41 protein-coding genes and 4 pseudogenes are annotated in these 55,853 nt (G+C 59.0%); 34 read left to right on the top strand and 11 right to left on the bottom strand.

Annotated features, from left to right (window positions below):
* Positions 1–244 (bottom strand): TCP-1/cpn60 chaperonin family protein (locus tag AAE027_RS35300; RefSeq protein WP_370990515.1); only part of this gene is annotated, 244 nt, incomplete at its 3' end.
* Positions 245–332: 88 nt separating this feature from the next.
* Positions 333–647 (bottom strand): co-chaperone GroES, encoded by a 315-nt coding sequence (gene groES / locus AAE027_RS35295; RefSeq protein WP_091881514.1) that lies wholly within the window; start codon positions 645–647, stop codon positions 333–335.
* Between the two features lie 688 nt (positions 648–1,335).
* Between groES and AAE027_RS35290 the strand changes: the two are divergent.
* Positions 1,336–1,557: pseudogene (locus AAE027_RS35290) on the top strand (ATPase, T2SS/T4P/T4SS family); the annotation flags it as partial.
* Positions 1,514–1,759: a recombinase family protein gene (locus AAE027_RS35285; RefSeq protein ID WP_370990514.1), complete on the top strand. Its 246-nt coding sequence runs from the start codon at positions 1,514–1,516 to the stop codon at positions 1,757–1,759. The pseudogene AAE027_RS35290 and the gene AAE027_RS35285, both read left to right, overlap by 44 nt.
* Positions 1,760–2,578: 819 nt before the next feature.
* On the opposite strand, the gene AAE027_RS35280 is transcribed toward AAE027_RS35285, so the two are convergent.
* Positions 2,579–3,217: a GntR family transcriptional regulator gene (locus AAE027_RS35280; RefSeq protein WP_085964263.1), complete on the bottom strand. Its 639-nt coding sequence runs from the start codon at positions 3,215–3,217 to the stop codon at positions 2,579–2,581.
* A 125-nt stretch (positions 3,218–3,342) separates the two neighbouring features.
* On the opposite strand from AAE027_RS35280, the gene bioB reads away from it, so the two are divergent.
* The 9 genes from bioB to AAE027_RS35235 all read left to right on the top strand — a co-directional run bounded on the left by bioB (position 3,343) and on the right by AAE027_RS35235 (position 16,080).
* Positions 3,343–4,392, top strand: a complete 1,050-nt coding sequence (bioB, locus tag AAE027_RS35275) for a biotin synthase BioB (protein ID WP_370990516.1) — start codon at positions 3,343–3,345, stop codon at positions 4,390–4,392.
* 125 nt (positions 4,393–4,517) lie between these two features.
* Positions 4,518–5,687: an 8-amino-7-oxononanoate synthase gene (locus tag AAE027_RS35270; protein WP_018322489.1), complete on the top strand. Its 1,170-nt coding sequence runs from the start codon at positions 4,518–4,520 to the stop codon at positions 5,685–5,687.
* The gene (gene bioD, locus AAE027_RS35265) at positions 5,669–6,301 is read left to right on the top strand and encodes a dethiobiotin synthase (RefSeq protein WP_091881524.1); all 633 of its coding nucleotides are present in this window, start codon (positions 5,669–5,671) and stop codon (positions 6,299–6,301) included. Before AAE027_RS35270 ends, bioD begins: the two co-directional genes overlap by 19 nt.
* Positions 6,301–7,563, top strand: a complete 1,263-nt coding sequence (locus tag AAE027_RS35260) for an adenosylmethionine--8-amino-7-oxononanoate transaminase (RefSeq protein WP_130219849.1) — start codon at positions 6,301–6,303, stop codon at positions 7,561–7,563. Before bioD ends, AAE027_RS35260 begins: the two co-directional genes overlap by 1 nt.
* Before the next feature lie 356 nt (positions 7,564–7,919).
* Positions 7,920–8,792, top strand: coding sequence for a 3-methyl-2-oxobutanoate hydroxymethyltransferase (gene panB / locus AAE027_RS35255; protein WP_130219850.1), 873 nt, complete (start codon positions 7,920–7,922; stop codon positions 8,790–8,792).
* A gap of 13 nt (positions 8,793–8,805) precedes the next feature.
* A complete protein-coding gene (gene panC / locus AAE027_RS35250) occupies positions 8,806–9,657 on the top strand; it encodes a pantoate--beta-alanine ligase (RefSeq protein WP_370990513.1) in 852 nt (283 codons plus the stop codon).
* Positions 9,658–10,369: 712 nt separating this feature from the next.
* Positions 10,370–13,474, top strand: coding sequence for an efflux RND transporter permease subunit (locus AAE027_RS35245; RefSeq protein ID WP_370990512.1), 3,105 nt, complete (start codon positions 10,370–10,372; stop codon positions 13,472–13,474).
* Positions 13,475–13,527: 53 nt separating this feature from the next.
* On the top strand, positions 13,528–13,956 hold the full coding sequence (locus AAE027_RS35240; RefSeq protein WP_370990511.1) for a hypothetical protein: 429 nt from the start codon (positions 13,528–13,530) through the stop codon (positions 13,954–13,956).
* 1,113 nt (positions 13,957–15,069) lie between these two features.
* Entirely contained in the window at positions 15,070–16,080 is a 1,011-nt protein-coding gene (locus tag AAE027_RS35235; RefSeq protein WP_370990510.1) for an MFS transporter, read from the top strand.
* 285 nt (positions 16,081–16,365) lie between these two features.
* Here the strand turns inward: AAE027_RS35235 and AAE027_RS35230 are convergent, their stop codons facing one another.
* Together AAE027_RS35230 and gmd are read right to left on the bottom strand one after the other, a co-directional pair.
* Complete coding sequence (locus AAE027_RS35230; RefSeq protein WP_370990509.1) at positions 16,366–17,373, bottom strand: GDP-L-fucose synthase family protein; 1,008 nt, start codon at positions 17,371–17,373, stop codon at positions 16,366–16,368.
* Positions 17,354–18,439, bottom strand: a complete 1,086-nt coding sequence (gmd, locus tag AAE027_RS35225; RefSeq protein WP_370990508.1) for a GDP-mannose 4,6-dehydratase — start codon at positions 18,437–18,439, stop codon at positions 17,354–17,356. Before gmd ends, AAE027_RS35230 begins: the two co-directional genes overlap by 20 nt.
* Before the next feature lie 1,521 nt (positions 18,440–19,960).
* Between gmd and glmS the strand changes: the two genes are divergently transcribed.
* A complete protein-coding gene (glmS, locus tag AAE027_RS35220) occupies positions 19,961–21,787 on the top strand; it encodes a glutamine--fructose-6-phosphate transaminase (isomerizing) (RefSeq protein WP_370990507.1) in 1,827 nt (608 codons plus the stop codon).
* Between the two features lie 517 nt (positions 21,788–22,304).
* Here the strand turns inward: glmS and AAE027_RS35215 are convergent.
* Positions 22,305–22,584 (bottom strand): annotated as a pseudogene (locus tag AAE027_RS35215) (transposase); the annotation flags it as partial.
* 503 nt (positions 22,585–23,087) lie between these two features.
* Between AAE027_RS35215 and AAE027_RS35210 the strand changes: the two are divergent.
* Positions 23,088–23,771 (top strand): host specificity protein, encoded by a 684-nt coding sequence (locus AAE027_RS35210; protein WP_091881557.1) that lies wholly within the window; start codon positions 23,088–23,090, stop codon positions 23,769–23,771.
* A gap of 210 nt (positions 23,772–23,981) precedes the next feature.
* Here the strand turns inward: AAE027_RS35210 and AAE027_RS35205 are convergent.
* Positions 23,982–24,451: pseudogene (locus AAE027_RS35205) on the bottom strand (transposase); the annotation flags it as partial.
* A gap of 1,056 nt (positions 24,452–25,507) precedes the next feature.
* Between AAE027_RS35205 and AAE027_RS35200 the strand changes: the two are divergent.
* A complete protein-coding gene (locus AAE027_RS35200) occupies positions 25,508–27,472 on the top strand; it encodes a glycoside hydrolase family 127 protein (RefSeq protein ID WP_370990506.1) in 1,965 nt (654 codons plus the stop codon).
* A 428-nt stretch (positions 27,473–27,900) separates the two neighbouring features.
* Complete coding sequence (locus tag AAE027_RS35195; protein WP_370990505.1) at positions 27,901–28,728, top strand: Effector protein NopP; 828 nt, start codon at positions 27,901–27,903, stop codon at positions 28,726–28,728.
* A gap of 919 nt (positions 28,729–29,647) precedes the next feature.
* Here the strand turns inward: AAE027_RS35195 and AAE027_RS35190 are convergent.
* From AAE027_RS35190 to dctA, 4 genes are all read right to left on the bottom strand, one after another.
* Complete coding sequence (locus AAE027_RS35190; RefSeq protein ID WP_130212161.1) at positions 29,648–30,073, bottom strand: response regulator transcription factor; 426 nt, start codon at positions 30,071–30,073, stop codon at positions 29,648–29,650.
* A gap of 46 nt (positions 30,074–30,119) precedes the next feature.
* Positions 30,120–30,803, bottom strand: coding sequence for a response regulator transcription factor (locus AAE027_RS35185; RefSeq protein ID WP_091881579.1), 684 nt, complete (start codon positions 30,801–30,803; stop codon positions 30,120–30,122).
* Positions 30,800–33,472 carry a PAS domain S-box protein gene (locus AAE027_RS35180; protein WP_370990504.1) on the bottom strand — a complete coding sequence of 891 codons (2,673 nt, stop codon included), beginning with the start codon at positions 33,470–33,472 and terminating at the stop codon, positions 30,800–30,802. The genes AAE027_RS35185 and AAE027_RS35180 overlap by 4 nt, the downstream gene beginning before the upstream one ends.
* Before the next feature lie 1,095 nt (positions 33,473–34,567).
* On the bottom strand, positions 34,568–35,881 hold the full coding sequence (gene dctA / locus AAE027_RS35175) for a C4-dicarboxylate transporter DctA (RefSeq protein WP_130212163.1): 1,314 nt from the start codon (positions 35,879–35,881) through the stop codon (positions 34,568–34,570).
* 1,166 nt (positions 35,882–37,047) lie between these two features.
* Here dctA and AAE027_RS35170 point away from each other — a divergent pair.
* From AAE027_RS35170 to AAE027_RS35080, 19 genes and pseudogenes are all read left to right on the top strand, one after another.
* Complete coding sequence (locus AAE027_RS35170; RefSeq protein WP_165405203.1) at positions 37,048–37,728, top strand: molybdate ABC transporter permease subunit; 681 nt, start codon at positions 37,048–37,050, stop codon at positions 37,726–37,728.
* A 111-nt stretch (positions 37,729–37,839) separates the two neighbouring features.
* Positions 37,840–39,102 (top strand): serine hydrolase domain-containing protein, encoded by a 1,263-nt coding sequence (locus AAE027_RS35165; RefSeq protein WP_370990503.1) that lies wholly within the window; start codon positions 37,840–37,842, stop codon positions 39,100–39,102.
* A gap of 654 nt (positions 39,103–39,756) precedes the next feature.
* Positions 39,757–40,857 (top strand): hydrogenase small subunit, encoded by a 1,101-nt coding sequence (locus AAE027_RS35160; RefSeq protein WP_091882077.1) that lies wholly within the window; start codon positions 39,757–39,759, stop codon positions 40,855–40,857.
* Between the two features lie 13 nt (positions 40,858–40,870).
* Positions 40,871–42,661 (top strand): nickel-dependent hydrogenase large subunit, encoded by a 1,791-nt coding sequence (locus AAE027_RS35155; protein WP_370990502.1) that lies wholly within the window; start codon positions 40,871–40,873, stop codon positions 42,659–42,661.
* Between the two features lie 4 nt (positions 42,662–42,665).
* A complete protein-coding gene (gene cybH, locus AAE027_RS35150) occupies positions 42,666–43,376 on the top strand; it encodes a Ni/Fe-hydrogenase, b-type cytochrome subunit (RefSeq protein ID WP_370990501.1) in 711 nt (236 codons plus the stop codon).
* An 11-nt stretch (positions 43,377–43,387) separates the two neighbouring features.
* On the top strand, positions 43,388–43,972 hold the full coding sequence (locus AAE027_RS35145; RefSeq protein ID WP_370990500.1) for a HyaD/HybD family hydrogenase maturation endopeptidase: 585 nt from the start codon (positions 43,388–43,390) through the stop codon (positions 43,970–43,972).
* A 16-nt stretch (positions 43,973–43,988) separates the two neighbouring features.
* Complete coding sequence (locus AAE027_RS35140) at positions 43,989–44,279, top strand: HypC/HybG/HupF family hydrogenase formation chaperone (RefSeq protein WP_370990499.1); 291 nt, start codon at positions 43,989–43,991, stop codon at positions 44,277–44,279.
* Between the two features lie 190 nt (positions 44,280–44,469).
* Positions 44,470–44,910 (top strand): hypothetical protein, encoded by a 441-nt coding sequence (locus tag AAE027_RS35135; RefSeq protein WP_370990498.1) that lies wholly within the window; start codon positions 44,470–44,472, stop codon positions 44,908–44,910.
* A complete protein-coding gene (locus AAE027_RS35130) occupies positions 44,907–45,770 on the top strand; it encodes a hydrogenase expression/formation protein (RefSeq protein ID WP_370990497.1) in 864 nt (287 codons plus the stop codon). The genes AAE027_RS35135 and AAE027_RS35130 overlap by 4 nt, the downstream gene beginning before the upstream one ends.
* Before the next feature lie 100 nt (positions 45,771–45,870).
* Positions 45,871–46,965, top strand: a complete 1,095-nt coding sequence (locus AAE027_RS35125; RefSeq protein ID WP_370990496.1) for a hypothetical protein — start codon at positions 45,871–45,873, stop codon at positions 46,963–46,965.
* Positions 46,958–47,299 carry a hydrogenase maturation nickel metallochaperone HypA gene (gene hypA, locus AAE027_RS35120; protein ID WP_370990495.1) on the top strand — a complete coding sequence of 114 codons (342 nt, stop codon included), beginning with the start codon at positions 46,958–46,960 and terminating at the stop codon, positions 47,297–47,299. Before AAE027_RS35125 ends, hypA begins: the two co-directional genes overlap by 8 nt.
* Positions 47,299–48,258 carry a hydrogenase nickel incorporation protein HypB gene (hypB, locus tag AAE027_RS35115; RefSeq protein ID WP_370990494.1) on the top strand — a complete coding sequence of 320 codons (960 nt, stop codon included), beginning with the start codon at positions 47,299–47,301 and terminating at the stop codon, positions 48,256–48,258. The genes hypA and hypB overlap by 1 nt, the downstream gene beginning before the upstream one ends.
* Positions 48,255–50,510, top strand: coding sequence for a carbamoyltransferase HypF (gene hypF / locus AAE027_RS35110; protein WP_370990493.1), 2,256 nt, complete (start codon positions 48,255–48,257; stop codon positions 50,508–50,510). Before hypB ends, hypF begins: the two co-directional genes overlap by 4 nt.
* 55 nt (positions 50,511–50,565) lie before the next feature.
* Positions 50,566–50,745: a HypC/HybG/HupF family hydrogenase formation chaperone gene (locus AAE027_RS35105; protein ID WP_349524403.1), complete on the top strand. Its 180-nt coding sequence runs from the start codon at positions 50,566–50,568 to the stop codon at positions 50,743–50,745.
* On the top strand, positions 50,742–51,884 hold the full coding sequence (hypD, locus tag AAE027_RS35100; protein WP_370990492.1) for a hydrogenase formation protein HypD: 1,143 nt from the start codon (positions 50,742–50,744) through the stop codon (positions 51,882–51,884). Before AAE027_RS35105 ends, hypD begins: the two co-directional genes overlap by 4 nt.
* Positions 51,881–52,927 carry a hydrogenase expression/formation protein HypE gene (gene hypE, locus AAE027_RS35095; protein ID WP_130212172.1) on the top strand — a complete coding sequence of 349 codons (1,047 nt, stop codon included), beginning with the start codon at positions 51,881–51,883 and terminating at the stop codon, positions 52,925–52,927. Before hypD ends, hypE begins: the two co-directional genes overlap by 4 nt.
* A 388-nt stretch (positions 52,928–53,315) precedes the next feature.
* Entirely contained in the window at positions 53,316–54,428 is a 1,113-nt protein-coding gene (ald, locus tag AAE027_RS35090) for an alanine dehydrogenase (protein WP_130212173.1), read from the top strand.
* A 759-nt stretch (positions 54,429–55,187) separates the two neighbouring features.
* A complete protein-coding gene (locus AAE027_RS35085; RefSeq protein WP_091881649.1) occupies positions 55,188–55,382 on the top strand; it encodes a 4Fe-4S dicluster domain-containing protein in 195 nt (64 codons plus the stop codon).
* A 194-nt stretch (positions 55,383–55,576) separates the two neighbouring features.
* Positions 55,577–55,853, top strand: a pseudogene (locus AAE027_RS35080) (Fe-S cluster assembly protein SufB); the annotation flags it as partial.

Below are 55,853 nucleotides of genomic sequence, written 5' to 3'. Positions count from 1 at the left end.
CGGACTTGGAGGCGACTTCGCGCACCATCTGGGCGCCCATGTTCTCGAACTTGTCCTCGAGCTCGATCTCCTTGGCGACGGTGACGCCGTCCTTGGTGATGCGCGGAGCGCCAAACGACTTGTCGAGCACGACGTTGCGGCCCTTCGGACCGAGAGTGACCTTCACCGCATTGGCGAGGATGTCGACACCGCGCAGCATGCGGTCCCGCGCGTCTACGCCGAATTTGACTTCTTTGGCTGACATGACGATTTTCCCTGAGGTTCAATTCTTTCCACCCTTGGCGGGGCGCCCGGCAGGCGCTCTTCAGGGGTGAGTGGTGCGAGCGGTGGATTTAGGCGGCCTTCTTGCTGGAAGACACATCGGTGAGAACGCCCATTATGTCGCTCTCCTTCATGATCAACAGCTCCTGGCCGTCGATCTTGACCTCGGTGCCCGACCATTTGCCGAACAGGACGCGATCGCCGACCTTCACGTCGATCGGGATCAACTTGCCAGCCTCATCGCGGCCGCCGGGGCCGATGGCGATGACTTCCCCCTGAGACGGCTTTTCCTTGGCAGTGTCGGGAATGATGATACCGCCAGCGGTCTTCTCTTCGGCGTCGATGCGCTTGACCACGACGCGGTCGTGAAGCGGACGGAATTTCATGCAATCCTCCTAAGTATTTGCACGAGTTGAGGATTTTACGCTTGTTAGCAATCGCTACCCGCGAGTGCTAGCGCGGGCGGAGCTGAAATAGGAAAGTGTTTTTCGGGAGCAAGGGTCTGTAAGGGGTCCTGCTCCAACAAATACAGTACGGAACGGACAAATAATCTCAGTTCTTACACGACTGCGCCCTCTCGGGGGCGACGATCTACGTCAGTAATAAGCGCCGCATGTGTCCGCGCGGCTTCCTGGCCTCTTCTAGGACGGCTGCCGTTGGTCAGTGTCACTGGCGGAGCCGTGGGCGGACAGCACGCACGAACTGGGAGAAGTGTTGGCGGCGCTGGTTGGCTACATCGCCCGCGAGACGCGGGGAGATAATTCGCGAACGAACGGCAGCGGAACGCGAACGGTCGACAGCGTGGCATGAAATTCTTTCGCCGGCTCAACAAAAGCAGAGCCATCTAACGGAGACGTGCAGGAAAAAACCTCAAGGCCATAGTACACGCCGTCAATGTGGCGCATCCACGATCTTGCGCCTGGAGCCGCAATCGTCCTGAGGCTTGCTCGTGCAACCGAAAAGCATAAACCCAGCTAAGCCGGGCGTCTTCGGACGGCTTGGATGGCCCTCGTCATGACCAGGTTAGCTTGCGGCGGCGTAAGCTCGGAGATGATAGTGAGGAGATCCCGCACGGCTCTGCATCTGGTCGCGCTGCGCACCAAGGACGGCGTCGCGTCTCTGTCCGATCTGGTCCGGTCATCGCTGCGTTTGCGCCCCGATCGCATTCCGGTCGGGGAGGTGCGGGGCAGCGAAGCGTTGGAACTCCTCAAGGCCTAGGGCACCGGCCACCCCGGTGGGATCGGAACGATTCATGCCGGCACGGCGCTGGGTGCGCTCCGCCGCCTCGAACAGCTTAGCTGGGGGTGGCCTGACATACGGATACGCCGCGGTCACTGGAAGAAGTGGCGAAGGAGTCGTTGTCGAGACCGAGGCACAAGTGATCCGGCGCATCTTTCAGGAATACGTGGACGGCCGTACGCCTCGGGAAATCGCGCACGATCTCAACAACGAGAGGATACCACCTCCGCGGGGGACTATGCGCCTGGACATTGCGTAAAGCGGGCGGGACCGGAGGAGATCAGGCAGCTTAGCCGCGCAGATCTTGCTCGCTTGGTTGCAAATTCAGTCCTTGGACATGGAATCCGTCCGAGCCGCGATTCCGTGGGTTCGGTCGCTTCTTCCTGCAGGCGCTGGGCGTCTCCAGCGTCGCCGAGTCCGTGGCACCCGAAGCTTTCGCCTTACCTGGCAGTTCCGCCAGTACCTAATCGAGCCAAGCGCGGATCCGGAACGATACCATGCGCTGCAGTTACAGCTTCCAAACGGCATCTTGCTCTATGGACCGCCAGGATACGGCAAGACCCACGCGGTGGAACGCTCGTCGCCGTCCTCGGGAGACCAACCTTCAGGTTTGACCTAGCAAACTCGGAGGCCCCGCGTTCGAACAAGCGAAGCGTAGCGCGCCGTCGCTGCTGATCCTGGAGGAGATCGATGCCTTTCGTCGGTGCGCGGACCCTTGTCACACGACCGAAAGGTGGAGGACCTGACGGAGATCCACCGGATGCTTATACCGGACAGTACAATCGTCTTGCCCTCGTAGCTGCTGAACGGATCCTGGCCAGATATGAGTAGCGTTCGAGTAATTCGTGTTTCGTAAACAACGAGTCGATGTCGTTACCGAGCTGATCGGCCTTGCGGTTGCGCGCGAGAGTCCGTCGGCGATTCGATCGATGTGGTCTTGTTCTTGGCTATGAATAGGACGATGTGGCGAATCATGGCTGGCTAGGACTCGTGTGAGATGCAGGCTGATCGCAGGACTATCTTAATATCGTGCCAGCGATGGACGCCGCATGGTGCTCTGCGATTGCATTTTTGTCCCTCATAATGACGCTGGGAGGGCGAGGCGCTCAATGGTTTGAATGTGACGCGCAAGCAGATCGCAGGCTTGATCGATATTGCGCGATCGTAATGCTTGCAGAATCAAGCGGTGATCCTGATTGGAGCGCGGACGCCATCCGGCACTGCGCGCCATCGCGAACACCAGTCGCGAGTTTGCGAGTTGCAGTCCATCGAGGCAGGCGAGCAATCGAGGCATTGCACAGGGCGCCACAAGAGCGTGGTGAAATGTGCGATTCGCGATCTCGAATTCCTGAATTGTCTCCGCGTTGTCTGCTTCGATCAGGGCCAGCTCAATCCGCGCCAGATGGGCCGACGTGAGTTTCGGCGCGGCATTCCGCAGCGCGACCACCTCTAGCGCGGCGCGCATCTCGGCGATCTCCTTCACCGACTTCGCGTCGAGCGATGCAACGCGCACGCCGCGGCGGGGGGCGGCAACAACGAGATGTTGTGCCTCCAGTTGCCGAAAAGCCTCCCGCACGGGGACGTGGCTCGAGTTGAATTCGCGCGCGATATGGTCCTGCCGCAGCGGTGCGTCTGGTTGTAGCGCGCCGCTGATAATGCGGTGCCCGATCGAATGCGCAATGCGTTGCGCAGTTGTCGTGTTGTCGCTCAAATTCATCATAGATTATCTATCAGAAAACATCGTGCGTGGCGGCCAGACGTCAGTTAGCATACCTCAAGATGGAAGATCATAGATAATCACAAGGATTATCTATAGTTTGTAGAGGAGGCCTCGTGGCTCGGATGGTCCCAAGCGCGAAAACAGAATCGGACGACGGCTACATCGAACCCCTTCGCCACGACTGGACCCTTGGGGAGGCGGAGGCGCTCTACAACGCGCCATTCTCCGACCTGATGTTCCGCGCCCAGGCCGTTCACCGCCGCCGCTTTGATCCCAATCATCTGGAGACCGCGAGCCTTCTCAGCATCAAGACAGGCGGCTGCCCAGAGGATTGCGGTTATTGCTCGCAGAGCGCGCACTATGACACTGGGCTGAAAGCGACGCGGCTGATGGACAAGGCGGATGTGATCGCGGCGGCCGAGCGCGCGAAAGCGGCCGGCGCGACGCGGTTCTGCATGGCGGCGGCGTGGCGCAGTCCGAAGGACCGAGACCTGGACCAGGTCTGCGAGATGGTCAGCGCGGTGAAGGGTCTCGGAATGGAAACCTGCGTGACGCTCGGAATGCTGACCGCTCCTCAGGCGCAGCGTTTGCGTGAGGCCGGCCTCGACTTCTACAACCACAACGTCGATACCTCGCCCGAATTCTATGGCCAAATCATCACCACGCGGATCTTGCAGGATCGTATCGACACGCTCACAGAGGTGCGCGCGGCGGGCATCAAGGTCTGCTGCGGCGGCATCATCGGCATGGGGGAGCGCGTCGTGGACCGCCTAGGCATGCTGGTGCTGCTCGCCAATCTGCCGAGCCATCCGGAGAGCGTGCCGATCAATCTCTGGAACGAGGTCAAGGGCGTGCCGGTCATGGAAACCGCGGAACGGCCCGATCCAATCTCCCTCGCGCGTCTCGTCGCGGTCGCACGCATCCTGATGCCACAAAGCGTGGTGCGGCTGTCCGCCGGACGGCAATACATGAGCGACGAATTGCAGACGCTGTGCCTTCTCGCCGGCGCTAACTCGATCTTTATCGGCGACGCGCTCCTGACCACGCGCAACCCGCAGCGCGAGCGCGACGTGGAGTTGCTTGGGCGGCTCGGCATCAAATCCAGCCTCGACCAAGCGCAGCCGGTCAACACGCAATCTGCGCCGGCTAACAATAGCGTTCACAGCGATTGACGCCCAAACCGCGTCCGCCGACCTCGAGAGACGTTTTGAAGAATGTCAGGAAGAAGCGGGGCTTCGTGATTAGCGGCTGCCTGAGTGATTTGCGCAAGCACCCCTTCTACACGCGGGATTGATTAATGACTCCAACACGCGCGGACAAGGTGGCCACTTATCACGCCGCCCTGCGGGCCCTGAACGAGCAAGAGCGGCTGCGGCGTCTAGCGCCGCGTTCCGGCATTGATTTTGGATCGAACGACTATCTCGCGCTGGCGAGTGCGCCGCGCATGAAGAAGGCTGTGGCGGCGGCGCTGGAAGCCGGCACTCCAATCGGGGCCGGCGGGTCACGACTCCTGCGCGGAAATTGCGACGAGCACGAACGTCTCGAAGCGGAGGCCGCGCACCTTTTCGGAGCCGAGACGGCGCTGTTTTTCAGCGGCGGATATGTGGCGAATTTTGCCATCCTGACGACGCTGCCTCAACGGGGCGATCTGCTGGTACTCGATTCGCTCGTGCACGCGAGCATTCACGAAGGCGCACGGTCCGGACGAGCCGAGTTTCGCGAAAGCGCTCACAACGACCCGACGTCGGTCGAAAACACAATACGCGACTGGCGCGCGAAAGGCGGGACGGGCCGTGTCTGGATCGTGGCTGAAAGTCTATACAGCATGGACGGCGATTTCGCGCCGCTCAAGGAGCTTGTCGCAATCGCCGACAGGCATGATGCGTTTCTTTTGGTAGATGAAGCTCATGCCACTGGCGTGTACGGTGAGCAGGGAAAGGGGCTGACCGCCCCCTATGAAGGGCGCGAGAACCTGGTGGTCGTTCATACGTGCGGCAAGGCGCTGGGCGCCGCCGGTGCCCTCGTCACCGCGAGCAGAGTGCTGCGCGACTTCATGGTCAACCGTTGCCGTCCATTCATTTTTGCAACCGCCCCGTCGCCTTTGCTGGCTGTTGCCGTGCAGGAGGCGCTATCAATCTTGAAGGAGGAACCGGAACGGCAACAACGCCTGGCCAGCTTGGTCGCCTTCACACACCGGGAGATCCGCTTGCGCGGGGGCCGGAGTCCCTCCGTTTCCCAGATTGTCCCTTACATTGTCGGCGACAACGCGCGCGCCATGAAACTGGCATCGATGCTGCAGGCTCGCGGATTCGACGTTCGCGGAATCCGACCACCGACTGTGCCGGCGGGCACAGCTCGGCTGCGAATCTCCCTGACACTGAATGTCGGAGAGAATGATGTGCGTGCGTTGCTCGATGCCTTGATGGAAGAAACCGGAAGCGAGGCAAGATGGCTCGGCGATTCGTAGTCACCGGCACCGACACTGAGGTCGGCAAGACGATCTTTTCCGCAGGACTCGTCGATTTTCTTGATGCCTATTATTGGAAACCTGTCCAGGCTGGCCTTCGAGGGGAGATCGATTCCCAGGTCGTTGAACGACTGGCTGAACTTCCCGACGATCGGATTGTGCCAGAGCGGTATCGTCTTGAAGCGCCAGCCTCACCACATCTCGCAGCAGAACTCGATCGCCTTCACATCGACGCCACCGCACTCAATGTACCGGACACCGGGGATCGCCCGCTCGTGATCGAAGGGGCAGGCGGGCTGATGGTACCGCTCAATCGCAACGAACTCTATATCGACGTCTTTGCACGATGGCGGCTGCCAGTCATTCTCTGCGCGCGCACTGCCCTCGGTACCATCAATCATTCGCTGCTTTCGCTCGAGGCCTTGCACAATCGCAACATTGAAATTCGCGGTATCGCGTTCATCGGCGAAGAGAACGTCGACACCGAGAGCACCATTTGCAGGATCGGACAAGTGCGGAAGCTGGGCCGGCTGCCGTGCCTTGCTCCACTCACGGCCAACGCGCTTCGCGCGGCCTTCAAGGTCTCGTTCCATGGTGGCGATTTCGATTCATAATGTGCAAAGCAAAGTCGCGGATCTGGCATCCGTTTACCCAACATGCGCTGCAAGGCGAGATGATAAAGGTTTTGCGCGGCGAGGGTGCATATCTTTACACCGCGGATGACCGTCGCATCATCGATGCGATCGCGTCCTGGTGGGTTGTGACCCATGGCCATTGCCATCCATACATCGTGAGTGCCATTCAGAAGCAGGCGGAAAAGCTCAACCAGATCATCTTCGCGGGCCACACTCATGAACCCGCCGAAGAGGTTGCCTCCCTGCTTTTGAAACTTGCGCCCCGCGGCCTCGACTACGTCTTCTTCTCCGACAGCGGCTCGACCAGTGTGGAGGTCGCGCTGAAGTTCGCGCTCGGCTATTGGCGCAACATCGGCGAGTCGCGTTCACGCATCGTCGTGATGCAGCATTCCTATCATGGCGACACGGTGGGGACGATGTCGGTCGGCGCGCGTGGTGTGTTCAATGCGGCCTACGAACCTCTGCTGTTCGAGGTTACCTCAGTGCCGTTCCCGGCGCTGGGTCATGAACAGCCGACGCTCGACGCGCTCGAGGCCGCGTGTCGCAACGAAAATCCGGCTGCCTTCATCGTCGAACCCCTGATCCTGGGAGCTGGCGGGATGCTTATGTATCCTGCTTGGGTCCTAAATGAAATGAAACGGATCTGTGAGGCCTCAGGCGTCCTGTTCATTGCCGACGAGGTCATGACAGGCTGGGGGCGCACTGGAACATTATTCGCTTGCGAGCAGGCTGGTGTCACGCCCGACATTGCCTGCTATTCCAAGGGCCTCACGGGTGGCTCTCTTCCGCTTGCGGTGACGCTCTGCCGCGCGGACATTTTCGACGCACACTATTCGAAAGACCGAACCCGCACCTTCTTCCACTCCAGTTCTTACACGGCAAATCCGGTGGCGTGTGCCGCTGCCAAGGCGAACCTGGATCTCTGGTGCAACCATGAGACTTACGAGCGCGTGGCCTCCGTCGCTGCAATGCAGAAACACAAAATCGAGCCATTTCGCGCGGACGCACGCTTCGGGAATGTCCGTCAGACTGGTACTATCACAGCACTCGAGCTGAAGGTGTGCGACGAGGGCTACCTCGCCAATATCGGGCCGAGGCTGCAGGCGTTCTTTAGCGATCGAGATCTGCTGCTGCGCCCGCTTGGCAATACGATCTATGTCATGCCGCCGTATTGTGTCACGTCGGCGGACCTCGAGGAAATCTACGCTGCAATTAACGATGCAGCCGATGAGCTGGTCTAGAAGAAGGCCGGATCGGTCGTGGATCGCGACAGCCTGTCGGCGAATCTTCCGAAGCCATTGGCCACGCCCGCATGACCCAACACACCGGCCGAGAAAGTCTTCGTCTGGTGATCGCGCAACCAAAAGGAATTTCCATCCGTCGCCGCGCCATTTTCGAGGAATCGATTTCTTTTTTTCTCCCGAGGTTGACAATTTTCTTCCATGCTCCCTAGGAAGTACCAAGTGCGTAAAGGCTCAACGGTGTTTCAAATGAGAAAAGTACTCTCTGCTAAGCAGTCGGCGAGTTGGTTGACATCAAAGCCTTGCCACTGCGCACCGCAGAATGGAACTGAGGTCGTCGACGCAATGGGGACCAAATGAGCCACGTTTCGCAGCAGCCGGTCGAGCGCATCACGATTCCCATGCTGCAGCGCTGGAAGCAGGACAGCCGGCGTCTCGTCATGACGACTGCCTACGACGCGGTTGCGGCGCGCATCGCGGATCCTTCCGTCGACATCATTCTCGTTGGTGACAGTGTCGGTAACGTTTGCCTTGGATTTGAAAACACGCTGCCCGTAAGCGTGGCGATGATGAACCATCATCTGGAAGCCGTTGCACGCACCAAGCCTCGTGCTTTGCTCGTCGCCGATATGCCGTTTCTTAGCTTCCACCTCAGCGTCGAAGAAACCATACGCAATGCCGGCGGATTCCTGCAACGTGGCGCAGCCGCGGTGAAGCTCGAGGGCGGCGGCAAGCGTATCGAGATGGTACGTGCCCTTGTCGATTGCGAGATTCCCGTGATGGGTCATCTGGGTCTTATGCCCCAGAGCGTCAATGTCATGGGCGGCTTCAAGGTGCAGGGCCGGAAAGCGGACGAAGCGCTGCGGCTGCTCGATGATGCTCACCGTCTGCAGGAGGCCGGCTGTTTCGCTTTGGTGTTGGAAGGCATTCCGGCCGAGCTTGCTGCTCGAGCAACCGATTCCTTGACAATACCAACGATCGGAATCGGCGCCGGCCCGGACTGTTCAGGGCAGGTGCTCGTGTTTCACGATGTGCTGGGCCTGACCGAAGGTCGTCGCCCCAAATTCGTTCGCGCCTATGCAGAAGGCTTCCAGCAGTTGCATGATGCGCTTTCGCGCTGGGCCGCGGATGTCCGCAGTGGTGCATTCCCGGCAGCGCAAGAGTCCTATCGACTTCCTGAAGGTGTCGGCGAGGCAATTACCAACTGGGCGCCATCCAACCCAACCTGATGTAGAGCTCGACATGCAAACAATCACGACGGTCGCTGAGCTTCGCCGCACTCTCGCAAAATCCCGCAGTGCCGATCAACGGGTCGGATTCGTGCCGACAATGGGCTATCTCCACGATGGCCACCTGGCGCTGATCGCGGCGAGCCGGGCGCAATGCGACGTCACCGTCGTCAGCATCTTCGTCAACCCCACTCAGTTCGGACCAAACGAGGATCTCAGCACCTACCCGCGAGCCTTCTTGCGCGATGAGGGACTGTGCCGCGATGCCGGTGTTGCGATCCTCTTTGCGCCGGATGCACAGGAAGTCTATCCGAGCCATTTTGAGACCTTCGTTGAACCGGGCGACCTCGCGAAACCTCTGTGCGGAGCCTTCAGGCCTGGACATTTTCGCGGTGTCGCGACTGTCGTATGCAAGTTGTTCAACATGGTGCAGCCCGACGTCGTGTTTTTTGGCCAGAAGGATTTTCAGCAATGCGCAGTCGTGCGCCGCATGGCGGTCGATCTCAATCTCCCGATCGAGATCGTCGCCGTACCAACCGTTCGCGAACAGGATGGGCTCGCGATGAGCAGTCGCAACCGGTATCTCAGCAAGGAAGAACGTCAGCGGGCCCTTGCGATCAATCGTGCACTAACCGCCGCGCTGGATGAATTTCGCTCAGGAGAGCGCAACGTAGAAAAGCTGATTGCGATCGCCAAGGAGCATTTAGAGGCAGTTGACCGACTGCAGTATCTTGAACTTGTCGACGGTGACACGCTCAACACCGCCGACAGTCCACTGCGACGCCCCGCGGCGCTTTGTGCGGCAGCCTACGTCGGCCCGACCCGGCTGATCGACAACGTAATGCTGGCGTTGCCAACTCCGTAGCGCAATGCGTAGCCAAACAGTACCCAGCATATTGAGCTTGAAGAAGTGCTCCAGGCAACTTTTCCGACAGACGTGTCGACCTGGTAGCAAAGGGCGAACTCCGAACCGACGTTGTTCAGCGAGTTAGCGATGCGATAGGGGATGCTTGCGGAATATTGTGGGACCGAGAACTTTGCGTCTGGCAACGTCACAGGTTTCGCGCGGCTGCGACCAGCGACCGTTTCGACAAACCTTGGTATAGTGTTTTGCAGCCGATGCTATATTACCCACTTACCCTTGTACAGTTGAGCACCCGTCAGGTTCGTTTGTACTTTCGATGTCGAACCTGGATCATTCGATCGACGGGTCGGCGCGAAGCCTGAACTGATAGCTTGCTAGAAGTCAGTGCGTTCCAATCAGGTGTGAGGACGAACATCTTGAGTCGGACCTTTGGCCGATTGCACGCAAAAAGCCAGGGGCTTCATCTTAAGAAGGTGCCCACTATTCGAGATCGCGATCAGCGATCAGAACAGCGGAGCCAACATTCATTCAAGCGACGAAAATGGAGAAGCGGAGGATTGGGCACGCTATGCTCATGAACGTGTGAGCCCTTAGAGTAGCCGATAATGCTTCCCTCATACTACGGGCTTTAGCGCAGTTGCCGCATTGCTGATCATTGCCGTAGCGCAAGTTGCTGGCGAATTTGCATCCCCCTCTTGAAATGCGAGTCGAGATGGCATTTACTGAGCTTTTCATCAAACGTCCGGTATTGTCTATCGTCGTCAGTTTCCTGATCTTGCTGATCGGTTTTCGCGCGGCCACCGTACTGCCGATCCGGCAGTATCCCAAGCTATCTAATACGGTCGTCAATATCACGACTTCCTATCCTGGCGCCTCCGCCGACATGATCCAGGGGTTCATCACCACTCCCCTGGAGCAGGCAGTCGCTTCCGCCGAGGGCGTCGACCACATCAATTCCTCATCGGTGCTCGGTACCTCGACGATCCAAGTCTACATCAAGCTGAATTTCGATCCCAACGAGGCGCTCACCGAGGTTCTCTCCAAGGTCAATTCAGTCAAATATTTAATACCGAAAGAATCAAACGATCCGGTCGTCACTAAGTCGACCGGTCAGGCCACCGCCGTCATGTATATCGCCTTCTCCAGCGAGGAACTGACGGCCAGCGCGATCTCCGACTACCTCTCGCGCGTCGTGCAACCCGTTATGTCAACCGTCGACGGCGTCGCAGCGGCAGACATCCTGGGCGGCCAGAGTTTTGCGATGCGGCTATGGCTCGATCCAGCGAAAATGGCAGGGCACGGCGTGTCGCCGGCTGACGTTTCGGCTGCAATCGCCGCTAACAACTTCCAGGCCGCGGCCGGCCAGACCAAGGGCTATTTCACTATCTCTGATGTTACGGCAAACACCGATCTGCGGAGTGTCGATGACTTCAAGCGCATGATCGTCAAAGCCAATGACGGTGGCTTTGTGCGCATGGAGGACATTGCAGTAGTCGAGCTTGCTGCGCAGACCACAGACACCAGCGTCGCAATGAACGGCGAGCACGGGGTCTTTATCGGCGTTCGGGCGAGCCCGCAAGGCAATCCGCTAAACATAGTGCGAGGCGTTCGGGCGCTGTTTCCAGAAATGGAGCGTAACCTGCCGCCGTCACTGAAGATGAAAGTGGCCTACGACTCCACCAAATTCATTCAATCGTCGATCGATGAAGTGGAGAAGACGCTCATCGAGGCCGTCGTGGTCGTGGTGGTGGTAGTCTTCCTGTTCCTGGCCTCGCTGCGGTCGGTCATCATTCCTGTAGTCACTATTCCGTTGTCGCTCGTCGGTGTCTGCAGCATGATGCTGGCGCTGGGGTTTTCATTCAATCTCCTGACTCTCCTTGCGATGGTTCTCGCGATCGGTCTCGTGGTCGATGACGCGATCGTGGTGGTGGAGAACATTCATCGCCATTTAGAAGAAGGTGCGCTGCCCCTACAGGCTGCTACAAGGGGCGCGCGCGAGATCGTCGGCCCCGTTGTCTCCATGACGATTACCTTGGCTGCGGTATATGCCCCAATCGGATTTCTCGGCGGCCTCACCGGTGCGCTATTCCGCGAGTTCGCGTTTACGCTAGCGGGAGCGGTGATCGTGTCGGGCGTGATCGCTTTGACGCTGTCGCCGATGATGTGCTCGCTCTTCCTGAAACGCGCTGAGGAGGGGCGGTTTGCAAGACTTGTGAACCGCGGGTTCAGCGCCATGACACGATGGTACGGCCGCAAGCTCGACCGCTCGCTCGACTATCGTCCGATTACCGGCCTGTTTGCGCTGACCATGCTGGGCCTCGTCGGCTTTCTCTATATGCATACTTCCAAGGAACTCGCACCCGAGGAGGATCAAGGTATCGTATTCGCTCTAACCAAGGCGCCGAAATACGCCAATATCGACTACCTCGACTATTACGGTACCAAGATCGAAAACGCGTTCCAGAAATTTCCCGAGACTGATTTGAGCTTCGTGCTCAACGGCGTTAGCGGCCAGCAGAGTGGCTTGGCCGGCATGTTGCTCAAGCCATGGGACGAGCGCAAGCGATCATCGATTGCGCTAAAGTCCCTTGTCCAGGCCGAGCTGTCCAAAATCGAAGGCATTAACGCGTTTGCCTTTAGCTTGCCGCCGCTTCCGGGCGGTTCGGATGGCCTACCAGTGCAGATGGTGATCAATTCGACGCTTGGCTTCCAATCCGTCTACGAGCAGATGTCGAAGCTGAAAGATGCCGCGCGGAAGAGCGGTCTGTTCATGGTGAGCGACTCCGACCTCGAGTTCAACCAGCCGGTGGTACGAGTCAAGGTGGATCGATCCAAGGCCAACGAGCTTGGCATCACCATGCAGACCATCGGTAACGCGCTCGCCACCTTACTTGGCGGAAACTACGTCAACCGCTTCAATTTACAGGGCCGCTCCTACCAGGTGATCCCGCAGGTCCCACGCGAGGAACGCCTGGCGCCGCAAGCCATCGGGAGCTATTATGTGAAGACAGCGACGGGCTCGATGCTCCCGCTGTCCACCGTAGTCTCCATCGAGACTGCGACCGATCCGAACGCGCTCACCCACTACAACCAGCTCAATTGCGCAACCTTTCAGGCCGTGCCGATGCCAGGCGTCACGATCGGTCAGGCTGTGGACTTCCTGGAAGCTGAGGCAAAGAAACTGCCCGCAGGCTTCAGCCACGACTTCCTCGCCGACGCCCGCCAATATGTGCACGAGGGTAACCAACTGGCGATTACGTTTGCATTTGCACTGATCATCATATTCTTGGTGCTTGCGGCGCAGTTCGAAAGTCTGCGCGATCCCCTCATCATCATGATCAGCGTCCCAATGGCAATCGTCGGCGCCTTGATCCCGCCATTCTTTGGCTGGGCGACGATGAACATCTACACCCAGATCGGACTGTTGACACTGGTCGGGTTGATTTCCAAGCACGGCATCCTGATGGTTGAGTTCGCCAATGAGCTGCAGCTCAAGGAGAGACTTGACCGTCGCTCGGCTATAGAGATGGCGGCGCGCGTCCGACTGCGTCCAATCTTGATGACCACGGCGGCAATGGTCACGGGCTTCATACCCTTGTTGACGGCAACGGGAGCTGGCGCCGCGAGCCGCTTCTCGATCGGGCTCGTGCTCGTCGCTGGCATGTCTGTCGGCACGCTGTTCACGCTCTTCGTGCTGCCGGCGGTCTACGTCGCGATCGCGTCCGATCACCGTGCCGATGCGAGCTCCGGCCGCGCGAAGATCGCCCCCGAGCTCGACCTCACCGGCGCTGCTGATGCCCAGCTGGCCAAGCAATGACGATAGAATCAATCTAGGTTCGCTCAGTGTGGCTGCGATCGCCTCACGCTCACTTGCGCATCGAGATCTTCACGCCCGTGGTGCCGAGCTTGCCGAGCATCAGGTGCACCGACACGATCATTCTGTCCCTGATCCTGCTGCAAGCTGCGGGTTGGCGCCGCCCTGTCGAAGCAAGCTGGCTGATCGGCCTGCCATTCGGGTCGATGCTGGGCATCCTCTATTTGGTGACGACTATCTCCGGCCCTCCCTTAGCGATGCTGTTTAACAACCAGGGCCTGGTTAAACACGAGTTTCGCGCCGGCCTAGCCCTGGTTCGCGTGGCGGAATCGAGCGTGACCGCCTTCGTCTATTATCAGCTCGGCTTGTTCCCGAAAGCGGCAGCTTGCTCTATGTTTTCATGCCCAGTGTTATGCTTGGCATCCCTCTGGGGTCCTACCTCATTCGCCGGCTTGATCCGGAGATATTTCGACGCATCTGCATGAGCTTTGATGCGGGCGTCGGTTTGTCACAGGTGCTGATCGAGCTCGATCTAGTGCAGAGCGCCTGGGCTTATAACGTGAGGGCGGCGGCGATACTGATGGATCTGTGCCTGCTACACTTGCTCCTTACCACCCACAGCCCGATTTGATCAGAGCGACGGGCTCGGCGAACTGCGGATATAAGCGCTTGAACGATGCCGGCGGGCACCTCGGTATCGAATGCGCGCGCGTCGTGGACCTGAGCGACGCCGCTCTCTTCCGCGGCGACAATGATGGCATGTAAATCTGGTTGATTGCTCTATGACAGCCCAGCGCACCGGTGCCGGGGAATTCGGGATCACAGGACAGCCCTAAACTTTTGGAGGTTGATCTTGTCGCCATGCCACTCGCCGTGGCTGTGGTTGCCGGCGGCAAACGCGCCAGACAAACGGATCACTCGAGACACGGCACAGCGAGCGCGACGTGGGGAACCACCTAGCCGCCTGAAACCAGGAATAATCGAATATCAAAAGTATCGGGCCGACATTGACGGCTTGCGCGTGATAGCGGGCTTGTATTGATCTTGTGAGTCAGCGCCGTTACTCGTGATGAGAGCTCCCGATTTTACAAAAGCTGTCGGAAAACCTACGGCGTGTTCGCGCCAAGTACACAGTGGCGTCGGGCGCCGTTGGCTTTGCAGGCTTTGTAGGCTTTGCGACAAGGCCATAGTGAGCGTTGCGCCTCCAGCCGTCGCAGACCAGCAAAAACTATCACCCCATGGCTAGCTCATCCGGGAAAGAGTAGCCGAAACACCGCATCACGGACTCGACGATCACCCCTACTTGTCGTTTGCTCAGTGACGTAGTCCAGTTTTTGTGACGGCATTGCATTTGCAGGGCTAAAGAATGTCAACTTGAGGCCATCATTGTCGATCGCGCCGCTTGCAGGCGACGCACGCAGGATGACGGGCGTCGCGCTCGCGAGCCCGTTCTCTCAGGAGCGCCCGTGATACCATCCGCTAATTGGTCTGCCGGCCTGCTTGGGACACGGCTCGCATTTTTTGTGGCCGGAGTCGGTCTCGCGGCCTGGGCGCCTTTGGTGCCACTCGCCAAGGAGCGGCTCGCGGTGGATGACCGCATGCTTGGTCTTCTGCTGCTCTGTCTCGGAACGGGATCCGTCATCGCTATGCTTTTGACCAGCGTGTCGAATGCGCGGTACGGCAGCAAGCCCATTATCCTCGCGGGTGGACTTGGACTCGCGATCACCCTGCCGTGGCTTGCAATTGCCGACACATTTCTCGGGCTCGGTGCCACGCTGTTTGCTTTCGGCGCTTCACTCGGCTCGATCGATGTAGCCATGAACATTCATGCGATTGAATTGGAGCGCGCCACCGGCCGTCCATTGATGTCTGGCTTCCACGCCCAGTACAGCATTGGGGAATTCACCGGCTCTGCCGCCGTGACGTCGTTACTCTCGCTGCAGCTTGGCCCGCTTTTTTCGACGTTGGCTTGTTCGGCGTTAATGACGATCGCGATTGTGTCGGCCTGGCCGGGGTTGCTCGCGACGGGTTCGAGGCAGCAGGGGCCATTGTTTGTCTTGCCCCATCGCAGTGTGTTGCTAATAGCTGTGCTCGCGGCTATCACCTTTCTTGTCGAAGGTGCAATGCTCGATTGGAGCGCTTTGCTTCTCGTTGAACGAGATCTTCTCGCGGAGGCGCACGGGGGCATTGGTTGTATGCTCTTCTCAATCGCAATGACCGCAGGGCGTCTCAGCGGAGATGCCGCGGTGGCGCGAATCGGCGACCGTGCCACATTGATGCTCGGGACTCTGCCGATCGTGACAGGCTTCTTGGCTGTGGTGGCCGCGCCCGTTGCGTTGATTGCTATGGCGGGGTTCCTGCTTATTGGATTGGGTATTTCAAATGTTGTACCCATACTATGTCGACGCGCCGGCAAACAGACAGTGATGCCAGCAGGCGTTGCGATCGCGGTCATCACGACAGTCGGCTACGCGGGTATACTCGTCGGGCCTGCCAGCATCGGGCTCGCCGCACACATGTTTGGCTTGCCCTTGGCGTTCGGGATGTTAGGCGCGCTCATGTCCATCGTTACGCTGTCGGCGAGGATAATGATGACAGACCATCGCTAAGCCGTTGGTCGAGAGGAAGGGGACACCAGCACGCTCCCGGCTAATGATCGTCCACCGGTCGGCGTCTAGCGGCTTAGAGTCGATGAGATCTCAACTTGATGGCAGCAGGTGTCGATGATGGCCATTCTCCTTTTCCTGCAAGTCGATTGGCGGCGTCATAGCTAGGATACACCGCGTCACTCGGGTTCTAGACGTCCAACTGAGCGCGTTGTTGACAATGAACGCTTGTCAACTGCGAAGCAAAATTGGTTGTTACGTGAGCGGCAAGTCCGCTAGGCTGGACGTTCACCGATGATTGATACGTAGGAGTGGTCCGTTATCGGGAACAGGCAGATCACTCTGCTGCCGTCCATCGCTGTCGACGCGATACGCCCGGTATGCCAGCTGAATGCCGTCCTCAAGAGAGGTCGTGGCGCGCCAGCCGAGCCCGGACAGCCGCCCGACGTCGAGCAGCTTGCGCGGCGTGCCGTCCGGGCGCGACGTGTCGAAGCTGATCTCACCGCGAAAACCGACGGCGGCCGCGACCATGAGTGCTAGCTCGGCGATGCTGATGTCCTCGCCGGTACCGATATTGACCAGTTCCGGCGAGGAATAGGTCTTCATCAGATGGATGCAGGCGTCGGCGAGATCGTCGACATAGAGGAATTCGCGGCGCGGCGTGCCGGTGCCCCACACCACGACGTTGCCGCCGCCCGAAATCTTGGCCTCGTGAAAGCGGCGGATCAGCGCGGCGACGACGTGACTGTATTCGGGGTGATAGTTGTCGCCGGGGCCGTAGAGATTGGTCGGCATCACGCTGATGAAATCGGCGCCGTACTGGCTGCGATAGGCCTCGGCCATTTTGATGCCGGCGATCTTGGCGATGGCATAGGGTTCGTTGGTCGGCTCCAGCGGGCCGGTCAACATCGAATCCTCTCGCAGCGGCTGCGGCGCCAGGCGCGGATAGATGCAGGAGGAGCCGAAGAACATTAGCTTCTCGCATCTATTGGCATGGGCCGCTTGGATCACGTTGCTCGATATCGCCAGATTGTCGTGCAGAAACTCGGCGCGCAGCGTGTTGTTGGCGACGATGCCGCCGACCTTGGCGGCGGCGAGGAACACGGCCTGCGGCCGCTTCGCGGCAAACCAGGCATTCACCGCGGCCTGGTCGCGCAGGTCGACCTCGCTGCGCGACACCGTCAAGAGATCGGCCTGTTCGCGTGCCAGCCGGCGCATCAGCGCCGCGCCGACCATGCCGCGATGGCCGGCGACGAAAACCGTCTTGCCCTTCAGCTCAAACGCCGTGCTTGCCATTGGCTGCGTCCTGCCTGGCTTGGACGAGATCGCTGGCGACCATTTCCTTCACCAATTGCGAGAACGGCGTCTTCGGCGCCCAGCCGAGTTTCGCGCGCGCCTTGCTGGCGTCGCCGATCAGGAGATCAACCTCGGTCGGACGGAAATAGGCCGGATCGATCTGCACCAGGGTCTTGCCGGACGCCTTGTCGAGGCCGACCTCCTCGACCCCCTTGCCGCGCCATTCGATGCTGCGCCCGACCTCGGCAAACGCCAGCTCGACGAACTCGCGGACCGACCGAGTCTCGCCGGTCGCGAGCACGAAGTCGCCGGGCTCGTCGACCTGCAGGATCCTGTGCATGCCCTCGACATAGTCGCGGGCATGGCCCCAGTCACGCTTGGCATCGAGATTGCCGAGATAGAGCGTGTCCTCGATCCCGACCTCGATGCGGGCGACGGCCCGGGTGATCTTGCGCGTCACGAAGGTCTCGCCGCGGACCGGGCTCTCATGGTTAAACAGGATGCCGTTGCTGGCGAATATACCATAGGCCTCACGGTAGTTCACTGTGATCCAATAGCCATAGAGCTTGGCGACGCCGTAGGGCGAGCGCGGATAGAACGGCGTGGTCTCCTTCTGCGGAACTTCCTGCACCAGGCCGTAGAGCTCGGAGGTGGAGGCCTGGTAGAACCGCGTCTCCTTTTCCATGCCGAGGATACGGATCGCTTCCAAAAGGCGCAGCACGCCGATTGCGTCGGCGTTGGCGGTGTATTCCGGGCTTTCGAAGCTGACGCCGACATGGCTCTGGGCGGCCAGGTTATAGATCTCGGTCGGCCGGATCTGCTGCACCAGCCGGATCAGATTGGTCGAATCCGTCATGTCGCCATAGTGCATCAGGAACGGCACGTTGCCGGCATGCGGATCCCGGTAGAGATGATCGACGCGCGCTGTGTTGAACGAGGACGACCGGCGCTTGATCCCGTGCACGGTGTAGCCGAGACCGAGCAGATACTCGGCGAGATATGCGCCGTCCTGCCCGGTGACGCCGGTGATCAGCGCAACGCGCCGCTTTGAGTCCTGAGCCGCCATGGTTTCTCTTAGTTGCGCCGGAAAGAAAGCCTCCCTGTGAAACGCTATTGCGAAGCCGTTTCTCGAGAAATCTAGATGCGCAAGCGCGCCCCACCCGCAATTAGAGGAAAGCGATCGTTAGCTCCAGTCATACACATCATGCAGGAATGCACACTATATACATTGATTTATATTGGACTGGAGGGTGCCAACCCATTGAGCTTCAAAAAATGAAAGTCAACTAACCCTCGCAACCTGCCTGATATCCGCGATGATCCTAAGCGCGCGAGATCGATGGCAAACGCCGTTACGCGCCCGGCCGCGCGTGCCCCCGGGCTGATATTTCCAATGAGATGGAAGCCGACGGTCTGTGTTCCTTATCTATCCTGAGGCGCATGTCTGCATTCGCGTGGTCTCGTCATGGCTTGGGAGAGCGATGGGCTGAGGCCGCAGTCGTCAATGCATTTGTCGGAATGACGACATGCAAGCCAGCACACAGTCAAGCCTGCGCATCAATTCGTAATCTACAAAGCGCCCGTACCGTTAACTTCCGAACAGAACAGCCGGCCTTGGCGGTCGACTCATCAACCGTGATCAGCGCCTTTGCCAATATCCAACTCGCGGCAGGCAGTGGACCGTCGACGCAAGACAAAATGAGAAAGAGTAGCCAACGTTGGTATAGATAATCGAACGTATCGATATCAAGAGTTTACGTTCGTACAATAGAGCTTCGACGCCAATCGTTTAGTCTCGACGACCGTAACTTGCTTCGGTCCGAGTATGATGAGCCTCTTAAACCCGCGTCGGCGAAATGTTTCCTGTGACAAAGGACAATTCACGCTAGAGCGGCTGCGCAAATGTATGGGCAGCAGATCATGTAGAAGCCATGGGCAGGTTTCCTCTTTCTATGTCCCCAATGGAGCGCAGCCGAGACGGAACGTGAGCCTCTCGAAGGGTCTATCAGTGAGGCGGAAAGACTCAGTTACTGCCACATTCACGGCCGCTCGGTTCGCCGGCGTCGCTGCTCACCTTCTTGGAAATGTGAGCTGCAAGTCGTGAAATGGCTCATCAGTGATGATGAGCGAACAAGACAAGATGCTTTGTCGTAGGATAATTGGCCCGCCGATCTGGTTCGAATGTCCTCAATCTATGGAGCCAGACTATTTGCGCGATATGTCCTCGCAGCGGCTTGTTGCGACGCCGACAGCTATTGTCGCAACCGACCGAGTCTGTTTGTGCCGTGATTGGATGTCGCGCCACCCTGCAAGCGCACCTGCATATCTGGCTCTCTTCGAAGCGGTCACGCTTTTCGCGGCCGCATTGCAGTTCGTACTCAGATAGGCAGCCAAAAGCGGAATGTAGCCAGGCGAAGCGATGATGGCTGAAAGAGATCTAACTCACGCTTGTGAATGCGGCGGCGATAGCGCCGGCCGCGACAAATCCCGAACTTGACATCTGTTATCATCGGGCAAGCGAATTTCATAACGGGGTTCCTGTGAGGGGGAACGTCGGGCTTCTTTAACTTGGGCAGCATTGATCCATATGTGTGGAATTGTCGGCATCTTGGGGCGTGGCCCGGTCGTTGGGCAGTTGGTCGCGTCGCTCAAGCGATTGGAATATCGTGGCTACGACTCCGCAGGCCTCGCTACTCTCGAAGGTCTCCGTATCGAGCGGCGACGCGCTGAAGGTAAGCTGAGAAACCTTGAGGAGCGGCTGCGCTATTATCCGCCGTCGGGTCGTACCGGTATCGGTCACACCCGCTGGGCGACTCATGGAAAGCCGACCGAGAGCAATGCTCATCCGCATGCGACGGAAAATGTAGCGGTCGTTCATAACGGGATCATTGAGAATTTCAGCGAGCTGCGAGCCGAGCTGGAGCGGAATGGAGCCCATTTTGAATCAGAGACGGACACCGAGGTGGTGGCACATCTCGTCGAATCTTATCTCAAGAATGGCTACTCGCCGCAGGATGCGGTACAAGCGTCGCTGCCCCGGCTGCGCGGTGCCTTCGCGCTGGCATTCCTTTTCAAGGCGCACGACGATCTTTTGATCGGTGCGCGTAAGGGGTCGCCCCTTGCGATCGGACATGGTAACGGCGAAGTGTATCTAGGATCGGACGCGATCGCGCTCGCGCCTTTGACCGACACCATCACCTATCTTGAAGACGGTGACTGGGCCGTTCTTACGCGCACGATGTGCGTGATTTATAGCGCAGACGGCTCCGTCGTCCAGCGGGAAACATCAAAGTCTGGCGTATCGTCACTCCTTGTGGACAAAGCGAATTATCGCCACTTCATGGCCAAGGAAATCCACGAGCAGCCGACCGTGGCCGGCAAGACATTAGCGCATTATCTCGACATGGCGGCCAAGCGCGTCGCCCTGCCGCTCACATTGCCGTTCGACTTTAAATCCATTCAGCGCATCTCAATTACCGCGTGCGGCACGGCGAGCTATGCCGGGCACATCGCCAAATACTGGTTCGAGCGGCTGGCGCGCTTGCCTGTCGAGATCGATGTAGCGTCCGAGTTCCGCTACCGGGAGGCGCCTCTGCGCCGGGGAGATCTCGCCATCGTCATCTCGCAGTCGGGCGAAACCGCTGACACACTGGCTGCGTTGCGATACGCCAAGGGGCAGGGCGTGCACACGATATCTGTGGTCAACGTCCCGACCTCGACGATTGCGCGCGAGAGTGAATCCGTTCTGCCGACGCTGGCGGGGCCAGAAATCGGCGTGGCTTCCACAAAGGCATTCATCTGCCAGCTGATCGTATTGGCGGCGCTTGCCGTCTCAGCAGGCAAAGAGCGCGGTAAGCTGTCTGAGATCGATGAGTCGAAGCTCGTGCGTGAGCTTATCGAAGTGCCGCGGTTGATTGCTGCGGCGCTGTTAATCGAGCCGCAGATCGAGAAGCTCGCGCGTTATATCGCTGACTCGAGGGACGTGCTCTATCTCGGTCGCGGCACATCGGCCCCCCTGGCATTGGAGGGCGCACTCAAGCTGAAGGAAATTGCCTACATCCACTCAGAAGGTTATGCCGCCGGCGAGCTCAAGCACGGACCGATCGCACTGATCGATGAGGCCGTGCCTGTGGTGGTGATCGCGCCTTACGACGAGGTCTTCGAGAAGACCGTCTCGAACATGCAAGAAGTTGCCGCTCGGGGCGGCAAGATCATCCTGATCACCGATGCTAAGGGTGCTTTGGAAGCGACAGTGGACACACTCATGACCATTGTGCTGCCGGAGATGGTCGCAAGCTTTACGCCGATAGTCTATGCCATTCCGGTTCAGCTCCTGGCTTACCATACCGCCCTAGTAAGGGGCGCGGACGTGGATCAGCCGCGTAATCTAGCAAAATCGGTGACCGTCGAATGAGGCCGCAGTGTTAGTATCGGAGCATTGAGGCCTCGGCGTCGAGCCATTGGGCTCGCGTTTGGTCGCGTCGATTTCGTGGGGACGGAACCGGACAAGTTCTCGATCTTGCCGTGTCCGAAGTTGCTTGTAGCTGCCGTATGGTTGCGCGACTCAGGCCGTGCTCCGCTGAGCGGCGAGACGACGACGTCACTATGGCATGGGCGAGCTCAGAAGGAGAACGATCCCGACATCAACAGGTCAATCATAGACCCATCCAGCTAAAGAGCAGATTCCGTCGTGCTTGCGTCATCACGTCAGGACACCAATGGCAGCGAGCGTTACCTTCCTGGCATTCGACTGGAATGGTCGATAACAATCGGGAATTAGTCGCCCGTTAAGAACGATTTCAGCGGTGATTGGTCGCTGAGGGCAGCGATGATGGTGGTCAGGAAGAGACGCCAAAGAGTCCTCAGCCAGGCGAGGATGCGGCGGAAGTTATGCCCGACGGCGGAGAGGATGACGCTGGCGGCATCGCTGGACCGGTGAAGTACTGAAAATACGGGTCGTGGAGCCAGCGCTCGCACCCCCTCATCGGACAGGCCGTAAATGTGCTTGAGCAGCAGCAGCCCGATCACAAAGCGGGTCGCGATCCCGGGCCGGCCGTTCTCGCTGTACAGCGGCGCGATCTCGCCGTCGATCCAGTTCCAATCGACCTTGCCGGCGAGCTGAAGCAGCGCGTGCTTCATATTGATGATCTGGTCCAGCCTGGCCCGGAACAGATCGCCCGATCCCCTCGTCCTGTGCTTCTTCGGTCGCATCGCCACCTCCGATGCGACGACGGAATCATGGCTGCGATTCGACGGAATCCCGAAATGAAATTGCAAGTCCGATGCCCGGTGCACCAAAACCCTGCATTCGCAAACCAGCCCACACGACAAAATGCGATTCTAGCTCAATCGCTTAGCCGTTCTCCACGGACGACGCGTTAGCTTCCTCTTCACAAGAGCGCGCGACAGATGCTCAACCTAGGCGCGTCAGCTCATAGTCAGCTAGACCTCTTACCATCGTCGGTAGAGCTCGAGCGGCGCGAGCTCAGCACCCCCAACCGTACCGACAGGAGAGAGATCCGATGTATGGCCGAATTGTTGGCTCATCCAGCCAATCCACAAGCGCTACCCAGGCTGATGAATCGAGGCATTCAGATGACGAGGGCTTTGCGGAAAGGCTTGCAGGCATGGCGCCCGATGCTGGCCCAAGTTCGTCTCAAGCAGCGACACGGCCGTACTCCGTAGTTTCCCGACCTCCGATCGAAGAGATCGACATGGATACCTTCGGGGAAGAAGTGAAGGCCTTCTATAGCGATGACATCAAGCACATTGCCGATAATCCACTGGAGTACTCGGATTTCATATCCACAAAAGCTGAGCGCGCAGCAAACGTTGCTAGAACCCACGGTCACACCGACGAAGATTCGGACGAGGCGCGATATTTCGCCTATCGATTGGGTGACAAAACTGTTGGGCTTCTGAGAACAGAAGGCGGACTTCGGGTAGGAGGAAGGCGATTCAGCGCCCAATTTCCCGGTCGAAACGCCGTCACATCCCAAGTAGATCTTCGGGTTACTCATCCGCTCGTCGAGAACGCTGGCGATATTCTACTGGAGCATCAGCTTCGGGAGGACGGCGAGCGAGCATTGATTATGTCAAAACCTGCGTTGCCAGGCATCGAGCCCCGTCTGGCTCAGATGGGCTTTGTTCCTGTGAGTGATAAGAATCACTGGGTGCTTGATCCTCACCAGCATCCCGACAAGTGGACGCATAACGCTGAAGGTAAATGGCAACGGGTAGGCAAACGTGAAGGATATCTCGCCGCCGAGAGTAGTGGTGCTCAGGCAAGAATCGAGCGAGCTTCGAGTGAAGCAAGTGATGAGACAGAGTCGTCCGGCGATGACACGTCTTGGTACTTCGAACGCCTTAATCTAGGCCCGGGGTCGGCTGCCGAATAGTCGCTGTGGGCGAGGCCGGACCTGGTGACTACTGAGCTCATTGAGTATGTTGCTGCAGGAATGGCTCGCCACTTCAAAACGAGCTTGTGTTAGGCGGCGGGATCGCGCCCGGAGTGCTGCGCCGACCTGCGCTGGGCCGCTCGCCGCCAGTCAGCGAGCACGCGTAGCCGAATTGGATCCAATCCACGCATTCCATAAGGGGCCGCGACGTGTCGAGGCCTTCGGCTGCACGATGGCGTCGACCGTGACCCGCTTGAGGTCCTGATTGCGTAACGCGCCGCCTCGTGCGCCACCCGCAGGCTCTCGGCCAGCAACAGCTCCAGCTTGTCGCCAAGCCGCTTGCGCCAGTGGATCAGGTCCGAGCGCTCGTGCGGGAAGGCGTGCTGAAAGAACTCTTCGCCGGTGAAGTACTGAAAATACGGGTCGTGGAGCCAGCGCTCGCACATTCCCTCATCGGACAGGCCGTAAATGTGCTTGAGCAGCAGCAGCCCGATCACAAAGCGGGTCGCGATCCCGGGCCGGCCGTTCTCGCTGTACAGCGGCGCGATCTCGCCGTCGATCCAGTTCCAATCGACCTTGCCGGCGAGCTGAAGCAGCGCGTGCTTCATATTGATGATCTGGTCCAGCCTGGCCCGGAACAGATCGCCCGATCCCCTCGTCCTGTGCTTCTTCGGTCGCATCGCCACCTCCGATGCGACGACGGAATCATGGCTGCGATTCGACGGAATCCCGAAATGAAATTGCAAGTCCGATGCCCGGTGCACCAAAACCCTGCATTCGCAAACCAGCCCACACGACAAAATGCGATTCTAGCTCAATCGCTTAGCCGTTCTCCACGGACGACGAATTACGGACAGTTGGGAGATCCAAGTCGGCTCTTGGTTACCTAGCCTGCTATCTGCCTTGCAGGGCCAAATCAGCCTGAAGCTCGATGCACAAAAGATATCTCTAACTCATCCTCGCATCTTGCCGAAGCCGGCGAGCAAGTCGGTGCAGACGGCTTCGGGCCTCTCCGTCGCGGCTTATTCACTGGAAGCGCATACGCGCGACAACTTACTTTTCCCGATTGCCAGCATCCGCTCCATGTCGGGCAAGTTGAGCATGCACTTCGACCCCGGGACGATTGCTAGGATAAGCGTCCAGTTTCTTCCGTAGATCGCGCGTAGCAGCGGCTCATTCAATCCGGTTGGGCCACACGCGCCAGCGCGGCCCTCCCACCTGCTACCTGTCATCAAAAGGATTGTTAGAAACCGGACATTCCCGCGCAAGTTCCAGGGCCTAGAATCAATAGCAGATGGTTCGCCGCACCGGAAGGACGCGGCGCGCCCGCTGTAGATGCGACAGGCGAGTACTATTGGCCATTATCTGGCCCAGCGACAACCGACCCGCTCGTATAGGAGGATCGACCAGCGACGCGAGATTTAGCACGACTGGCAAATCCGGTCGGTGGGCCAGCGATCGCATCGGGCTCATACCGCGGAGCCGCAGATATGGTTGAAAGAAGAACCGCTCCTCATTCTCGGCACGGGAATTGCTGTCCCGCTCCTCGAACGCGACTGCTGCCAACGCATGTCTGGAGTGCGGCGCCTTAGGGCAGCCTCTCCATTTCTATCGTTTGAACGCTCGCACCGAGAATACGATTGTGCAGCCGCAAATCTCAGGGCCATAACCCAACAACGCAATCGTGGTGAGATGGCTTGCCAGGCTAGGCGTCCGTTCGCCACAGGAGGAACGAGATGAATGATCGGAATGTGGCCGAAGTCGATCTTCACAACCTACAGGTCTCGGATCCGCTGATTGGGAAATGCCAGCAGCTGGTCAGGGAAGTGGCAATTCCCTACCAATGGGAGGTGCTGAACGATCGTGATCCCGAGGCGATACCGAGCCACGCGGTAGAGAACTTCCGCCTTGCCGCTGGACGTGCGAGAGGGGAGTTCCATGGCACGGTTTTCCAGGACAGCGACGTCGCAAAATGGCTTGAGGCGGCTGCATGGTCGCTATGCCAGGCACCAAATACAGACCTGGAGAAAGCCGCCGATGAGCTGATTGAATTGATTGCGGCCGCCCAATGCGGCGACGGCTATCTCAACACCTATTTCATACTGAACGCGCCTCAGGAGCGCTGGACCAACCTAGCGGAGTGCCACGAACTTTATTGCGCGGGCCACTTGATTGAAGCGGGTGTCGCGTTCTTTCAGGCGACTGGCAAACGGCGATTGCTGGAGGTCGTTTGCAGGCTTGCTGACCACCTCGGCACAGTTTTCGGCCCGGAGCGCGGTCAGTTGCACGGCTACGATGGCCATCCGGAAATCGAACTTGCGTTGGCACGCCTCTACGAAGCGACAAAGGAGCAGCGATATCTCACGCTAGCCAATTATTTCGTGGAGCAACGCGGCACGGAGCCGCACTTTTACGACATTGAGTACGAGAAGCGCCAGCAATCCTGCGTCCCCAAATCAGACTGCATGCCTTGGATGATAGAAAACAAAGCGTATAGCCAAGCGCACTTGCCGCTTTCGGAGCAGCGGACTGCAACTGGTCATGCGGTTCGTTTTGTATACCTCATGACCGCGGTAGCTCATCTCGCGCGTCTGCGCCAGAATGAGCAGCAGCGCCAAGCTTGCCTACGCCTATGGCAAAACATGGTCCAGCGCCAGATCTATGTTACTGGAGCCATCGGCTCGCAAGGCGCCGGCGAAGCGTTCAGCAGCGATTACGATTTACCGAATGACACGGCGTACGCGGAAAGTTGCGCGTCGATTGGCCTGATGATGTTCGCACGCCGTATGCTGGAGATGGAACTGGACGGGCGCTATGCGGACGTGATGGAGCGCGCGCTCTACAACACCGTTCTCGGCAGTATCGCGTTAGACGGACGTCACTATTTCTATGTTAACCCGCTCGAAGTGCATCCCAAAACGCTGAGATTTAATGGCATCTACAATCATGTCTCGCCGGTGCGACGACGCTGGTTTGGCTGCGCGTGCTGTCCACCGAACATCGCACGCCTTTTCACATCGATTGGTCATTACATCTACACGCCCCGCACCGACGCGCTCTATGTAAATCTCTACGTTGGTAATAAGGTGGCAATATCCGTCGACGGACATGCGCTGCGGTTGCTCATAAGCGGCAGCTATCCCTGGAGAGACGAGGTGGAAATCGCCGTCGAATCTGCGCCGCCAATTGCCCACACGCTCGCCCTGCGCCTGCCGGAATGGTGCAGCTCGCCGCAGGCGAGCCTGAACGGCGAGCCTGTGAATTGCGAACCGCGCAAGGGCTATTTGCACATTCGCCGAACATGGCGGCAGGGAGATCGCGTCACACTATCGCTGCCGATGCAAGTGCGTCGCGTATACGGCCATCCACAAGTTCGCAATTTGGCCGGCAAGGTGGCCATCCAGCGTGGCCCGTTAATTTATTGTCTGGAGGAAGTCGACAACGGGACCGAGTTACACAACGTTTGGCTTCATGCAGACAGCCGGTTTTCCCTTATCGAAGGAACTGGTCTCTTTAACGGCAAGATTTTGCTGCAAGCCAACGGGGCGCGGTTGCAACACACGCATTCCGAAGAAACGGCGCTTTATCAGTACGACAAAGTGCCTGGACAACTAGAAGCGCAGCAGCTGACATTCATTCCGTGGTTCAGCTGGGCTAACCGCGGCGAAGGCGAAATGCGGATTTGGATAAATGAGCGTTGACGCCGAAAGCGCGGATCGCGCTTCCACGAGTCGAACTTAGATTGCGTTTCCGGCGCAGGCGATATCGTTGGTCAAAGTCTGAAATCCGGCCAAAACTATGGGAGGCGGCTCGTCCGCGAGCTCCACGGGAAGGTCGAAACGAAAACCCGGACATGAGGCGGTCCGGCGGATCTCCGGCGTCAGTAGGTCAATCATCGATCGACCGGATTTCTAATGGAGGAGCATCCTCGGACGTGCTCGCGGCCTCTCATCAAACCTGATGATGGCACGAGCGTGCCGCCGTGTCGTTCAGAAGGAAGCTCTATGACAAGCCAGCGTGAGGGCAGCCACGTCAGGTTTTGGTAAGCCAGGCTCCCTATCAGCGCCGCTGGGCCTAACAAGCCTAAACTAGATGCGGAAATGTATGTCCGACGGGAGCACCAATCGCCATGTATAATCGGATCAATGGCTCGTCCTACTTCCAATCCTCTCACTTTGCCGAAAGTGATGAGCAAATCGACGCCGACATCTTTGCGGATGCGTTCGCCAATATGCGCTTAGCCGAATCTGGCTCGAGTGGCGGTTCATCTTCGGCAACAAGACCGTATTCGCTCGTTTCAACCCCTCCCATAATGGAGTTCAACGATCGTCAGTCATTCCGAAAAGCCGCGGAGGCCTATCATGACGACGAAATCAAGTACATCGCCGACAACCCCCAAGAGTACTCCGAGTTCGTGTCCGCCAAGGCAAAGCGAACTGCAGAACTTGCCAAAGACTACGGGACAACCCGAGATTCCGAGAATGCGCGATACTTCAGCTACCAATTGGGCAACAAGAGTGTCGGACTTCTAAGAATGGAAGGCGGCGACAGCATGACGAAGTTCGACGTCAAAAGGTGGAAGGAGCTGTTTCCTGGGCGATCCGGGACGACCTCTACCGTAGATCTTCAGGTCGTTCATCCGCTAGTCGAGAACGCTGGCGATATTCTGCTCGAGCATCAACTTCGAATGGAAGGCAAACGGCCGCTGCTCAATTTGCGTCCAGCTAATGCGGAAGCAAGAGCACGTGCGGCAAAGTTGGGGTTCGTCGAGGTTGACGCCGACAACATGGTTCTCGACCCAGAGAAGTCAGACAAGTGGATAAGGAATAGCGACGGCGAATGGCAGCGAAAAGGCACTGCTGCGCGGTATCTTTCCATAGATGACGACAGTGAAGGCAGTGATACCGAGATCCCAGCGAGCTCCTCACCATACGATTATGAGGATGATTTTATGTGACCACGGGGTCCCGGGATATGGCCCCATGGAGTAGGCCCATCTAGCCTGCTCCGGGCTCCCCTGCGTTTATTGGCATTTCGGCTGGGAGTTCTTCTGAGTCGGCTCAGAATACTACCCCCACAGTGCCCCTTGGCTTAGCGGTTGCTGATCCGTTTGCGCCTTGGAAGTAGGGGCTCACTGCGCAAGGCAATTGCGACAATGCTCGCTGCGGCGAGAACCTGCATGGGGTGCCGCCAAAGTGCGCCCGGCCGCCCAGGGGCCGGGCGTGCTGCGCGGAGCAGTTTGGACTGCTTGGAGGCAGAAGTCTTCTACAGATGACGCCTACGAAGTAGTAAGGGCGTGGGCGCCTGGCGTGAGTCGGTGGGCAGGAAACGCACAGCGAACCGGCGGCCCGATGGACAAGGCTGGTCGGCATGCGTCAACGGACATAACGACGTCGTGAGCAGAGCATCGTGCAGAGCTCTTTCACCAGAAAAGCCTCAACACAAGACGTGAGGCGGTTGTCCTGGGCGAAGCTCCGTTGGCGTGGTCACTGCAGTCGGGCTGCGCACAGCCAATCTCCTGCTTTGTCGAGCGCTCTCAGCCAGCTCCGCTCTGCAATGGAATATATAGCCTCGATCCAGACGGAGTTAAGAAGTGCTTAGGGTCGTCGATTGCTTTGGGTGAGCATTACGTTGAACGTCGACCTGCAGAATGAGTCGAGCTGGCGTGCCCTCCGGCCCTCGCAGCGACAAGGTTGTTCTGCACCAATGTAGCCGCCCGGCGATAGTCGGTAAGGCATCCACAAGGCAACAATTGGCCTCTCGCTCGCCTGATTTTAGAGCAGCGTGTCCGACCGCGAAGAGGTTGATCGGTGGCGAGATCGTCGTCGCATGAGCGTTAGATCGGACATGAACTCAAGCGCTGCAGGTTGATTGCGTCAGATCCCGATTCGGCCGCCACACGCCTTCAGTGCGGTGTCGATGTACTCGATTAACGCTTGTCCGCCAAAGGGTTTGGCAAGGAAGCCAATCGCTCCGGCGCCCAGCGCTGACGCGCGCACGCGGTCGTTGGGGAAAGCAGTAATGAAAATGAACGGTGCGTCGTAACCACGCGTCCGCATCTCTGCCAACAGCTCCAAGCCGCTCATAGCCGACATCTGCACATCGGTAATGACACAGGATGTCTCGTTCAACTGCGGCGACCGCAAGAGTTCCTCGGCCGACGCAAATATTTGGACGATGTAGCCACGCGATTTCAAAAGGTTCTCTGTCGCCGCACGGACTGAGGCGTCGTCGTCAACGACGGAAATCAAAGGCGTGGACAAGACGAGCCCTCCTGACGCGGGAATAGCGGCTGCAAGCATTAGCCACCTTCGGCGAAAAGTGGGCTTGAGTGACGAAATTGTAAAATCATACTTGGGTTTGTTCAGGACGATTGGCGCGAATTCCCAGCGTCTCAGTCATTCTGATCAAGTCGGCCAGCGACCGGGCACGCATCTTTTTCATGACGTGTCCCCGGTAGATCTTGACCGTAATTTCGGCGAGCCCAAGCTCGGCGGCTACTTGCTTGTTCATCAGGCCGGCAGCGACCAGTTTCATCACCGCCTGCTCGCGCGGGCTTAAGGTCTCAAATAGAGACTGCAGGTTCGCGACGGTCTGCTGAGCCTCCCGTCTTTTGCGATCGCGTTCGGTCGCCGCAACCACGGCATCGAGCAGTTCCTGATCGCGAAACGGTTTGCTGAGAAAATCGACCGCTCCTTCCTTCATGGCCCTGACGGTCATGGGAATGTCGCCATGGCCGGTAATAAAAATGATCGGAATATGTATGTTCAACCTCGCGAGCTCGGTCTGGTACTCAAGGCCGCTCAAGCCTGGCAGCCGGACATCAAGAACTAGACAGCTAATAACGTCCGGAATTGCGCTCTGCAGCATTTCGCGGGCCGATCCGAATGCAACGACGTCCAACCCAACCGATTTAAAAAGGTTCGTAAGCGAGCGACGCATGGAGATGTCATCCTCGACGACGAAGACGATCGCCTTTGTCGAGGCCTCGGCATTGCTGCCTTCACCTGGCGAGTCAAAGCGTCCTGTCACGAGACGACCTCCTTATGCAATGGTAGGGCAAACTGGAACGTCGCGCCCGGCCCATGTCTGTGGACCATTGACAGCCGCCCTCCGTGAGCTTCCACGATCGACCGGCAGATCGAAAGACCCATTCCAAGGCCACTCGACTTGGTGGTGAAGAAGGGATCTAAGACGCGGTCCGCGTCGTTCTCGGCGACCCCGACGCCGCAATCGGTCACGGCAAGCTGCACCTGCCCCATGTCGTTCTTTGATGATTGAATCAGCAGTTCGCGCGTCCGGTCTGTAACAGCGTCCATGGCTTCGATTCCATTCATCACCAGATTGATGATCACCTGTTGTAGCTGAATCCGGTCGCCGAGGATCGTAGGCAGCGCGGCCGTCAACTCGGTTCGTAACGTCACTCGGTGGCTCGCCAGCTCTCGTGTTACCAGCCCAATGACGTCCTTAACGACCTCATTGATATCGAGCGGCACCATCTCAATCTCCCCTTTCTTCGCGAGTGCACGAACACGACGGATCACCTCGCTTGCCCGGATTGCGTCTTCGATGATCCACTCCACCGAAGAGCGCGCGGCGGAAAGATCAGGAGCTTCGCGACCCATCCAACCGAGGCACGCATCGGCGTTGCTGATAATAGCGGCGAGTGGCTGGTTTATTTCGTGGGCGATGGAAGTTGTCAGCTCTCCTAACGTCGTTACACGCGTCACATGCGCAAGCTCCGCCTGTGCCTTTCGTAGTTCTTGTTCGGCTTCATCGGCGCGAATGGTAGCGGTGATGTCAGTGCTGACGCCACGGTAGCCGAGAAAATTGCCGTTTCCATCGAAAAACGGCTTGCCACTCGTGCGGACGTAGATCGGAGATCCTGTCCGATTCACGGTGCGGTAGACGAGATCCCGAAACGGGAGATGGGCCTCCAACGTCGCCCGATGCTGCCGCCACTTCTCGGGTTCCTCTTCGACGTCGCACGCAATGTCCCAGCGAAGCAGGCCCATCAATCCTGTCGCCAAAATTCCCGCAGCGCTGGTGTGCTCGGACAAGTGAGTGACCTGATGATCCGGCCCGGTCTCCCAGAGCCAGTCGGACGCTGTTTCGGCGTAGTCGCGAAAGCGCTGTTCGCTTTCGCGCAGCGCGGCAAGTGTGGTTTCCAGGCGTTCCCTAGCTGCGTGTTGCTCGGTGACATCCATATGTGTTCCGATCAGCTCGCTGACGTTACCATCGCTGCCGACCACCACGTGCGCAACGGAGTGTATGCGCCTTATCCCGCCATCTGGTAAAAGGATACGGAAATCATATTCGAACCGCCCCTCCTTGTGTTCAATCGCCTGGCGCTGCACCTCCTGCAGCCGCGGCAAGTCGTCCGGATGGATGCGCGATCGAATGGTCTCTATCGATACCGGTTCTTGTGGGTTAAAGCCAAGCAGACGATCGACCTCGGCGGAGCGATACACGAAATCTAGACCGTAGACGTCCCAGGACCAGCTGCCCGTGTGACTGAGATGCTGGGCTTCGGCCAGATAGGCCTCGCTGCGGCGCAGCTGCTGTTCTGCTCGCCTCGCCGCCGTAATATCCGTAGCTGCCCCAACGAACTCGATGTCACCAGAGGCAGTTCTCGTGGCTCGTGCCTGCGCATGGATGTGCTTCACCGAGCCGTCCGGTAGTAGCAACCGGTATTCGTGCTCGAAATCGCTCGGGTCTCGCATCGCTCGATCGATAGTTTCTTTAACCGAAGCCCTATCATCTGGATGAGTACGCTCAACGACGAGCTGCGGCCCCGGGACAGTCTCAGGATCCAATTGGAAAATCCGAAATGTTTCCTTTGACCAGAAGGCCTCGCCCGTAGTGGCGTTCCAGCTGAAGCTGCCTGTATGACTCAACTCCTGCGCCTGGGCCAAATGTGCTTCGCTCCGCTGCAGGGCAAGTTCGGTCCGCTTTCGCTCCGTGATATCTTCGCAGGCTATAAGGACAATGGGCTGGTCATCGGCCCAGAGCATGGCTTTGGCGTTTTCACGTACCCACAATACCGAGCCGTCCTTCCTGACTTTCTGGACGTCCCACGTGCGCGATTGTCCGATATCCTCAAGGCACGTCCGAACGCATTCGCGAACGAACGCGCGATCCTCCTCAAGAAATACGCCCAGCACGGATTGACCGATCAGTTCAGCACGAGCATAGCCGAGTTGTGTCGCGCCGAACGTATTGACGTTGAGGACAGTGCCGGCTTCATCGACCATGAAGTACATGGCCGGATTGTGCTCGAAGATTGCGCGCCACCGTTTTTCGCGATCCTCCAAATCGGCCGCACTCCGCTGAAGCTTGGCCGCAGCCACACGCGCAGCCTCTCTTTCCTGGCGGAGCTTTCCGATCAGGTGCGTTCCCACAATCGAGGCAATAAAGAATGCAACAACCACCGGAAGATCTTGGGGGTCATCGATTCGCAGGCTGAACGCCGGCGGCGCAAAATAGTAAGCGAGAGCAACGATGGCTAGGATGCAAAGCGCGGACGACGCGATGAAGCTGCCCATCAACGAAAACAGCAATACCACCAACAAATAGGCGAACGCCGTCGCGGCAAAATGCGCCTGAAGGTACAAGCAAGCCAGTGTTACCACGGCCAGCGTTATGCTGCCGAAGGTAAACTGAGGGGCTGAACATTTTAAACTGCTGATCTGGCTACGCATTTTGATACCGTCCGGCCTGTTCTCCGGCGGGAGAGCTATAACATTTTAGGCAAAAATGGGGCAATCCTCGGTACCAAGACCCGCTGGTGAGCGGTTCCGAGATCGATTGCTTGCTGCTGTACTGAGCACGCGCCGAGAAAAAACGCATTACAGACATACGTATAGTTGTCCTAAACCTTCCAGTATGGCGCAGGCTGACACGCCTGCAATCGAAGCTGAAATGTCTGCTTTCCTCCGCTGCCGATAGCCTCCGGGCAGGCGCTCGAGGATGCGGCCGAGGACAACCCCCTTAAGCCAGCGGTACGAGGACAGCGGCTGCAGGTCAGCCAAGACGTTGAGGCAAAACAATCAGGCGCGCCTCGCCGAACCCGGAAAGAAGAGGGACAAGCTTCCGGACCACTCATCTCGCCGGCCACGATCGGTCATGCGGAAGAAAGCGCAATGGTCATGTACCGAGACACGAAGGCGAAGTAACGCGACTGCTACCTATGCGTTCAGGCCGTCACGCGTAGGTGCGGAGGACTTGTCTCGAGTGGCTAGCCGGAACCAAGTGCGCACAGTGACGCCTAACCGACCCTAGCCGCGTGCGAGCCGCCACGGCTCCGTCGAGGTGCCATCTAATCCATGCTGATCACACCCATCACAGTCTGATGCGCAGCGCGCACCTTAACAACGATCACGAGTTGCGCCAGCAAGATCGCTACCACGTCGTTGGTCGGGCGAGGCAAATGCGGTGACCGCGCACATGGGCATTTGTAGGCGGACCAACAGCTAGGTCCGTCAGGCCGGACACGTTCTGTCGCAGTCCTGTTAACTTGCTCGGCAAAATGGTGCACAAGCGTTCAGATGGCCGGGAGCCTTGACCGCGAAAAACGCCCTTGAAAATGACTGTTGAAAAAAGCTCCCACTCTTTTGCTCGCGTGCGACATCTTTTCAGGGCGGCTGCCGGGGCGCAACGCGGAGCAAGGCGCAACTGGAGATCGCGCGAGAAAGTTCCGACTCGTGTCAAGTTGGTTGTGCCGCTTCGAATTACGAGAGATGTGGCTGCGTTTGCATTCGAGGCGTCTTCGAATGGCGGCGGTTAAGATTCGGGACCTACCTCATTGTGCTTGTAGTGTCGATAGTGGTGGGCTCGTTGAGCCGAGCCTGCAGCGTCGCGTGCTCGAGCTCGCCTTCCCACCAGGATACGAATACGGCGGCGATGCCATTGCCGGTGATGTTGGTAAGGGCGCGCACCTCGCTCATGAACTTGTCGATCGAAAACACGATTGCCATGCCCGGCACCAGCGCTGGGTTGACCACCGACAACGTCGCAGCGAGCGTGATGAAGCCCGCGCCGGTGACGCCGCTTGCTCCCTTCGACGTTAGCATTGCCACGAGCAGGATCGTGAGCTGCTGGCCAAAGGTGAGATCGACCCCGAGTGCCTGGGCAATGAACAATGTCGCAAGTGTCATATAGATATTGGTGCCGTCGAGGTTGAAGGAGTAGCCAGTTGGCACCACGAGGCCGACCACGGGCTTGGAGCAGCCCAGCCGCTCGAGCTTCTCCATCAATTGCGGCAGCGCGCTTTCAGAGGACGAAGTGCCGAGCACGATCAGAATCTCGTCCTTGATATAGACAATGAACTTGAAGATTGAAAAGCCGACGAGGCGCGCGATCAAACCGAGCACCACCACCACAAATAGCGCCGCCGTCGCGTAAAACAGCGCGATCAGACCGATCAAATTGCCGAGTGCTGCCGGCCCGAACTTGCCGATCGTGAAGGCCATGGCGCAGAAGGCGCCGATCGGGGCCGCTTTCATGATGATTGCGATTACGCCGAACACCGCGTGCGCCACGTCGTCAATCATGCCGCGCAGCCGCTCCCCACGGTTTCCCAGCGCCATCAGCGCAAAGCCGAATAGGATCGCGAACAGGAGAACCTGCAGAACATCGCCGCGAGCGAAGGCGCCGACCACGGTATCGGGAATGATGTTGAGAAAGAAATCGACGGTCTTCGAGGCTTCCGCCTGCTTGACGTAATTTGCGACCGCCGCAGCATCCGGCTTGACCGCAAGGCCATGGCCGATTTGGACCAGATTGCCCATAACAAGGCCCAACAGCAAGGCAAAACTGGAGACGATCTCGAAATAGACCAGCGCCTTGACGCCGACGCGCCCGACTTTCTTCGCATCTTGAATATGCGCGATACCAGATGTGACGGTGCAGAAAATAATCGGCGCGATCACCATCTTGATGAGCTTGATAAACCCGTCACCGAGCGCCTTGACCCAGTCGCTGGTCGCGACGGACGGCCATAGGCAACCGACCATGGCACCAAGCAAGATCGCGATCAGCACCTGGACGTAGAGAATCTTATACCAAGCTTGCGACGCGCGCGCGGGCGCCGCAGTTGCCATGGTGGTCATGACGCTTCCTTCCCGAATATACTCGAATGTGAGCCGCCGCGTCGTTGAGAGGCGACAGCGTCATGCGAGACTCATCATTTTTGCCGTGTCCGATTGAAGACGGTTCCGAGAGCCGGCGCGTCGTTCCAAAGGCAGGCGTTCAGTTACGTTATCTTTCTCGCTAAGCAAGATATGCACCAGATGCCCAAACTGCGGTCGATTAAGCAGTCGCGGACAAGCCGTGATCTCCGTGTGGCATCGCTTTGAGTGCTCGGACCACGTTCGCAAGGTCGAAGAAGAAGTTGCAGCGTGACTCGTATCTTGATCGGCTGCGCGCATTAGCGGAGTCACGTCTCGGCCTGGAAACTCTAGCGTGATCGATATGCCCCGACTGCTGAGATGGATGCAACAGTACGTGACACTGGTAAAATTGATAGTTTGGATTGTAGGCATCCACGCGATGGAAGCCTGGCTTAGGAACTCGATTGCGCGAAAAAATCTTTGATGGATGCACTGCGTGTCGCCAGCGGCAAAGCTCGTTCGTGCACGGGGCACTTGTCTCCAGGCCTGTGCTAACGGTGCGCATTAGGCAGGTTGGTCGAGAGGCGGCGTTCGCTCTCGGCCCCTCGCACCTTTTGCCGCGTCGCAGAATCAGCTGACGATGATTTCTCAGCTAGGTCATTCGCCTTGCTGCCAAATGGCAGGCTTCCTGCGATCCGTTCCATTGCCAGCGTGGCGAGTGCGGCGTTTGAGCCGTCGGTAAACCAAACAGGCATCTCTCGGGGCCTCAAGCCGTTTCGTTGCGCGGCTGTCGCTGTCTGCTCGGGAACAAAGATGCCAGAAATCTGACAAAGCGTTAGGTCCACTCCACAGTGCCGTCGGCGTCTATGCGAATTTCTCTCACGTTGAGCATAGAGCGCGCCACAGTTCGCACGCGGCACAGGAATTGCTGATGACGAACGAGGAGCTGCCGCCGTCTGATGGATCGAAGCAGCCCTGTCACAGGAGTTGCCGATGAGGCGTGCGATGCTGCTCTTGCTCGCAGAAACGACGCGCGCGAATGTGGCGGCCGCCACGAAGTGCCGCGCAACGAAAGGGCGATCCGCGCCACATCCCTGGGTGAGCCGGACGTGCAGGCGATCACTGTGCCGATACGGCGACTTGCTCGCACTGTTGTGCTGACGCACATGGATGTCTTTTCGGCAGAGATTTCGCAATCCGTTGCGCTCACGATCGAGCTCGCCAGCGTGACGACCGTGATCCTCCTCGTGATTGGTGTGCCCCTCGCTTGGTGGCTAGCGCGCTCAAAGACTCTTTTGAGCGAGGCGGTGGCGACGATGATCGCCCTGCCGCTGGTGCTACCGCCGACGGCTCTCGGTTTTTGCTTACTCGTGTTGCTCGGCCCCCACGGACCGGGTGGCGTTCTCGCCGCTTTCTGGGGCGAGCGCACGCTCGCTTTTACCTTCGCAGGAATCGTGGTCGGATCGGTTCTCTCGGCGCTGCCGTTGGTGGTGCAGCCGATCCGTAACGCCTTTGTTGCGATAGGCGATCGCCCGTTGGAAACTACGCTGCCCGTTTCGCCGTTGTATGCCTTCATTGCCATCAGCGCGCCGCTGGCGCGACTGGAGTTTGTTAAAGCCGCCGTGGTTGGCTTTTCTCATACGATCGGCACATTCGGCGTGGTGATGATGATCGGCGGCAACATTCCTGGGCGCACCAAGGTGTTGTCAGCGTACGTCGTAGAGTACGTCCAAGCATCGCGCTGGCGCGAGGCGAGTGTGGTTGCCGGCGGTATGGTGATGTTCGCCTTTGCGGCAATCTTCACCTTAGCCCTCATCGACAGACACTGTGCCAGGAGAGGCACATGAGCGCAAGCGCACCGGGCCGGATAGAACCGTCTTAGGCCTACCGGCCAGACATATCCGATCACGACCGAGCAGCAGTATTGCAAGCCGATCATCCATCCTTGCGAGGCTACAATGAACAAGCTTGTTATGGCCGCGGCGGCTGCTGGAATCGGCTTCAATTCAGTGCACTCCGCGCCTCTGCCCGAAGCGAGGGCCGATGACGTCGGCGTTTCTCAGCAGCGCCTCGCCAAGCTAGACGAGTTCTTCGCTCGCGAGATCGCGAGTAAACGCGTGCCGGGCGCGGTAGTCGCAATCGCCAGAGACGGAAAGCTGATTCACTACAAGGCGTACGGGCAACTCGATCCTGCAAAAGGAAGATCGATGCGGCTCGATGCGATGTTCGCGCTTGCGTCTATGACCAAGCCGATGGTGGCCGTTGCGGGGCTTATCCTCATGGAGCAAGGTCGCCTGCCTCTACAGGCTAGGCTTACGGATTACTACCCGGAATTCGCAGACATGAAGGTGGGAGTGCCGCAGCATGACGGCTCATTAGAATTTCAAACGCAGAGTTCTCCGATCTACATCCACGACCTATATCGCCACACATCCGGGCTCACCTATGGCGCGCCCCTCGACAGCTCAGACCAAGTGGCGCGTCTCTATCCCGATTTCGCCGCTCCGCCACTAAGGGGCGATAAGCAGGCGTTCATCGAAGCCATTACCAAGCTTCCGCTAGCGCACCAACCGGGGACGGAATTCGAATACGGCTTCTCGACCGATGTGCTGGGAGCTGTCGTGGAACAGGTCAGCGAACAGCGATTGGGCGACTATCTTGCCACCAACCTGTGGAAGCCCATCGAAATGCAGGATGCCACTTTCCATTTGTCGGAATCGCAACGCGAGCGCCTCGCGCATCCATTTCCAGACGACCCGCTGACGGGAAAGCCACAAGATATCGAGCTCCTCGAAAGTCCGACGAAGTTTGACTGCGGGGGAGCCTGCGCATTTGCGACAGTCGGTGACTACGTGCGCTTTGGACAAATGCTGCTCAACGGTGGGGAGCTCGATGGGCAGCGCATTCTCGGTCCGAAGACGGTGCGCCACATGATCTCCAACCACCTCGCGCCAGAGATCAAAAATAAGGTCGCCAATGTGGAGGCGCACCGTGCCGGCTTCGGCTTCGGGCTCGGAGTGGCTGTACGCATAAACGAGGGTCTCTCGGCGGTTCCGGGCAATCCAGGTGAGTTCACCTGGACCGGCGCCTACGGGACACAATTTTTCTGCGACCCAAAGGAGCGTCTCGTCGTGGTGGTCGGAACGGCAGCGCCCGGAGAAATCCGAAAGTACTACCGCGAACAAGTCCAGTATATCGTCTATGCTGCAATAATCCGATAATTCGCTTTTCCTCGAAAGGCTCGATGAACCGGTTTGGGTAGTAGGCAGACAGGGTTGCTGGTACGGATCGATGTCGACTGAAAGTCGGCGCCGTCGCCTGCTATCCGGTCGGCCGGACCGCACCAGTGCTTCAAAAACGAGATCGCCTCCGCCATCGCGAAGAAGCTCTTGCAAGTGGGTTTGGTGACGCGATGCGCCAAGACGATCGCGCCGTGCTATCGATTGGCTCGCGCGATGAACGCTCCTAGATGATAGCTCTGAACGTCCAGGCTCTCGCCCACGATCCTGTAGCGATGCCGTGCGGCGAGTCGCTTTGAATAAGGCAGATCGGATCGATCAGACCTAAAAGGTGAAGGCAGCGTGCGCATCGCGCCTCAATCCATTGCGGCTTCTCTTCGTCGCTCGACAGCCGCTTTGGTGCGGGCTGTTTGAACCATCGTGCTGCTCTGTTGAAGTGCTTACATCGACGTCCAAAACCGGACACCATTAGCATGACAGATCAATGGCGCAGCTTGTGGCTCGCTGGCTGGGTTCGACAATCCGCAAATCCCGAAGCGGTGGCTTGGTATCTGTCAAGTGTTTCGCTTCGGTGGCCTGTTTCTTGCTGAACGTCAGCAATTCGTCTAGTCGACGATAACTCACATGGAAGGCCTCATGGCTGGTGCAACGGAAACGTTCTACAGCGTGATCAGACGTCAGGGTATCACGCGTCGTAGTTTCCACAAATTCTGCAGTTTGACGGCCGCGAGCTTGGGACTTAGTCCGCTCGCCGCAAGCAGTATTGCCAACGCTCTGGAGACCAAGCCGCGTGTGCCCGTCATCTGGCTGCACGGGCTCGAGTGTACCTGCTGCTCGGAAAGCTTTATCCGCTCGGCCCATCCCTTGATCAAGGACGCGCTGCTGTCGATGATTTCGCTCGACTATGACGATACGATCATGGCGGCGGCAGGACACCAGGCCGAAGCCATCCTGGAGGAAACTCGTGCCAAGTACAAAGGCAGGTATGTGCTCGCCGTCGAAGGCAATCCGCCGCTGAACGAAGGTGGCATGTTCTGCATTGACGGCGGCAAGCCGTTCGTTGAAAAGCTCAGGTCGATGGCGGAAGAGTCCATGGCGATCATCGCTTGGGGCACGTGTGCGTCCTGGGGATGCGTGCAAGCGGCCAAGCCCAATCCGACTGGCGCGGCGCCGATCGATAAGGTGATCACCAACAAGCCGATCATCAAGGTGCCCGGGTGCCCGCCTATCGCAGAGGTCATGAGTGGCCTCGTGACTTTCATCACCACGTTCGGAAAGCTTCCGGAGCTCGATCGCCAAGGGCGTCCAAGTATGTTTTATTCCGAGCGCATTCACGACAAGTGCTATCGGCGTTCCCACTTCGATGCTGGCCAATTCGTCGAAGAGTGGGACGATAAGTACGCACGCAAGGGCTATTGCCTGTACAAGATGGGCTGCAAGGGGCCAACCACCTACAATGCCTGTTCGGCCCTTCGGTGGAACGGCGGCGTTTCATTTCCGATTCAATCCGGGCACGGCTGCTTCGGCTGCTCCGAAGACGGCTTCTGGGATAAAGGGTCATTTTACGACCGACTCACAACCATCAAGCAGTTCGGCATCGAGGAGAACGCCGACCAGATCGGCGTGGCCGCAGCCGGCGCGGTTGGGCTAACCGTCGCTGCCCATGCGGCGGTCACCGCCGTGAAGCGGTTGACCCACAAGCCGGATCGCGCAGCCCACAAAAGCAAACCGAGTTGAGGAGGGGACGACGGTGGCCGTCCAGACACCGAATGGGTTCAATCTCGATCGTTCCGGCAGGCGAATCGTCATCGATCCGCTGACGCGGATCGAAGGCCACCTGCGCGTCGAAGCCAATCTCGATTCCGACAATGTGATCCGCAATGCGGTCTCAAGCGGGACGATGTGGCGTGGCATCGAAGTCATCCTGCGCGGGCGCGATCCGCGGGACGCCTGGGCGTTCACCGAGCGGATTTGCGGGGTCTGCACCGGCACCCATGCGCTCACGTCCGTGCGCGCGGTTGAAAATGCACTAGGAATTACGATTCCGGAGAATGCCAATTCGATCCGCAACATCATGCAGCTGTGCCTGCTCGTGCATGATCACCTCGTACATTTCTATCACCTGCACGCGCTGGATTGGGTCGACGTGGTTTCCGCGCTCAAGGCCGATCCCAAGTCGACCTCCGCGCTGGCGCAGTCTATCTCGCCCTGGCCGCTGTCGTCCCCTGGCTATTTTAAGGATTTGCAGATCCGGCTCACCAAATTCTTCGGATCAGGGCAACTCGGTCCGTTCAAGAATGGCTATTGGGGGCATCCGGCCTACAAGCTGCCACCGGAAGCGAACCTGATGGCTGTAGCACATTATCTGGAAGCGCTCGACTTCCAGAAGGAGATCGTCAAGATCCAAGCTATCTATGGTGGCAAGAACCCGCATCCGAACTGGCTGGTCGGCGGCGTGCCCTGCGCGATCAACATCGACGGAACTGGTGCGGTGGGTGCGATCAATATTGAGCGGCTGAACATGGTGTCCTCGATCATCGACCGTTCGATCGAGTTTGTCGAGCAGGTTTACCTGCCCGACATTGCCGCGGTCTGCTCGTTCTATAAGGACTGGCTCCATGGCGGCGGACTTTCGAGCAAAAGCGTGATGTCCTATGGTGACATCCCCGAACACGCCAATGACTGTTCCGCGAAAAATCTCAAGCTGCCGCGCGGGGTCATTCTTGATGGCAATCTCAAGGAGATACTGCCGATCGACCATGGTGATCCCGAGCAGATCCAGGAATTCGTCGCGCATTCATGGTATAAATACCCCAGCGATTGCTGTGGACTGCATCCCTGGGACGGTATCACCGAGCCGAGTTTTGAACTTGGGCCAAAACTCAAAGGCAGCAAGACAGATATCAAGGAACTCGACGAAGGCGGCAAGTATTCCTGGATCAAAGCGCCGCGCTGGCGCGGCCACGCCGTCGAGGTCGGGCCATTGGCGCGATACATCATCGGTTATGCGCAAGGCACAGCCGAGTTCAAGGAGCCCGCCGAGAGACTGCTCAAGGGGCTCAATCTTCCCCTGACTGCGCTGTTCTCGACGCTTGGCCGTACTGCGGCGCGGGCGCTCGAATGCCAGTGGGCGGCGCATCAGATGCGTCATTTCCAGGATAAGTTGGTAATCCACATCAAGGCAGGCAATACGGCAACTGCCAATGTCAGCAGGTGGAAGCCGGAAAGCTGGCGCAATGAGGCCAAGGGCTACGGGTTCACTGAGGCGCCGCGCGGTGCACTCGGGCACTGGATCAAGATCAAGGACGCCAAGATCGACAATTATCAATGTGTCGTGCCGACGACGTGGAACGGATCTCCTCGCGATCCCAAGGGCAATATTGGCGCTTTTGAAGCCTCCCTGATCGGTACCCCGATGGCCGATCCGCAGCGGCCCCTGGAGATCCTGCGCACCATCCATTCCTTTGATCCGTGCTTGGCTTGCTCGACCCACGTGATGAGTCCTGACGGCCAAGAAATGGCTTCAGTCAAAGTTCGTTAGAGACATGCTGGACAACGCTCCGCAGCTCCTTGCCGCCGTCGATGCGGCACCGACTGAACGCCCCATCGGCGGTGGCGTCGCCTGCGCGCCGGTGCGACTGTGGCATTGGGTCAATGCGGCGGCCATTCTGATGCTGAGTTTAACCGGCTATCTCATTGGAACCGGGACGCCGGCGATATGGGGAGAGACAAGCGGCAATTACCTGTTCGGCTATCTCCGCTTTGCTCATTTCTCGGCGGGATATGTGCTCAGCGTCGGCTTTCTTCTGCGCATCTACTGGGCCTTGATGGGAAACGCGCATGCCATGCAGATTTTTTGCGTGCCGCTCTGGCGCAGGTGCTTTTGGCGCGAGGTGTACCACGAGATTCGCTGCTATGCGTTCATTACAGTTGAGCCCGAGAGGCGCGTCGGGCACAACCGTCTTGCTCAGCTCGCAATGTTCTTCATGTTTACGCAGACGATCACGTTCATGGTCGTCACAGGCTTTGCACTTTATGGGCAAAGCGCCGGTACTGACGGCTGGCAGTACAAGCTGTTCGGCTGGGTATTTTCAATCTGGCCGAACAGTCAGGACGTCCATACCTGGCATCATCTCGGCCTGTGGGTGATCGTGATGTTCGCGCTGGTCCACGTCTACGCCGTGATCCGGGAAGACATCATGTCGGGCCGTAGCATCTCTTCTATCATGTCGGGTGGGCGCGGGTTTCGCGATTGACTGGGAAGCGGATGCTGAATGCGGGAAATAAGAAACGAATCTTGGTGCTCGGCATCGGCAATATTCTGTGGGCGGATGAGGGGTTCGGCGTGCGGGTGGTCGAGGAGTTTCATCGCCGCTACGCCATCGATGACAACGTCACCGTCCTCGATGGCGGCACACAGGGGCTCTACCTCGTCAGTTTTCTTGAGCAGGCCGATTGCCTGATCGTGTTCGATGCCATCGACTATGGATTGCTGCCCGGCCAGTTGAAGCTTGTGCGAGATGACGAAGTGCCAAAATTTACCGCCGCCAAGAAGGTGAGCCTGCATCAGACCGGCTTTCAGGAGGTTTTGAGTGCGGCCGACCTGCTTGGCCGCCGCCCGCGAGAGCTCGCTCTCATCGGCTGTCAGCCGCTGGACCTGGAGCATTGGGGCGGTCCGCTGACCGCCCCGGTGCGCTTTCAGATTGCGCCTGCGATTGAACTGGCTTGCAAACTCCTGGCGCAGTGGGACTCGCCGGCAAAACCGCGGACCGCGCCGCTGCCTGCATCAGAACGGCTGTTGGCGAACAATATCGACCATGCGAATTATGAGATGAGGGCGCAGCCGATCTAGCGGCCCGCGACTGACCATGTGCCTTGGCTTGCCAATGACGATTGTCGAGACCGACGGCATCACGGCGCTGTGCGAGTATGGCAATGAACAGCGGCGCGTCTCGGTCATGCTGGTCTCCGACGCGTCGGTCGGCGCCAAGGTGCTCGTTCATATCGACCGCGCGGTGCGGCTTTTGGACGAAAATGAAGCAAGGCTGATCTCGGCAGCACTTGACGGGCTTGAGGCCAGCCTCAACGGCCAGGACTGCGATCGCTGCTTTGCGGACTTGATCGGTCATGAGCCGCAATTGCCGGAGCACCTACGCTAGCAGTTCCGTTCGCCTGTTGCGCCGACTAGGCTTGCTCACAAATCGAATTCCAGTCGCACGTAACCTTTGCATGGAAAATGTCAGGCGCTTCGAGCCGTTGGTTCGAGCTGGAGTCGCGGCCAGATGATGATTGGCATGCGCCTTGCTAATAGCCTGCTAGCAGAACCGGACATTATCAGAAAGGCGTGTGATGAAGTTGCAGCCGGCGCAGCATGGTCTGGCGCGGCCCGCTCGGTCCGACGTGGAGGGCGTCAGCGTCGATGCGCGCCTGGCCGCGCACGCCCCCGTGAGGGCGGCCGTGATGCCGCTGTCGGCGGCCGATCCCCTATATTTGCTCCGGATCATCCAGCTCGCATTCTTCCTTCCTGAAATGGTCAAGGCGTTTCGAAAGCAAGTCGCAGTGCCTGCGGGCGGCGTTGGTGGCGAACTGGTCGGCCGGCTCGGCCTGCGTGGCCCGTCGACGCCGAGCCTGTGCCGTCGGCGCGATACACTCCGCCTGATCGGCAAAAGACCAGTCCGTTTGGTTACGATCGACCGCATCTCGGTACCGATCGTTCGGCCACACGCCGGCAGCACTTCTGTCGGCAAGTGCATTGCCTCTCGATACATCCAACGGAACATCGCATCATGAAAACAGCGATCCGCGTTGTATCCGACGGCGCCGAACGGGCGGCGAGCGACCTTGCCACGGGCTCTGGAAGTCTCGATGTATTCCATAGCGGGTTGACGAGTGCGAGCGCGCTCGCCAAGCGCGCTTGGCGCGATGGCGACGAGCTTGCAAGGAACTATCCGAATGCCACCGCGCTGTTATCGAATGCCGCTGCTGCCGTTGGCAGCCAGAGAAGCGGCGCTCGGACGCAACTGTACGGACTAGCGAATCTCAGCGATCCCGAGCGCAAGCTGATAGGCGAAGTGCTCGGAGAAGGTGAGGTCGCCGGCGTGGTTGCCCTGCCAGATGGCTCTTTGGCGCAGATCCGGGAGTCCGTGCTTGCGGGAATCTGGCGCGTGCGCATCGGGAGCGAGCCGGCGCACGAATATCTTGAGGTCGGGGCGATCCCGCAGATTGTGCGGCGCGCCGCAACTGACCTGACGTCCGCCGATATTGTGATCGGCGCCGCGCCGGACGGCGCGATGAACGTGCAACCGGTGCTGGCGGAAATACGCGAGCGGGCGCGCGTCTGGCGGTTTGGCATGTGCGCGCATGTCATCAATCTCACATTGCTGCCGATGAGCGTTATCGACCTGGCGTTTCTGCAGCAAAGCGTGGGCAATGGTCCGGTCCAACTCATCTTCCGCGGCTACGGCACCTGCCGAGTGCAGGCGACCGGGATCAGGAACGTCTGGTCGGTGCAGTTCTTCAATTCTACGGACAATATCATCCTTGATACGCTGGAGGTCGGCGGTGTGCCGATTGTTGCGTTGGCTGCCGACGAGGATTTCCAGGACTCTGCCGAACGCATGCAGGAAATTATTAAGGCGTACCTCACATGAAGAGCTGGGAGAACATTCGGCATCGGGTGGGATCCCGTAGACGGCGCGTGCGCAGCGACCGCCGGCATAGCTTGCGCAGGATGTTGGCGGAGCGGTGCGCATGAGCCTCGCTGCCCGCAACAAAATTGATGTCACCGTATCGCTAGCTGCCGACGTAGTCGCCGCGGTCGAGATCCTGCCGCGTGTCCGACCGCCGCTGGCGCGGCTGTTCGCCGGCAAACAGGCCTCGTCGCTGCTCAAGGTGCTGCCGCGGCTCTTTGCGTTGTGTGCCGCCGCGCAGCAAACCGCACTGCTGTCCGCGATTGAGACGGCGCGCGACGAAGCGATCACCCGCACAACAAGACAGCATCGTATTGCGCTTATCGTTACCGAACGCATCGCGGATTTGCTACGGGGCCTCTTTGTCGGACATCTTACGCAAGACATCGCCAGTGCGGCGGCAATCCGCTCCCTGATGCGCGGAATGTCAGCGCTTGTCGGCAGCGCACAGCCAGCCTGGGGCTCCGCTCAACGCGAAGAGACAGCACGGATTGTGGCTGCGCTGGCCGCGCTCGGCATGCCGAATGAGGGTGGCGCGCTGAGGTCCGGTAGCCCATTGGCGCTTCGCATTGCAGCGCTTGATGAGATCGAACTGAAGTCAATTCCGGCGGAGCACTCGTACCTGTCTGTTGCTGACGACCGCAAAATCATTGAACGGCTGCTCGTGGATGACACGACATTTTGCTATTGTCCCGATCTCGACGGACATGCGCCCGAGACGGGTCCATGGGCGCGCCAAATGACGCGTGATCGGCTCTCGCCGAGACCAGCCGGTGCGGCCGAGCGGCTGAGGGCCAGAATTGCTGAAATCCTCCGGCTATGCGCCTGGCTCAAGGCCGGTGCTCAGATTGACTCGGCAGAGCATGGGATTGTCGAAAGATATAAGCTAGGGCCCGGCCGTGCAGCGGCCGCGGTCGAATGCGCCAGGGGGCGTCTCTTCCACGCGGTTGAGCTTGATCCTCAGGGCCGGATATCCCGCTTCGAATTCCTCGCGCCGACGGAGTGGAATTTCCACCGGCGCGGACCGCTTGTCCGGAACCTGCAGGGCGCGGTGCTGACGGCGAGACGACGTCGGGATGCAGTCCATGCAGTGATTGCATCGCTTGATCCGTGCGTCGGGTTCACCCTCAATTTTCGCGAAGTTGGCGATGCATGAAATGGCGATTTGTTTTGGCATTATTCAAATCGTCGAGGAGGAGGTACGTCATCGGTCGTTTTCGCGGGTGCGGAGCGTCTGTCTGGAGCTGGGAGCGCTGAGTCATGCCGCGCCTGAGGCGATCAGGTTCTGCTTTGCTGTCGTTGCAACGCGGACCGTTGCCGAGGGCGCGGTCCTTAACATCGTCGAACTTCCAGGCGTTGCCTGGTGCATGAGCTGTTCGAAGAGCGTCGAAATTGCACGGCGCGGTGAGCGCTGTCCCTGCTGCGGCAGTTATCAGTTGCAGGTAACCGCGGGCGAACAGATGCGGGTGAAAGAGCTGGAGATCGATTGATGTGTACCGTTTGCGGCTGCAGCGTAGGGACGCCGTCGACCGAATGCGCAAAAGCGCATGATGCGGAGAGCCACGCGCGTTACTATGCCCATGTGCAGGACGATTGCGATCGCCATTATGCCCATCCTCATGGCGACGAAGCCCTGCAGCGTTCATACCATGCTCGCGATAGTCATAGTCACCATCATCGCTCTGCCCATCACCAGGCTCATGGCGGGCAGGCGCTTCTGAGCGGCGGCGCTGGGCCGGCTGCCTTGAAGGTCACGGGCATGAGCAGAGAGCGGGTCATTCAGATCGAGCGCGATATTCTTGGCAAGAATAATGGGATTGCGGCGGACAACCGCGCGCTCTTCGTAGCCGATGACCTGCTTGTATTTAATCTTTTGTCCAGTCCCGGTGCGGGTAAAACGACGCTGCTTGTCCGCGCCGTCTCCGAGCTCAAGAGTAGCCGTCCGGTCGGGGTGATCGAAGGCGACCAGCAGACCTCGAACGATGCCGAACGCATTCGGGCCGCCGGCGTGCCGGCCATTCAAGTTAACACCGGCAAGGGTTGCCATCTCGATGCTGCAATGATTGGCGAGGCTTATCGCCGCTTGCCGCTGCTCACGGGCGGTATTCTCTTCATCGAGAACGTCGGTAATCTGATCTGTCCCGCAGCCTTCGATCTTGGCGAGGCCTGCAAGATCGTAGTGTTGTCGATGACCGAAGGTGAAGACAAGCCGCTCAAATATCCTGATATGTTTGCCGCTTCGTCGCTCATGGTGATCAACAAGATTGATCTGGCCCCTCTGCTTGAGTTCGATTTGGGCAAGACCATCGAATACGCCAGACGCGTCAATCCAAAGATCGACGTGCTTGTAGTTTCGGCGCGTACCGGCGAGGGTTTTGGCGCGCTCTACGCTTGGATCGATAGACAGGCGGGGCATCAGAGGCGCGCCGTAGAGGACACAAGGCGATGAGCGCCGCAACCACCTGCGACCGAACACGGCTGCGCGTGCGCGTGAGTGGGGCCGTGCAAGGGGTCGGGTTTCGTCCTTACGTCTATGGACTCGCTATGCGGTACGGATTGGCGGGGTTTGTCATCAACGGCCCCGAGGGCGTTATCATCGAGGTCGAGGGCGACCGTGCGTCAGAGTTTGTCGCCACGTTGCCGCTCGAGGCGCCTCCATTGGCACGCATCGACCACATCTGCGTTCGGGAGACTGCGGCGCTCGCGGCGAAAGACTTTTCGATCGGTACGAGCGAAGGCGGCAAATTTTCAACGCAGATCGTCGCTGATGCCGCGACCTGCCAGCAATGCCTCAATGAGCTGTTCGATCCAGAAAATCGGCATTACCTTTACCCATTCATCAGTTGCTGCCATTGCGGCCCACGCTACACCATCGCCGAACGGCTTCCGTACGATCGCCACAACACCGTGATGAGGGCTTTTCGGCTGTGCGCCGCCTGCGCGGCCGAATATGCCGATCCGGCGAGCCGCAGGTTTCATGCTGAGGCCATCGCGTGTCCGACATGCGGTCCTCGGCTCAGCCATGGGATCAGCGCCATTGTCGCGGCAATCGCGGGGGGACAAATCGTGGCGATAAAGGGGCTGGGCGGATACCAGCTTCTTTGCGATGCGCGTAACCAGGACGCCGTGCAGCGTTTGCGCAGGGGAAAGCAGCGCCTTCAGAAGCCGTTCGCGGTTATGGTCGATTCCATAGAGCGCGTCAGCGACATCGCGGAGGCGAACGCGCCCGAGCTTACGCTGCTCGAATCCGTAGCACGTCCCATCGTCCTTCTGCCTTCGCGCAACAATCTGGCGCCCGCCATAGCTCCTGGCTTATCGCGTGTGGGTGTCATGCTGCCTGTAGCGTCGCTGCATCACCTCATCTTTCATGCGCTTCGCTCGGCAGGAGCATGTGCGGGGGCCGGTCCGGTCATCGTCGCCACCAGTGCCAATCTTTGCGGCGAACCGCTCCTGATCGACAACGCGCAGGCGCTGCGGCGGCTCAAGGGGATCGCCGACCTTATCGTGACCCATGATCGCGATATCCTGACGCGTGCTGATGACTCCGTGGTGTCGGTGGTGGCTGGCCGGCCGCAATTCATTCGTCGTGCCCGTGGCTATGTTCCCGAACCGATCCGGCTTGCGAAGTCTGTGCCGCCCGTGCTCGCCGTCGGCGGCGCACTAAAATCGACCGTCACCATCACGCGGGACAACCAAGCGTTCGTCTCTCAGCATATTGGCGATCTGGATACGGCCGAAGGCATCCGTGCGTTCGAGGAGACGATCCGACACCTCACATCGAGTCTTGACGTGGAGCCTGTCGTGGTCGCCCATGATCTGCATCCCGATATGGCTTCTACCCGGTTTGCGGAAGCAAATGGCCGCGCGCTGATCGCTGTCCAGCATCACCACGCACACGCTGCCGCAGTGATCGCCGAGCATGGCCATACGGGACCTGCGCTTGCCCTGGTGCTCGATGGCCATGGCTTTGGCTCCGAGGGCGGTAACTGGGGTGGCGAACTATTGTTGTGTGAAGGGACGAGCTGCCGACGCATCGGGCACTTAGCGCCGCTGCAAATGCCTGGTGGAGATCGTGCAGCCCGCGAGCCGTGGCGCATGGCGAGCGCAGTATTGCACGGGCTCGGCCGGACTAACGAAATCAGGCCGCGCTTTGCGGCGCAACGGCAGGCTGGATGTGTGTCGGCCTTGCTCGATCAGCCGGGCGGGGCCACCACGACCAGTGCGGGCCGGTTGTTCGACGCGGCAGCGGCGCTGCTGGGGATTGCGAGTTTGCAGAGCTATGAGGGCGAAGCGGCGATGAAGCTCGAGGCGCTGGTGCGGCGGACCGCGATTCTCGAAGCCGGCTGGACGATCGATGGCGGCGTGCTGTCGCTGCGTCCGCTGTTTGCGCGATTGATTGCAGATGACATTGACGCCGTGGGCGGAGCCGGGCTGTTTCATGGCACCTTCGCCGCCGCCTGCGTTGACTGGGTCACGCGCTCTGCGCGGACAACTGGCGTTAATACTGTCGTTCTGAGCGGCGGCTGCTTCCTGAACGCGGTGCTGGCGGATGAAATCCCACGCGGTTGCAGCGCTGCCGGCCTTACCCCGCTGGTGCCACAGCGGGTGCCGCCCAATGATGGCGGTTTGAGCCTTGGCCAGGCCTGGATTGCCGCTCTGCAGATTGCTCAACGGTCGTCCGCCAGGGGAGGAACAGCCTGATATGTGTCTTTCGGTTCCGGCAAAGATCGCGAAAATTCTTCCCAACGACATGGCCATGGTGTCCATCGATGGCATTAGCCTGGAGATATCGATTGCTCTCATCGACGAGCTCGAGGTCGGCGATTGCGTCCTTGTCCATGTCGGCTATGCGCTGGCCAAGATCGATCCGACGGAAGCCAAGCGCACGCTAGAGCTCCTGCAGGAGCTAGGCAGCGCAGGGGCACGCCGATCATGAAATATGCCGACGAATTCCGCGACAAGGCCATCGCGCAGGGAATTGCGCGTGCGATTGGCGCAGAGGTCAGTTCGCAAAGAGCCTATCGGTTCATGGAATTTTGCGGCGGACACACTCATGCGATCTCCCGCTACGGCCTGGAGGATCTGCTGCCCGCGAACGTCCGCATGATCCACGGGCCCGGTTGTCCCGTCTGCGTTCTGCCCGCCAGCCGAATCGACATGGCGATCCGCCTCGTCGAGCGACCAGAGGTCACTCTGTGCGTCTACGGCGACCTGATGCGCGCGCCTGGATCGCAAGGACAGTCCCTGTTGCGAGCCAAAGCGCTTGGCGCCGACATTCGGATGGTCTACTCGACGCTCGACGCTATCCGGCTCGCCGAACAGGCGCCGAGCCGCGAGGTGGTCTTCTTTGCCATCGGATTTGAGACCACGACGCCCCCGACGGCGGTGATGATCCGAATTGCCGAGAAGAAGCGGCTGAAGGGCCTCAGCGTGTTCTGCAACCACGTGCTTACACCGTCTGCAATGCACAGCATTCTCGAGAACCCGAAGATCCGCAACACCGGCGGGGCTCCAATTGACGGCTTCATCGGGCCTGCACATGTCAGCACCATTATCGGTACGCAGCCTTACGAGCCCCTGGCGGAACAATTCGAGAAGCCTATCGTGATCGCGGGATTTGAACCGCTCGATGTGATGCAGGCAATCCTGATGCTGGTGCGGCAGGTGAACGAAGATCGCTACGAGGTGGAGAACCAATACAGCCGTGCAGTGACACGCGAAGGCAATCGGCGCGCCAAGGAGGAGGTAGCGCAGATATTCGAACTGCGTGAGCAGTTTGAATGGCGTGGGCTCGGACTCGTACCCAACAGCGGACTGAAGCTGAAGCGGGCTTACACGCAATTCGACGCCGAGACGCGTTTTGCGATCCACGACCTGCGTGTCGCAGACAATCCGGCGTGCGAGTGCTGCGCGATCCTGCGTGGCGCCAAGCGGCCGGTCGATTGTAAGCTGTTTGGAACCGTCTGCACGCCGGAAACTCCCATAGGGTCCTGCATGGTGTCATCGGAAGGCGCTTGTGCGGCGTATTGGACCTATGGCCGAGTTCGCGATGAACAGTTGAGGCGGACGTCATGAGCGTAAAGGCCTATCAACGCAAGCTCGACGTCGAGAACGGACGGGTTGATCTTTCTCACGGATCCGGGGGCCGTGCCATGGCACAGCTGATCTCCGGCCTTTTTCACAAAGCCTTTGGTAATGAATGGCTCGCCCGCTGCAATGATCAGTCGGCGTTTGACGTTGCGGCAGGCAGGATGGTGATGACGACCGACGGCTATGTGGTCTCGCCGCTGTTCTTTCCCGGCGGCAATATCGGGTCACTGGCTGTGCACGGCACGATCAATGATGTCGCAATGTCCGGCGCGCGTCCCCTGTATCTGTCGGCCAGTTTTATCATCGAGGAGGGCTTCCGGTTTTCGGATCTGAAGGCGATCGCGGATTCGATGGGCGCGGCAGCGCGCGGGGCCGGCGTTTACATCATTGCCGGGGACACCAAGGTCGTCGAGCGCGGCAAGGCGGATGGCCTGTTCATCTCTACGACCGGGATCGGGATTGTGGCCGATGGGCTCGATCTCTCCGCCGACAAGGCAAGGGTCGGGGACCGTGTGCTGGTGTCCGGTAGCCTCGGCGATCATGGGGTGGCGATCATGTCAAAACGGCAGAACGTCGCTTTTCAAACCGAGGTCGTCTCGGATTCCGCAGCGTTGCATAACCTCGTAGCGGTCATGGTTGCCGCCGGCGGTGGCGGCATCCGGGTGATGCGCGACCCCACGCGCGGTGGGCTCGCCGCGACCCTCAACGAGATTGCGCATCAATCCGACCTCGGGTTCCGCCTGCAGGAAGCATCCATTCCGGTGAAGCCCGCGGTTGCGGCTACCTGCGAACTCCTTGGACTCGATCCGGTCCATGTCGCCAATGAGGGCAAGCTCGTTGCGATCGTCGCGCCTGATTTGGCCGATGCCGTGCTTGCGGCCATGAAGGCGCACCCGCTCGGGTCCGATGCAGCTGATATTGGCGAGGCGGTGGCTGACGATCGGAAATTTGTGCAGATGGCGACCGGTTTCGGCGGCCGACGAATCGTCGATTGGCTGTGGGGCGAACAATTGCCTCGGATCTGTTGAACACGCTGCGCAACGTCCAGTTTTTTGGAAACCAAATTTATGATCAATGGCCATCAGCCATCAACTCTGGAAACGATCCCTTCTATGGGCAATCCTGCCCAACCGGCAGACTGCGATCTTCGCTCTTTAACAAGTTTCGGCGAGGCTGGATTTCGGTTGTTAGCTTTTCCACGAGCCGAGCACGCAATTCGAAACGATTCACCGCCATCGCGCAGTTTCGACGGTTAAGCTCAGCGAGCATGGTCACGCGATCCGCTCGGCACCCGTGGGTTTGAAATCCTGCGAAGCTTGTCAAATATCGCTGAATTCCTGCGCCATTTTGACGGCTGGGTCGCAATATCGCTGCGCGCTTCCGATTAGAAAGGCGCTTCAGGCAGGGAGTTTTCAAATGAAGGTCGGAGTCCCCAAGGAAATCAAGGCGCACGAATATCGCGTGGGCCTTACCCCTGGAGCTGTCCGCGAATACGTGGCAGCGGGCCACCGCGTGATGATCGAAGCCAATGCCGGCGCTGGCATTGGTGCAACCGATGACGATTATCGCAATGCTGGCGCAACGATTCTAACTTCCGCAGTTGAGGTATTCGCATCGAGCGAGATGATCGTAAAGGTTAAGGAGCCTCAGCCGTCCGAATGGTGTCAGCTGCGGGAAAATCAGATCCTGTTCACTTATCTGCATCTGGCCCCCGACCCGGATCAGGCCAAGGGCCTCCTGAAATCTGGATGCACCGCGATCGCCTATGAGACCGTAACTGATGCGCATGGTGGTCTTCCACTGCTGGCGCCGATGAGCGAGGTCGCGGGTAGGCTTGCGATCGAAGCGGCGGGTAGCGCCCTGAAGCGGAGTGCAGGCGGACGAGGGCTGTTGATCGGCGGGGTACCCGGTGTTCAGCCGGCCCGAATCGTGGTGATCGGAGGTGGCGTCGTTGGCACGCACGCGGCACGCATGGCGGTCGGTCTGGGCGCAGAGGTGACCATCATCGACCGTTCGATACTCCGGCTCCGCGAGTTGGACGAGCTCTTCGAAGGACGCGTTCGCACCAGGTTTTCGACCATCGACTCCGTGGAGGAAGAGGTATTTGCGGCGGATGTGGTGATTGGTGCGGTGCTCGTTCCAGGTGCGAGCGCGCCGAAGCTGGTCCGCCGGAGCATGCTGAGCTCGATGCGCAAGGGGGCGGTGCTCGTGGACGTCGCTATCGATCAGGGCGGCTGCTTTGAGACATCGCACCCAACCACTCACGCTGAGCCAACTTACGAAGTGGATGGCGTCATTCATTATTGCGTGGCCAATATGCCCGGCGCCGTGCCGCTGACCTCGAGCCAGGCACTGAATAACGCGACGCTGCCGTTTGGTTTGGCTCTGGCCAACAAGGGTTTTTCCGCCGTGCTCGAAAATCCGCATTTGCGCGCAGGCCTCAACGTCCATCGGGGCCGGCTAACTTACAAAGCGGTGGCCGAAAGCCTCGGGCTACCCTTCTCACCGATCGAACAGGCTGCGGCCTGATCCCAGAGGCCCGTGATGGGCGTTTCCTCCCTGACTTAGGCCACCCTTCGGGGTGGCTTTTTTTCGGCTCCATCGATCTGGACCGCCACCGGCATTTATTTGCCACGCGGAGCGAAGCGGAGGATCACCAGACGAAGGCCTGGCTTCAGTCGCCCGCACGATGCGAGACAATGTACTTTCGCCTCTTAAAGCGCATATGAATGCCGGTTTTGCCAAGTCATCCAAGGCAATTGAGAATGCGTCCCGCGGGTCCCCAGGGCGCCCGCGATCACCTCAGCGACTTTATCTGGCGCGATCGCCGCGACCTTTTCTGACTGGTTGTGCGGACGCGGACCGGACCGGTGATCACTGCGCCGGTTGTTCATCGTGGTGATGTCGCCGAAGCCGCCGCTGTCCCGGTGAGTGGAACCAACAAGATGCGGCTCGGGGTCGACCTGACACACCGGCGGAGAACTTTGTGAAGTCGCGCGGCGCTTCGATCGTAGCCGCGGCACGGCGGCCTTGGGAAGGATCGCAGATCGTTCCCTGAGGTTGGCTAACGCGGTTCACCTGATCGGCTGACTGCCGTGAGATCGACCATGCGTAAACCACCGCATCGAGATCAAGTTGCTGTCATGCCCGTTGTAGGATTTGCGACACCGTGTCGAGGCGGCGAGTCGCGTTATCGAAAATAGCCCAGACGAATCAAGGTTAAACCGTCTGGCACAAGACTTGAAAGCAAGAAACTGTCCCGCACCTTTTGCTCATGGAATCGCAGTCATGGCCTACAAGATAATCGCATCCCAGTGCACCGTCTGCGGTGCGTGTGAGTACGAATGTCCCAATGCCGCGATCAGCCTGAAGAACGACATATATGTGATCAATCCGACCCAGTGTACCCAATGTGAGGGGCATTTTGACACGCCGCAATGCGCCGTCGTTTGCCCGGTGCCCGATACCTGCGTGCCAGCATAGGTGGAGTAACCGATGAGAGGAGCTCCGGCGCGAAACATGATGAAGATGCTATCGACAGCCGCCGCCTTTTGGATCCGTCTCCTGTTTCTCTCACTCGCTGGCCCCGAGTTGGCCGTGACTTGCGCGGTCCGCTCGGAGAGATTGCGGCGCAATCCTCGGCGGCGGGAGTTGTCCTTGCGCGAGCGGAGCGGGCGATGGTAGCTGTACAAGAGACGGTCGAGCGCGTCCGGCGGATCGACGTCGACCAATATCGATATGGGTTTGAGACGCTGATCGAGTCCGACAAGGCCCCGAAGGGGCTGTCGGAAGACACCGTTCGCTTCATATCCGCAAGGAAGAGTGAACCGGCCTGGATGCTGGAATGGCGCCTGGAGGCGCATCGCCGCTGGCTGACCATGACCGAGCCGACTTGGGCGCGCGTCGAATATCCCAAGATCGACTTCCAGGACATCTACTATTACGCGGCGCCGA

Source organism: Bradyrhizobium sp. DN3 (assembly GCF_041357655.1).
Lineage (GTDB): Bacteria > Pseudomonadota > Alphaproteobacteria > Rhizobiales > Xanthobacteraceae > Bradyrhizobium.
This window is presented reverse-complemented; position numbering and strand designations above follow the sequence as displayed.

Bases quoted from the DNA above. Each gene is read 5' to 3' on its own strand.
- groES (WP_091881514.1), bottom strand. From the start codon at position 647: ATGAAATTCCGTCCGCTTCACGACCGCGTCGTGGTCAAGCGCATCGAC.
- AAE027_RS35285 (WP_370990514.1), top strand. From the start codon at position 1,514: ATGCCGGCACGGCGCTGGGTGCGCTCCGCCGCCTCGAACAGCTTAGCT.
- AAE027_RS35280 (WP_085964263.1), bottom strand. From the start codon at position 3,217: ATGAATTTGAGCGACAACACGACAACTGCGCAACGCATTGCGCATTCG.
- bioB (WP_370990516.1), top strand. From the start codon at position 3,343: ATGGTCCCAAGCGCGAAAACAGAATCGGACGACGGCTACATCGAACCC.
- AAE027_RS35270 (WP_018322489.1), top strand. From the start codon at position 4,518: ATGACTCCAACACGCGCGGACAAGGTGGCCACTTATCACGCCGCCCTG.
- bioD (WP_091881524.1), top strand. From the start codon at position 5,669: ATGGCTCGGCGATTCGTAGTCACCGGCACCGACACTGAGGTCGGCAAG.
- AAE027_RS35260 (WP_130219849.1), top strand. From the start codon at position 6,301: ATGTGCAAAGCAAAGTCGCGGATCTGGCATCCGTTTACCCAACATGCG.
- panB (WP_130219850.1), top strand. From the start codon at position 7,920: ATGAGCCACGTTTCGCAGCAGCCGGTCGAGCGCATCACGATTCCCATG.
- panC (WP_370990513.1), top strand. From the start codon at position 8,806: ATGCAAACAATCACGACGGTCGCTGAGCTTCGCCGCACTCTCGCAAAA.
- AAE027_RS35245 (WP_370990512.1), top strand. From the start codon at position 10,370: ATGGCATTTACTGAGCTTTTCATCAAACGTCCGGTATTGTCTATCGTC.
- AAE027_RS35235 (WP_370990510.1), top strand. From the start codon at position 15,070: ATGCTTGGTCTTCTGCTGCTCTGTCTCGGAACGGGATCCGTCATCGCT.
- AAE027_RS35230 (WP_370990509.1), bottom strand. From the start codon at position 17,373: ATGGCAAGCACGGCGTTTGAGCTGAAGGGCAAGACGGTTTTCGTCGCC.
- gmd (WP_370990508.1), bottom strand. From the start codon at position 18,439: ATGGCGGCTCAGGACTCAAAGCGGCGCGTTGCGCTGATCACCGGCGTC.
- glmS (WP_370990507.1), top strand. From the start codon at position 19,961: ATGTGTGGAATTGTCGGCATCTTGGGGCGTGGCCCGGTCGTTGGGCAG.
- AAE027_RS35210 (WP_091881557.1), top strand. From the start codon at position 23,088: ATGGATACCTTCGGGGAAGAAGTGAAGGCCTTCTATAGCGATGACATC.
- AAE027_RS35200 (WP_370990506.1), top strand. From the start codon at position 25,508: ATGAATGATCGGAATGTGGCCGAAGTCGATCTTCACAACCTACAGGTC.
- AAE027_RS35195 (WP_370990505.1), top strand. From the start codon at position 27,901: ATGTATAATCGGATCAATGGCTCGTCCTACTTCCAATCCTCTCACTTT.
- AAE027_RS35190 (WP_130212161.1), bottom strand. From the start codon at position 30,073: ATGCTTGCAGCCGCTATTCCCGCGTCAGGAGGGCTCGTCTTGTCCACG.
- AAE027_RS35180 (WP_370990504.1), bottom strand. From the start codon at position 33,472: ATGCGTAGCCAGATCAGCAGTTTAAAATGTTCAGCCCCTCAGTTTACC.
- dctA (WP_130212163.1), bottom strand. From the start codon at position 35,881: ATGACCACCATGGCAACTGCGGCGCCCGCGCGCGCGTCGCAAGCTTGG.
- AAE027_RS35170 (WP_165405203.1), top strand. From the start codon at position 37,048: ATGGATGTCTTTTCGGCAGAGATTTCGCAATCCGTTGCGCTCACGATC.
- AAE027_RS35165 (WP_370990503.1), top strand. From the start codon at position 37,840: ATGAACAAGCTTGTTATGGCCGCGGCGGCTGCTGGAATCGGCTTCAAT.
- AAE027_RS35160 (WP_091882077.1), top strand. From the start codon at position 39,757: ATGGCTGGTGCAACGGAAACGTTCTACAGCGTGATCAGACGTCAGGGT.
- cybH (WP_370990501.1), top strand. From the start codon at position 42,666: ATGCTGGACAACGCTCCGCAGCTCCTTGCCGCCGTCGATGCGGCACCG.
- AAE027_RS35145 (WP_370990500.1), top strand. From the start codon at position 43,388: ATGCTGAATGCGGGAAATAAGAAACGAATCTTGGTGCTCGGCATCGGC.
- AAE027_RS35140 (WP_370990499.1), top strand. From the start codon at position 43,989: ATGTGCCTTGGCTTGCCAATGACGATTGTCGAGACCGACGGCATCACG.
- AAE027_RS35135 (WP_370990498.1), top strand. From the start codon at position 44,470: ATGAAGTTGCAGCCGGCGCAGCATGGTCTGGCGCGGCCCGCTCGGTCC.
- AAE027_RS35130 (WP_370990497.1), top strand. From the start codon at position 44,907: ATGAAAACAGCGATCCGCGTTGTATCCGACGGCGCCGAACGGGCGGCG.
- AAE027_RS35125 (WP_370990496.1), top strand. From the start codon at position 45,871: ATGAGCCTCGCTGCCCGCAACAAAATTGATGTCACCGTATCGCTAGCT.
- hypA (WP_370990495.1), top strand. From the start codon at position 46,958: ATGCATGAAATGGCGATTTGTTTTGGCATTATTCAAATCGTCGAGGAG.
- hypB (WP_370990494.1), top strand. From the start codon at position 47,299: ATGTGTACCGTTTGCGGCTGCAGCGTAGGGACGCCGTCGACCGAATGC.
- hypF (WP_370990493.1), top strand. From the start codon at position 48,255: ATGAGCGCCGCAACCACCTGCGACCGAACACGGCTGCGCGTGCGCGTG.
- AAE027_RS35105 (WP_349524403.1), top strand. From the start codon at position 50,566: ATGGTGTCCATCGATGGCATTAGCCTGGAGATATCGATTGCTCTCATC.
- hypD (WP_370990492.1), top strand. From the start codon at position 50,742: ATGAAATATGCCGACGAATTCCGCGACAAGGCCATCGCGCAGGGAATT.
- hypE (WP_130212172.1), top strand. From the start codon at position 51,881: ATGAGCGTAAAGGCCTATCAACGCAAGCTCGACGTCGAGAACGGACGG.
- ald (WP_130212173.1), top strand. From the start codon at position 53,316: ATGAAGGTCGGAGTCCCCAAGGAAATCAAGGCGCACGAATATCGCGTG.
- AAE027_RS35085 (WP_091881649.1), top strand. From the start codon at position 55,188: ATGGCCTACAAGATAATCGCATCCCAGTGCACCGTCTGCGGTGCGTGT.